The sequence below is a fragment of the Marinobacterium lacunae genome (assembly GCF_000705555.1).
Lineage (GTDB): Bacteria > Pseudomonadota > Gammaproteobacteria > Pseudomonadales > Balneatricaceae > Marinobacterium_D > Marinobacterium_D lacunae.
Genome location: NZ_JMQN01000021.1, coordinates 1 through 57,671, shown reverse-complemented (window position 1 = coordinate 57,671; position 57,671 = coordinate 1). Strand labels below are relative to the sequence as shown.

The window sequence follows — 57,671 nt, the reverse complement described above, 5'->3', positions numbered from 1 at the left end:
CGAAACCCGAACAGCGCAACAAGCCAGTTCTTCATCAACACCGTGAACAATGTGAATCTGGATGGCAGACCGGGCCAGCCCGGCTATACCGTGTTCGGTCGTGTGACCAGTGGTATGGATGTGGTCGATCGTATCAGCGCCGTGGAAACCACCAGCAAACCGCCGTTTCGAGATGTACCGGTCACACCGATCGTGATCGAACGGGCGGAGGTTATCCCCTCCGCCCAGTAAGCAACGCTACTCCAGCGGCAGCTTGCGCAATCGCCGTGCGTTGCTGACAACCGTGACCGACGAGGCCGCCATTGCGGCACCGGCGATGATCGGATTCAGCAACACACCGGCGACCGGATACAGCACACCGGCTGCGACAGGAATCGCGAGCACGTTGTAGATAAAAGCCCCAAAGAGGTTCTGCTGAATATTGCGAACCGTCGCGCGGGAGATGGCGATCGCATCGGCCAACGCCAGCAGCGATGAGTGCATCAGGGTAACATCGGCGCTGCTGATCGCCACATCGGTACCGGAGCCCATGGCATAGCCTATATTGGCCTGCGCCAGAGCTGGGGCATCGTTAATACCGTCGCCAACCATGGCAACGATCTCGCCCTTGCTCTGAAGGTCACGGATTACCTCCTGTTTCTGCTCCGGTTTAACCTCTGCGATTACATTCTCGATACCCACTCTCGACGCGATCGCCTCGGCCGTCCGGCGGTTGTCGCCCGATAGCAGGACAAGCTTCAGCCCTTTGGCTTTCAGACGCTTGATCGCTTCGACACTATCCTCGCGTAGCGGATCCTCAATGGCGAAGAGCGCCTTGAGTTCACCCCCCATGGCAACCCATACCAGCGAACGACCCGCACCGCTGAAGCTGTCGGCATCATTGGCCAGAGAGGCGCAATCGACGCCCTCTTCATCCATCAGTTCACGACTGCCGACCAGTACGTTTTCGCCTTGAACCTTTGCCACGACACCGCGACCCGAGCGTGCATCGAAGGATTCTACGGCCATGTCTGACGCCACGTTCCGATCCTTCAACCACTGGGTTATCGCATGAGCTAATGGATGTTCCGCACGCTTCTCCACCGCAGCGATGTAGGGAAACAGTTCAGTCTCATCGGCGAGGATACGCTGATCGACAACCTGAGGCCGCCCTTCCGTCAGCGTACCGGTTTTATCAAAAACCAGTGTGGTCAGATCTTTTGCCAGCTGCAGCGCATCTCCGTTGCGGATCAGAATCCCCTTGCTCGCGGCGCGCCCGACGCCCACCATGACCGACATCGGCGTCGCCAGCCCCAAGGCACAGGGACAGGCAACAATCAGTACCGTAACGGCGCTGATTACAGCATAAGTCCAGCCAGGATCGGGGCCAACGAGCAACCATACCGCAAATGTCAGCACCGCGATGGCCATCACCACCGGCACAAAAACACCGGCAATACGGTCGGCAAGACGGCCCAGGGCCGGTTTGGAGTTCTGTGCCTGACGCACCGCACTGACGATCTGGGCCAGCACCGTCTGATGCCCGACAGCCTTGACCGCCATCAGCAAACTGCCGGAGCCATTGACGGTACCGCCGGTTACGCTATCGCCTACACCGCGAGTAACCGGAACAGGCTCACCGGTCAGCATCGATTCATCTATATGACTCGAACCCTCGATCACCTCACCATCAACCGGCACACGCTCGCCCGGACGAATCCGTACCCGATCACCGGGTATCAGCAAAGCCACCGGCACGGTCTTCTCGCCATCCTCACGCACGCGTAACGCCTCGCGTGGTTGCAGATTGAGCAGCTCTCGCAGCGCTTTCGAGGTATTCCCCCGGGACCGCGCCTCAAGCGCCTGCCCCAGCAGGATAAAACCGATAATCATCACCGAGGCTTCGTAATACAGATGGTGTGCCTGCATCGGCACCCAGTCAGGTGCCAGCGCCAACGCCGGTAACAGCAGAGTGGAATAGACCCAGGCCGTACCGGTACCCAGTGCGATCAGGGTATCCATGTTGAAATTGCCATGGGGCAAACCCTTCCAGGCGCCTCTGAAGATATGCCCGGCACAGCCATACAACACCGCCAGTGTAATCAGCGCGGACGCCACACCGAATACCAGCCCAACCGGCGTATCAACCGATGGCATGGAATCGGTCAACATCAGCAACATCAGTAAAGAACCAATGCCCAGAGCGATCAGCGCGCGACGCAGGGTCGAGCGGTAATGCGCTTCCTCCTGCGCCGCGCGTCTACTGTGATCCTCTTCATCTTCGACCAACTCAGCGCCATACCCGGCATCTTCGATCACATCGATGACCGCAGCCGGCTCCAGATCAGCCTGGATACTCGCCGTGCGGTCTGCGAAGTTGATCGAATACTCCTGGATACCCTGAGTCCGGCCCAGAGCCTTTTCGATGCTGCGCACACAGCCGGCGCAACTCACTTGCTTCAGGGCAAATTGATAGATCGCCATACAACTCCTCCTGTTGATTTCAGACCTGCGCAAGCAGATCAACTCTTCAGACAACCAAAGGATAAACCCTAAAGCCGACTACAGAGTCAAGAGTCTAAATATAATAGCAATTAAGGAGGGGAAATCAGCGCTTGATCGCTACGTAGCGTCCCTGCATGACAAAGGCCACCTGCTCACCACAAAGCACCTCTATCTCAAGATCGAGACGCCCCCTGTCACGCTCGCCGATGCGGTTCAGCAGGTGATCACAGGCAGCCTGATCGGGCAAACGCACCCGCGCGAAAAACGCCTCTTTGATCGGAGACTTATAACTTTGGTGGGCATCGGCGATCACCACGTCGCAATCAAGCCCCTGCTCTCGCAGGTAGAGCGTGGTCATACACCAACCGGTGAGGGTCGCCAGTGCTGAAATGGATCCGCCAAAACCCGTACCCTTGTCATTCACATTCGGCGCCAGTGGCACATGCAGTTCAAGTGAACGACCGTCGTACTCCAACCGCTCTATCTGCATCGCCGTTGTCAACGGGATGCTCCTGTAGAGCCAGGCAAGGAATTGTTTCGGATCGGTCGTCAGTTCATTCATGATCGTTGGCTCAATTCGGCCAGTCGGACAACAGGCGTGATGTATCGGCCTCAGGTACAGTCTTCTCCTTGAGAGCCTGCCCCAGATAGATAAAACCGATGATCTGTTCATTATCGGCCAGCCCAAGCCCCTTGGCCACTTCAGGGTTAAATGCCATATCGCCCGAGCGCCACATCGCCCCTAGCCCCAACGCACTGGCGGCTTGAACCACCGAGTGCGCAGCGCATCCAGCCGTGATCACCTGTTCGCTTACCGGCACCTTGGGGTGCTCCTGCGTGCAAGCGATGGCCACCAAAATCATCGGCGCGCGCTTGGGCATGTTCAGCAGCTTTGTTGACTGCGCATCGCTCAGCTCACCAGCCTCGGTCTGGCTAGCGGAGAGAAACAGCTCTCCCAGTTTGCTCAACCCCTCATCCTGCACTCTCAGGAAGCGGTAGGGGGTAAGAGAGCCATGATCCGGCGCACGCGATGCAGCCTTCATCATCACTTCAAGCTGCTCGTCTGTTGGAGCCGGAGCCTGAAGTGCCGGGCAGGAGGTACGATTGAGCAAAAGTTCTAGAGCATCCATGTTTTATCCTTACTGTCGCGCCAGGCGAGGGTTAACCGGCTCATCTGCAATGCTGGAACGATAAGGGTTGATATCCAGCCCGCCGCGTCTTACGTAACGCGCATACACACTCAGCTTCTGTGGACGGCAACGCTGCCAGATATCCATGAAGATGTTCTCCACACACTGTTCGTGGAAGTCTCCGTGTTCACGGTAGGACACGATGTATGCCAGCAGCCCCTTGCGATCAATCTTGCCACCCTTATAACGGATTTGAACGCTGCCCCAGTCCGGCTGCCCCGTAACGGGACAATTGGATTTCAGCAGATGACTGACCAGCGTTTCGCTGACGATCTCATTGCTCGATTGCAACAGGTTGGGCGCGGGCGTGTAGTGCTCCACATCGATCTCCAGATCATCGATGCAGGCTCCTTCAAGCTTACCCATCTGCAGCGGCGCATCAGGTCGCACAAGACGTACACTGACATCACCACCGGCAGCCTGAGACAGATCCTGTTTGAGATGCGCCTGTACCTCGGACTCACTGCCAAAACGGGTCAGGTTGTAGGAGTTGAGATACAGCTTGAACGACTTGGACTCGATAATATGGGCGGAATTTGCCGGTATTCGGAATTCAGCCAAACGCACCACTGGCTTGCCGCGGCTGTCGAGCCAGGACAACTCGTACGCGTTCCAGATATCGACGCCGCGAAACGGCAGTGTACTGCGATCGATCCCCTTGGCCTGCCAGTTTATTTCTCGTGCAATCGGGTAAAGCAGCCCCGGATCGTAGCGGTTTACGTAACGAGTCCCCTGCCCGAGCGGCGATTGCTTGATCGACTCATGTTCACTCATCAGCTGCGGATACCTTTGCCAATGTTAAGAAGGTGCAGCGAAAAACCGGCCAGCACAACGATGAATCCGATGATCATCGCGAACGCAAAGCCGACGTTAATGTCGCTTACCCCCAGAATGCCATAACGGAAGGTGTTGACCATATACAGAATAGGATTGAGCTGCGAAACGCCCTGCCAGAAATCCGGCAACAACTCGATACTGTAAAACACCCCACCCAGATAGGTCAGTGGCGTTAACACAAATGTGGGTATGATCGATATATCGTCAAACGTGTTGGCGAATACCGCGTTGATAAACCCACCAAGTGCAAATACGGTCGATGTAAGCAGCACAATGCTGACCGTCACACCCAGATGGTGGATCTGCAGGTTTGTAAAAAACAGCGACAACGCCGTCACGATAAGCCCCACCGCCAAACCGCGCGCCATCCCACCGATGACGTAACCGGCCAGAATCACCCAGTTCGGTACCGGTGCTACCAGCAGCTCTTCGATATTGTGCTGAAACTTGGTACCGAAGAACGAGGACACCACATTACCGTAGGAGTTTGTTATCACCGACATCATGATCAAGCCGGGCACGATGTACTCCATGTAATCGAACCCGCCCATGTCTCCGATGCGTGAGCCAATGAGGTTGCCGAATATGATGAAGTAAAGCGTCATCGTAATCGCAGGGGGTAGGAGTGTCTGCGCCCATATACGGGTAAAACGGCGCACCTCCTTGACCACAATAGTCCAGAAAGCGGTGAGCAGCAGTTGGCTGTTCATAAAAAGTCCTTACAGATTCTTGTCGACAAGCGAAACGAACAGCTCTTCCAAACGGTTCGCTTTATTACGCATGCTCGCCACGGTGTACCCCATGGCCGAAAGCTGGGAAAAGATCGGATTAAGTCCCTTGGATTTCTCGACATCGACCTCCAGCGTATGCGGGTCGGTAAGCCTGACACTGTAGCCATCAAGCTCGGGCACCGAGTCGATATCCTGCTCGAGATCGAGCACAAAGGTTTCCATATTCAGCTTCGCCAGCAGCGATTTCATGGTGCTGTTCTGAATAATCCGACCGTGATCGATGATCGCGATATTGCGACAGAGGCTCTCGGCTTCTTCCAGATAATGTGTTGTCAGAATAATGGTAGTGCCGGCAGCGTTTATCTCACGCAGAAACTCCCACATAGAGCGGCGCAACTCGATATCCACACCGGCGGTGGGCTCATCGAGAATCAGCATTTTCGGATCATGTACCAGCGCACGTGCAATCATCAGGCGGCGCTTCATGCCACCGGATAGCATTCGGGCCCGCACATCGCGTTTTTCCCACAATCCCAGCTTACGCAAGTAAAACTCCGCCCGTTCGCTGGCACGCTTGCGTCCTATACCGTAATAGCCGGCCTGTGTGACGACGATATCGAACACTTTTTCGAACGGGTTGAAGTTGAACTCCTGAGGCACGACGCCCAAGCATAACTTGGCAGAGGTCAGATGTGTGTCAATGTCGTGGCCAAATACCCTAACCTTGCCATCGCTTTTGTTTACCAACGACGAAACAATGCCCAGAGTTGTCGACTTGCCGGCACCATTGGGGCCCAAAAGTGCGAAAAAGTCGCCCTCTTTAACCTCAAGCGAAATACCTTTTAGTGCCTCGAAGCCGTTATCGTATGTCTTGCGCAGGTTATCGATACTCAGCGCTAGGGTCATAAAAATCCTGTCCATTCAGTCATAACGAGGGTTGGATATGGGGACGACTGTTGAAAATATCAACCACTGCTCTTGTTATTGGCCGGTGTAGTCCCCACAAAAGAGGCTTAAACGTACCAACTTTCGTGGGGCAACCGTGACCGATTTCCACACCTATCACCTGAACCTGCTCAAACTGGCCTATAACAATCTGATCAAGCAACCGCCCTTTGATGATCCCGCGATCACGAGCGTTGATGCCGAGTTTCTGGAGCAGTTTGCTGCATTAACAGAAGGTTTCGAACAACACGAGCCCTGGGTGTACGAAGAGGGACCACTGCTGATAAGCCGACTGGTTCGCGCTTACCCCCATTTAGTGCACCTAGTGGCGCGCGATCTATTCTGGCTGTTCGGCGGAGACTGCCTGCACCATATGCCGGATGAAGAGCTCGCCTTATTTTCCCAGCTCGACGAAGCCAGGGCTGAAGCCGAACGTAAAGGCGAAGCGTTTGACTACCTCGCCGAACGTACACGCCTGTTCAACTGAGTACTCACTGAACATGTTTTGACAGGCGCATCCCCAGCGCGGCCAACACTTGCCGGTCGCGCCCGTTTCAGAAACCTCAGAGAGACTGAGCCGTCTCGCCAGAGCCACCTGCCCGCTGGGATACAACCAGATTGTCAGCGTCGGATTTCGGCAGCGCTTCATCCAGTCGAGCCAGGTACTGCTTGAGCAGAGAATCAAACGCTTTGCGGTCTTTACCCTCCAGGTGCTTGGCGATGGGTATCGCCGCCTTCACCGCATTCACCGGACGGCCTGCAATACGGAACTCATAGTGCAAATGGGGGCCCGTCACTCGCCCACTGGATCCGGACAAGGCTATTTTCTGACCCCGGCTGACACGCTGCCCTTTATGAACAAGCGCCTTGCTCAGATGCAGGTAACGGGTGGTATACCGCTCACTATGCTTAACCTCGACATAGAGCCCTGCATACTTATGATTCACCACACGCGTCACAACACCATCACCGGCGGACACAATCGGTGTACCACTGCGCATCGCGAAGTCGACACCGTTATGCGGGCGATACAGACCGGTGACCGGATGGTGACGATTTGGATTGAACGGCGATGAAACACGGTAATTCCCATTAAATGGGTAACGCAGGAACGCCTTACTGAGGCTTCTACCCTTCTCATCGTAGTAGCTGCCGTCGTAGTAGAAGATCGACACCGGAGAGCGATTCGCCATCATGCGCACCGCCTCAACCTTGGTTTCGCCTGTTTCTTCACCCTCTACATACTGACGAGAGATCAGCACTTCAAACAGGTCCCCCTTGCGAATGTCCCGACGGAAGTTGATCTTCTCCTTGAGAAGGCGTGAGATCTGATAGACATCACGAGAATCAAGCCCTTGCGCCTCGGCATCAATCGAAAAACTTCTGCCTATCTCGCCGGTAATTGCATACTCCTGCCAAACACCGGGCAAGCGTGTTTCAGAAAACTCAAACCCGGCGTCTTTTTTACGCGTGTACGTCACTTTATGGGCGGCAGAAAAACGCAGCTGCAACATCTGCAACTGCTCACTATCGACATCGATCAGGAGCTTTACACCGGGCTTGATGTCATCAAGCGCCAAAGCGCTTTCATCCGCTTCGAGCACCTGATAAAGATCAGGCATCGGCAGATGCAATTTTTCAAAAATACCGGTCAATGTATCCCCGGGCTGAATCTCGTACTGCCACATGCGGGACTCATCAACCCCCTTCGACTTGACCTCGGACACAACGGCACCAGTCTCAGCCAAGGAATCGGCATCCGGCGCGACGCTCGTCACCGCCGCCGGTAATTCAAGGGGTATAACGATACGACTGCCGTCCTGCATCAACACAGGATCAGCCTGACCATCAACAACAGAATCGGTATTACCCGGCAGAAGCATCAACCCCAACACGGATACAGACAATACAGCCAACAGAGCACGATAGAGACGGGGCAAACGTTTAATAAAAGCAATAAGACGTCGAACCATAAGACCAGATGCCCTCAACATATAACCATTCGAAGCCAGATACAGGTAAAAATCGAATCAGTGACCCAGTATCCGGCAAATTAGTTCGAATTTGGAGTGTTGCCACACATAAAAAGAGTCACTAACCGTAAAATCGGATTTCCTAAACAGTTACAGCAGAATACCGAAAACTGGCCAGCCACGAAAACTCATTATTTTAATAATGCGACACACTAAAAGGCGAGAATGCGCCCCAACAAATAAAACCGAGCAGCTCCGCTTAGGGCAATAGCACAAAACGCATTCAAAGGAGAAGATTCGGAGCGCGAAACGAGGCTCGCACCGGACAACACTCCGATCGCAGCTCCAACAGATAAACCTGAGTCGCCCCGATCAGGGCACTGAAACAAGAGAAATTCGAGGAGAAATTTGGAGCGGGAAACGAGACTCGAACCGGCCGGCGCTCCGGTCGCGACCCCAACAAAAAGTGGGTCGCCCCGCTTAGGGCACTGGTATAAGAAACAAATGAGGAGGAAAATTTGGAGCGGGAAACGAGACTCGAACTCGCGACCCCAACCTTGGCAAGGTTGTGCTCTACCAACTGAGCTATTCCCGCTTACCTCTGATCTCGAAGACCGAGATAAGAGATGGCGTCCCATAGGGGGTTCGAACCCCTGTTACCGCCGTGAAAGGGCGGTGTCCTAGGCCACTAGACGAATGGGACGCAGCCTTGGAAAACGCTAATTTTCGACTTGGAGCGGGAAACGAGACTCGAACTCGCGACCCCAACCTTGGCAAGGTTGTGCTCTACCAACTGAGCTATTCCCGCTTACCTCTGATCTCGAAGACCGAGATAAGAGATGGCGTCCCATAGGGGGTTCGAACCCCTGTTACCGCCGTGAAAGGGCGGTGTCCTAGGCCACTAGACGAATGGGACGTAGCCGAAGCGCTTTCGCGTTCCTCATCGAGGAGGCGCAAATAATACGTACGCCCCTTGCCCGCGTCAACACCCAAAATTAATTTTTTTATCTTTCTGCGCGCACCTATACACGTCCTAACCTATTGAAATAAAAATTGAATATTTTTTATACAGCGCTACAGCCGACCTTCACAGAAACACACCTCACTCTCGCCTTACATAGCTAACAAAAAGCGGGAATACAGTTCCAATGAGCATGCGCAACGTTCTTGAAAGAGAAAATGTAGAACTGAAAAAAGACTCGGATCAACCGGCGCTCCGACCACAAACACAAGCCATTGAAAGTCAGCCGCCCCGATTAGGGCACTGGTATAAGAAACAAATGAGGAGGAAAACTTGGAACGGGAAACGAGACTCGAACCGGCCGGCGCTCCGGTCGCGACCCCAACAAAAAGTGGGTCGCCCCGCTTAGGGCACTGGCATAAGAAACAAATGGGGAGGAAAATTTGGAGCGGGAAACGAGACTCGAACCGGCCGGCGCTCCGGTCGCGACCCCAACAAAAAGTGGGTCGCCCCGCCGCTTAGGGCACTGGCATAAGAAACAAATGGGGAGGAAAATTTGGAGCGGGAAACGAGACTCGAACTCGCGACCCCAACCTTGGCAAGGTTGTGCTCTACCAACTGAGCTATTCCCGCTTAGTGGCGTCCCATAGGGGGTTCGAACCCCTGTTACCGCCGTGAAAGGGCGGTGTCCTAGGCCACTAGACGAATGGGACGCTTAGGACGAATCCAGTAGTAACTGGATGCGGAGCGCATATTAATGACGACAACATGACCGGTCAAGAGTTTTTTAAAGCTTTTTACTATAGAATCAAACGCTTCAACGCAGTAACCCGGTTCAGAGGAAATATCATGAGTCCGACACAGATAGGCATGCTGATACTTGGCGGCATCTTGGTGATGGCCGTAACCGCCTACATCATCCAGTCTATCGAGACTCAACGCCGCGAGCGTCGCATGAAACTTCTCGCCCTCAAGGACCAGATCCGTCGTGCCGACCACCTACTCGGAAGCCTGCCCGCCTTCTATGTTACGCCCGATATTCGCGCCGTGCTGATCAAGTACATGGAGCTCCGGTGGCAGCAGGTGCTTGAGCTGGACTCAAACCCAATCTACAAAAAAGAGCTGGATAAACTGACCGAGCAGGCATCCACACCTTTCGAGCCTGGCCAGTATCCCAGCGGGTCACTCACCTACTGCTCAGACCGCGATACGGCCCGCCGCTCGCGTGCACTGTTGCGGGAGCTTGCACAGTTCCTGACCGACCTGCAAAAACAGCAGCTGTTCTCTCAGCAAACGCTGAACGCAATGATCAAGCACATCAAGTTGAGTTACAGCCGTCTGACAATAGAACTGGAACTTATGGACGCGCAAACCACTGAAGAGCTCTCCGGTCCGCAGGTAGCACTGCATACATACCGCAGCGCCATGGCGCGACTCCAGGGGTTCAACAGCGCCTATCAGATAGACGCTCAGATCTTTGCACTCTCACGCAAGATCGAGTCCTGTGAAAAAGTGGCAGAGGAGTTGCGTCAGCAAACTGAAGAGGAGCTTCGCCAACGCGATGAAGAAGCCCGCGAACAGGAGCAGCGCGAGCGTTACCGCTAATCCACCTCCCGGAGGTCAGGCGCCTCCGAGTAGTTTCATCTTGAGCGTCACGTTGTTTCGAGAGTCGGCATTGTGCAGCACCTCGTCCTCGGAGATTTTGCCTGCACTGTAGAGTTCCAGCAGGTCCTCGTCGAAGGTATGGCTGTGCGGGTCACTGCTCTGCTCTATCGCTTCACGGATACGGTTGAACTCCCCCCTGCCGATCAACTCCGACACGAACGGCGTGTTGACCAACACCTCAGTGGTCGGCAGGAAACGTTTCTGCTTATCGCGAACCAGACGCTGAGACACTATCGCTCTGAGGTTTAGCGAAAGATCCTGATCGATCTTCTTCTGCTCATTCTCCATAAAGAAGTTGGCGATATGCTCGATTGCCTGCACCGAGTTATTAGCATGCAGCGTGGACAGACAGAGATGGCCCGTCTCGGAGTAGCGGATCGCCTGCTCCATTGTCTGGCGGTCACGAATCTCGCCGATGAGTATGACGTCCGGAGCCTCACGCAACCCGTTCATGAGTGCATTTTCGTATGAGAGCGTATCGATACCCACTTCACGCTGGTTGATCAACGAGCGCTTATTGGTGTGCATGAATTCGATCGGATCCTCGATCGTCAGAATATGACCACTTGCACGCTGATTCCGGTGCTCAATCATCGAAGCCAGAGTCGTGGACTTACCCGCCCCTGTCGCTCCAACGATCAGAACCAGTCCGCTGCGCATCATCACGAACTCCTGCAAACAATCAGGCAGGTTAAGCTCTTTGAGCGATGGAATATTGCTGCGGATATAGCGGATAACCAGGGCCACATCACCACGCTGGCGATAGACGTTTACACGAAAACGCCCGATATCTTTCGGGCTGTGGGAGAAGTTCATCTCCATCTCATCAGCAAAGACCTGGCGCTGTTTGTCGGTCATCAGCGACTCGGCAAGCTCGGCGGTAACGCCTGGCTGTAGCGGCTTGTCGCCGATAGGCCGTAGCACCCCTTCGATCTTTATCTGGACAGGAGAATCGGTGCTGAAAAACAGGTCCGACGCCTGCTTGTCTACCATTAACCGAAGATACTGGTTCAGATCGAGCATGTGTCCTCCCTGCGAGATTCGGCGCTATACGCCCAGCACGGCGACGTCTTCCGACGCCTGTTATCGTTGCTCGTTATCCCACAGAGAACGTTTCACATCAAGCGCGTGATCGCAGGAGTTCATTGAAAACACAACGATTACGACCAGGATCACTAAAATGATGAAGCGCCCCATCACCGATTCCCCCCCTTAACAGACCGGCCGGATTCAAACACCTGTTAGCCAGTATAAAGAGAGTTATCGGCAATGGAACGCCCGTTTACAGTATTAACGGATAGATCAAACGAACGTGCCGTCCCGATAATCCTGAAGCGCCTGCTCGATCTCCTCGGACGTATTCATGACGAAAGGTCCATATTGAACCACGGGTTCACCAATCGGCTTTGCCGCCACAATCAGCAACCGCGCACCGTCCTTACCCGCTGTCAGCTGAAGACTGTTGCCTGCGCCCAGCTCTGCTGCGCTCTCACGAGGCACGGGCTTGTCTGCGACATTAACATCCCCCTCGAACAGATACAGAAATCCGGCCAACTCCTCGTCCAGCGGTAGCTCCACACGGGCGCCTGCTGCCAGTTGCAGATCGGCAAACAGTGGCTGTCGGCTGACTCCGGCCACCGGCCCGGTCAGTGTCTGACCGCCAAAGCAGACTTCACCGGCGACCAGACGCAAGCGACTGCCCTGCTCATCGATAGCCTCCGGCACCTCTTCAGGCTCGATATTCTGATAGGCAGCCGGTTTCATCTTTTCCGCGGCGGGCAAATTAACCCATAGCTGGAAGCCCCGCATTAGCCCCTGCTCTTGCTGAGGCATCTCCTCATGGATAACGCCTCGTCCGGCCGTCATCCACTGAACACCGCCCGAGCGCAGAAGGCCTTCATGCCCCATATGGTCACGGTGGAGCATCAAGCCGTCGAGCATGTAAGTGACGGTTTCAAAACCGCGATGCGGATGGGCCGGAAAACCCGCAATATAATCGTCCGGGCTGTCGGATGAGAAGGCATCGAGCATCAGGAAGGGATCGATACGCGCGCCCATGCTCTGACCGACACTGCGCTTCAAACGCACACCGGCTCCGTCCGAGCTGTTGATCGCCCGGATGATTCGCCTGATAGCTCGACTGCTCATTGTCCCAACTCCTCGCGCCCATGCGGCGCGTCCAGGTTGAAAGCGGGTCCGACTGGAATCACGCCGCTTGGATTGATCCCTTTGTGACTCCGGAAGTAATGTTCGCGAATATGATCAAATCGCGTTGTGTCACGAAACGCCGGACGCTGATAGAGATCGCGCAGATATCCTGACAGGGCGGGGTAATCCTGAATGCGATGCAGATCACACTTGAAATGACTGACATAAACCGGATCGAACCGCACCAGCGTTGTATATAGCCGGACATCCGCCTCGGTCAGCTGGTTTCCGACCAGATAGCGGTTGGAGGCAAGATGATTCTCCAGGCGATCCAGCATCTCAAACAGCTCGCTTACAGCCTCGTCATACGCACTCTGGCTGGTCGCAAAGCCTGCACGGTATACCCCATTATTGACCGACCGGTAGATCATGCCGTTCCAGTCGTCGATCTGGGCCCGCAGTTCCGGCGGATAATAGTCCCCGCTCTCGGCCCCGACACCGTCAAAGGCAGAATTGAACATGCGGATGATCTCGGCAGATTCATTACTGACGATTGTCTCCCGCTTTCGATCCCATAGCAGAGGTACAGTTACACGCCCGCTCGCGTCAGGTTTACTGCGGGTGTAGATCTGGTGCATATACTCGCTGCCGAATAACGAATCCCCCGTAGCGCCATCGAAATCACGCTCGAAAGTCCAGCCGTTATCCAGCATAAGCGGGTGCACGACATCAACACTGATCATGGACTCCAGCCCTTTGAGCGCTCTCATGATCAGCGTGCGATGGGCCCAGGGACAGGCGTAAGAGACAAACAGATGGTAGCGGCCCGGCTCTGCGGCAAATCCAGCCTCGCCGGAGGGACCGGCCTCGCCGTCGGTAGTGATCCAGTTGCGGAACTTCGCCGTGTCACGCTCGAAGCGACCGCCATTTGATTCGGTGTCATACCACTTGTCGTGCCAACGACCGTCAATCAACAGCCCCATATTCGCCTCCGTTATCCTGTAGCCTCTTTACACCTTAAACCTTTAGCACCTGTTTACTGCAGCTGCTTTACTGCAGCTGCTCGCCCAGTGCCTGACGCGCATTGGACAGGGTCTCTTCACGCAGATCGCCCATCGCAAGTCCTTCGGCGAAGATCACGCGACTGTCGTTGAGACCGATGAACGAGAAGAACTGCTTCACGAATGGAATCTGGAAATCCAGACCTGCATCCTTGTACAGACCACCACGGGTAGCCAGCAGCAGCACAGGCTTGTCTTCCAGCAGGCCAACCGGCCCTGTTTCGGTGTACTTGAAGGTAACGCCTGCACGGGCCATGTGGTCAAACCAGGCCTTCATCTGAGACGGAACACCGAAGTTGTACATCGGCACACCGACTACCAGCATATCGGCCTGACGCACTTCATCGATCAGCGTGTCAGACAGCTCGACCACCGCCTGTTGAGCGGCACTGCGCTCCTCGGCCGGCGCCAGAAACGCCCCGAAGCGCTCACCGTCAAGGTGAGGAACAGCGTCGCCAGATAGATCACGGGTGATCACTTCACCGCCCGGATTCTGAGTTTTCCAGTCCTCGATCAGCGTCTGCGCGAGCTGGCTTGACTGACCCTGATCACCAAAAATTGAACTTTTTACATAAAGAAGCTTAGCCATTTGAACTCTCCCGCTGTGTGAATATGGGTCCATTTTCGTATTCATCTATACGATTAAAAAGAGCAATAAACAGCGCAGTATGATCTAATCTATTGATAGGTTATCAAACTGGAGAGCTGTGATGCAGATCACGCTGGAGCAGTGGCAAACGCTGGTTGCGGTTGTCGATCAGGGAGGCTACGCCCGTGCGGCGGAAGCATTAAACAAAAGCCAGTCAGCGGTCAGCTATGCCATTCAGCGGCTTGAAGAGCGACTGGGCATAGCCGTGTTTCGTATCGAGGGCCGCAAAGCCACCCTGACAGACGCAGGAAAAGCCCTGTACCGACAGGCACAGAGCCTTCTTGAAAGCGCCCGGCTGACCGAGGAGCTGGCCCGCCACTACAGCAGCGGCTCCGAAGCGCTGATCCGGCTTGCCGTCGACATCATCACCCCAGAAATGCCAATTCTCTGCGCCCTTAGCCGGTATGCTGAGGCGTTTCCCTTCGTCCGTATCGAGCTGCTGGAAAGCGTACTCAGCGGCACGGATGAAGCCCTGTTACGGGGAGAAGCAGAAATCGTGGTAAACGGGCGAGTGCCGCCAGGGTTCAGCGGCGACCCGCTGCTGAGAATGCGCTTTATCGCCGTAGCGCACCCTGACCACCCTCTGCACCAGCTGGGCCGGCCATTGACCCATGAGGATCTGCGCCAGCATCGCCAACTGGTTATCAGGGACTCAGGCAGCCGCAAGTTGGACGCGGGCTGGCTGGGCGCAGATCAGCGCTGGACCGTCAGCCATATCAGCACCTCCATCGACTGCGCCTGCCGGGGGCTGGGATTCGCATGGTATCCGGCGCTGAAAATACAGCGGCAGATCCAGCAGGGACTGCTTAAACCTCTGCCTCTGGAAAGCGGCGCGGAACGCTATGTAGACCTTTACCTGATCCTGCGAGACGCCCATCTGGCAAGCCCTGGCGTCAAGCATCTGGCCTCACTGATCCGAGAGGAGGCCAAAAAGGTCGACATCATGCGCTAGTCGGTGCGCAGCAGCGCCGCGAGCTCATCGGGTGGCAGCGGGTGCCCAAACAGATAGCCCTGAGCAAAATCACACCCCAGCCGCGACAGGTATCCCAACTGACTGTCGCGCTCCACCCCTTCGGCCATCACCTCAAGATTGAGGGAGCGCGCCAGATTCACCATAGAGGAAACCAGTGGCTGATCGACCTCATCGGCATCGATCGCATTAACAAAGCTACGATCAATCTTCAGGGTATTGATATGAAAGCGCCGCAAGTAAGAGAGGGATGAATAGCCAGTGCCGAAGTCATCAATAGAGATGCGAACGCCCATCGCCTTTAATCGCATCAACCGATTTTCAACCTCATCGATACTATCCATCAGCCCACTTTCGGTAATCTCAAACTCGATCATCTGCGCTGGCACACCGCTGTGTTTGAGCGCTGTGTCGATGCACGCCTCAAGACCTGCGTACCGAAACTGCGCTGGCGACAGATTGATCGACAGGGTATTCAGCTCAAACCCCTGATCCAGCCAGACCCGCATCTGCCTGCACGCCTCTGATATCACCCACTCACCCAGGGGTACGATGAGTCCGGTCTCCTCGGCCATTGGTATGAAGCGCTCTGTGGGAATATCCCCCCTCTTGGAATGACGCCAACGCAACAAGGCTTCAACGCCGGTAATCGCCTTATCGCGCAAACGCACCAGCGGCTGATAGTGCAGTACCATCTCTCCACGTTCGAGTGCGCAGCGCAAAGCCGACTCCATTGCCAGCTTCTCACGCGCACTGTGAGTCAAGGCGTCGGTGTAAAAACGGTAGGTGTTGCGTCCGCCCTCTTTGGCCTGATAGAGCGCGGCATCAGCGTATTGAAGGATGTCATCGGTTCTATCGGCATCCTCTGGAAACAGACAGATACCGATGCTCAAACCGAGACTGACATGCCGACCGTCTTCTATGACAAACGATTGATCGAACAACGCGATCAGATCGCGTGCAACCGACGCCACGCTCTCAGGGTTTGACAGATCCTCGAGCAATACCACGAACTCGTCGCCACCAAGACGGGCCAAGGTGTCCCCTTCACGCAGACGATGACGCAGACGCTCGGCTACCTCCTGCAACACACGATCTCCGGCCTTATGACCGTAGCTGTCATTGACCGGCTTGAAGCGGTCGAGATCGAGAAACAGTACCGCTCCATGCGCGTCGCTGCGGTGCAGACGCTCGATCGCATGTTCAAGTCTGTCACGCATCATGGCACGGTTGGGCAACCCCGTCAGGGGGTCGTGATAGGCAAGAAACTCGAGCTGATCCTGCGACTGCTTGAATACCGAGATATCGGAGAACACACCTACGTAGTTGATTGCCTCGCCCTGCTCATCCAGTACCGTACTAACGGTCAGCCACTCAGGGTAGATCTCCCCGCTCTTTCGTCGATTCCAGATCTCGCCGCGCCAATAGCCTTTGCGGGTAATCGATTGCCACATCTCATCGTAAAACTCAGTATCCTGACGGCCCGACTGGAGAATATTGAGCCTGCACCCCTTGATCTCCTCCTCCGCATAACCGGTGATCGACGTGAAGGCCGGATTGACCGCCTGCACAAATCCATCGAGATCGGTAATCACAACACCTTCATGGGAGCTCAAGAATACCGTTGCCGCCTGACGCAGCTCGGAGTTCGCCTCGTGACGCTCGCCGACTCGCCGCTGAGACATCTCACTAAACAGCAGGATGATACCGGTACCGAACAGCCAGAACGCGCCACCGCCCAAATAGATCGGCTCAAGCACAGCTTCCTGCCGCTGAACGAAGGGCGCCAGCGGAACGGATACACTGATCGCGCCCAGCGTATCATCGACCGAGTGGCGGCTGTGACAACCCTGACAGCGCGGCTCCATGCCAAGGCGTTGAATCACTCTCACCACCGGCGAGCTATCGCTGCCTACCAGTTCGAACCCTTCACCGCTCTTGTCATCGGCAAGGCGCTTTAGCATGCCACGCTCCCAAGCATCCGGCTGTTCAAGCCGGGAACTCTGCCGCGAACCGATCAAACGGCTTTCGACGCCCAGTTGCTGGCCGAAGTGGAGGTAAAAATGACGCATCAGATAGTCGAAGCTCATCAGCGTCAGCTGACGGCCATCGACGGTTTGCAGATCGTGGGAAGGGGTATCAAACCTTCCATTAGGCGGGGTGTGTTCATTGGTTTCGATGTACAGGCCACCATGCTCGTTAATCCAGCTGCGCAACGCCACATCCCGATTGATGTTCGCTTTTGCCGCCTCACGTGCCAGTGCAATGGATCCTTCCATGCCAAGCGATTCGTATTGAACAAATGCTCCCAGAAAGAGCAACGACCAGATCAAAAGCGCCAACAGCGCATAGCGCTGGATGCTTCGGCATTCACGCCTGATCTGGTTCGAGATGTCGGCCATGCCCTTCTCCTTGGCATCGACTAAACCGCCTACCGTGGCGGCGCTATACACACCCTCCCCGGCCCGTTTTTAAAACCATTCCTGTGGCAACGGCTCGGCCTCGCAGCCCATCAAAAGATCAGCCAGCGCCACAATAAACTCATGCTGAAACAGCGCCTCCCGCCACTGTTGCGGGATCGCGCGATAACCGTAAAACGTACCAGCAAGCTGTCCGTAAATCGCGCCGGTGGTATCGGAATCTTCACCAAGATTGACCGCGAGCAAAGCTCCATCAAAAAAAGTGTCGCTTTTAGCAAACGCCCAAAGCGCTGCTTCCAGCGAGGCCACCACATACCCTCGTCCACGGATCTCAGGCGGCTCACGCTCCAGAAAACTGCCACCGGCCAGTGCCCGCATCTCTCGATGTCGATAACGGTCACGATCAGCACTCAGTTGCTCAAAGACGGCCGTTTTGCCCGCGCCAGCAAGCATCGCCATGGCAAGCCGTGCCAGCATCTGATTCGCCTCCAGACAACGCGAATCCGCATGTGTCAGGCGACAGTGGTCAAGCGCCAGCTCTACCGCCTGCTCGGGGTCGTTGCCGTAACGAATCAGCAGAGGCGCCAGCCGCATCAGTGCACCGTTGCCCGCGGAGTCAAACGACTCTTTTCCGGCGAACACCTGTCCTTCGGACTCAAATCGAGCCAGCGCATGTCGGGTGCGCACACCAATATCGAAACAGCGCCCGGTGGATGAAAGATAGCCTTCGCGATACCAGCGCAGAAACCGCTGCATGTGGTCCTCGGGATCAAACGCGCCTTTGATATACAGGCTCATGCCGGAACACAGCGCCATCGAGGTATCATCGGTCCAATACCCCGCCGGCAGTCGGTGCGGGCCGCCCGAGCGCATACCTGTCACCGGCGTGAAGCTACCCGGCTCCATGAATTCGACCGGCGCACCCAACGCATCGCCCACGGCCAGGCCCACCAACACTCCCCGCAGTCTGTCCTGTCGTTTATCCATCCCACCCCCATATTTGCAGCGATCGACTCAAGCCTAGCATGAGCGGTCCCGGGCACATGCTGAGACGTATCAAGCCTCAGTTGTATAAAGCTGAGAGGCTTAAATGAAAAACCCGGAGGCCCCTGGGGCCCTCCGGGTTTCTTTAGCGCCTGAGGCGGCCCGGATATCAGAGACGCTCGAAGATAACCGCAATACCCTGACCACCGCCGATGCACATCGTCACCAGTGCATAACGACCTTCGATACGCTGGAGTTCGTACAGCGCCTTGGTGGCGATGAAAGCACCTGAGCAACCGATGGGGTGACCCAACGCAATGGCACCTCCGTTGGGATTGGTCTTCTCCATATCCAGTCCAAGCCCCTTGGCAACAGCCAGAGCCTGTGCCGCAAACGCTTCGTTGGACTCGATCACGTCCATCTGATCCAGTGACAGCCCAGCCTTTTTCAGCGCAAGCTTGGTTGCCGGAATTGGCCCTTCACCCATGATCTCGTTGGAGACACCGGCGACAGCATAGGATACCAGGCGCGCCATCGGCTTATGACCGGCAGCCTCGGCCTGAGCGGCATCGGCCAGCACAAGGAAGGCCGCGCCGTCGTTGATACCCGAGGCATTACCCGCCGTGACCGTACCATCCTTTTTAAAGGCCGGACGCATCTTGGCCAGACTGTCCAGCGTGGTGCCCGGTTTGACATGCTCATCGGTATCGATGACCACTGCGCCCTTGCGGGTTTGCAGGGTAATCGGCACGATCTGCGATTTGAAACGCCCCTCTTCAATGGCACGGGCTGCACGACGGTGGGATTCTACCGCCAACGCATCCTGCTCTTCCCGGGTCAGCTCCCACTTCTCGGCCAGATTCTCGGCCGTAATACCCATGTGGCCTGCGCCAAACGGATCGTTTAATGTGGCAACCATCATGTCGATCATGCTGGTATCGCCCATACGCGCACCGGAGCGCATCGCCGGAGACAGATAACCGGCACGGGACATCACTTCGACACCGCCGCCAATGCCGTAATCGCAATCCCCAAGCATGATATTCTGCGCCGTGCTGACCACCGCCTGCAGACCGGAGCTACACAAACGGTTTACCGCCATGGCCACGGACTCCATCGGCAGACCTGCCTGAATAGAGGCCACACGCGCCACATAAGCGAAACGGGAATCGGTCGGAATACAGTGACCGGCTGTTACATAGTTGATCAGGTTGGGATCAACACCTGAACGCGAAACCGCCTCTTTCATCACCTGTCCGGCCAGCTCGGCAGGTTCGATACCGCTCAATCCACCGCCGAAACTGCCAATTGCAGAGCGCACTGCGCTCAGAACCACTACATCTCTTGTCATCTTTAAACCCCCAGTGTTCCGTTATCGTTGTAATAGGTGCGTTCTGAGCATACCACCATGCTCGGAACAGGGGCATTAACAGAATGTATCAAACGTAGGGGTCGTCAGCGGGTGGCTTTTCAGGCGCTTTTACAGCGTTGGATGCCTTGCCCTGATCGAAGGCCTGATACTGTTCCACATCGAATTCGGCCATCATTTTCGCAAGCACCAGAAACGCCCGCGCTGTGCCGCGCACCAGATTGATCAGCATCAGGCCAAACGCGTCGGGTTCCTGCTGGTGCAGCATCAAAAACTGATCGGCGCTGATCTCGACCACCACGGTTTCCCCCTCGGCGATTGCGATGGAGGGCCGGTCGCACAGAGCGATCATGGGGATGAAGCTCATGTCGTCCCCCGGTTCGTGGCGGCGGGCGAGCACCCGTCCACCCGATTCGCGGGGCATATAGTTGTTGATGATGCCACTGAGGATAATGAAGAAGGATTGGGCGGGTTCACCGGCCGAGTAGAGCATCTCGCCATCATCAAGCTGGATCACACGTCCGTTTAACAAAAGCTCATGGATGACGCTATCTGCAAGTGCGCCGAAAGAGGACAGCTCGCGAAAGTATGCCACCCCTTTCGTCTGCCAATAGGTCTGGGCATCGATTGTTTTCATCAGTTGCCCGTCATATCTGCCTGTACCAGCTTCAGTATAGACACACCGGCGCCGTCATCATGCCCCCGTACGCCCCAGTTTCTGATACAGCGCCGCACGGGATATTCCAAGCACTTTCGCCGCCTCGCTGCGGTTGCCGCCGGTCTGCTCCAGTGCCCCGCTAATCGCATGCTGCTCAGCCAACCTGAGGCGCTCCTTGAGTGTGAGCCCGGGCGTATTCATGCTGTTACCCGGCGCCAACGACTGCGTGTACCGTTCAGCATTGCGCTCCCCGACAGTACCGGTGGACACACCGGGTAACAGGACCGTCAGCGCAGAGGCCCCGATGTAGCTGCTCTTCTCATTGAGAATGCAGGCCCGCTCCAGCACGTTGTAGAGTTCGCGCACGTTGCCGGGCCAGCTGTGACGACCAAGCAGGGTCAGAGCATCGCCTGAGAGCACCTTGATCGACAGTCCCAAACGGGTACAACACTCATCAAGGATACGTTCACAGAGCGCTTCCAGATCGCTGAGCCGGTCGCGCAGTGCAGGCAGGTGGATCGGCATGGCACTGAGGCGGTAGTAAAGGTCGGCACGAAACTCGCCGCTTTCGACCATCTCAAGCAAATTGCGGCTGGTGGCAGCCACAATGCGTACGTCGGTTCTCTGTACTTCGTTGGAGCCCACCCGCTCGAATTCGCGCTCCTGCAACACGCGCAGCAGTTTGGATTGCAGTGCGAGCGGCATATCGCCGATCTCATCGAGAAACAACGTACCATCGGCGGCGATCTCCAGCTTGCCGGGGCGCCCCTCCTTCTTCGCACCGGTGAACGCGCCGGGGGCCACACCGAAGAATTCTGCCTCGATCAGGGTTTCCGGTATCGCCGCCACATTGATCGATACGAACGGCTTGTCGACTCTGGCGGAAAGATCGTGCAGTGCATGGGCAAACAGCTCCTTGCCGGTACCGGTTTCGCCGGTCAGCAGTACCGACACATCGAAGCGCGCGGCTTGGCGGATCTGCTCTTTGACCAGGCGCATGGCGTCGCTCTGACCGGCAATCTGCGACAGCTGATAGCGAGCGGAGCGGGCATCGCGGAAGCGGTTGGCATTGCGAACTTCACGCTGCAACAGGTTGTACTTTTCCAGCAACGACTTCATTCCGGAGCGACTGTCAGTGGCAACGAAACCGAACGCTCCCTCGATCTCTCCGGCCTCGTTATGCAGCGGGATGACACTGACCAATACCCACTGGTTGCGGATCTGCAACAGGTCCAGCAATACCGGCTCACCGGAGGCCAACACCTGAGGCACGTAACTGCCCGGGATCACATCGGTGATGTGCCTACCCAATGGCGGTTCCGACAGACCAAGAAACCGGCAGTAGTCATCGCTAATCCAGTTGATGATGCCCTGGCGATCCACGGCGATCGTATCTTGATAAAAGGTTTCGAATGCGCGCTGCAGGTAGGAGAAAAAGCGCTCGCGTACCACTTTCGAAATATGACCGGTCATCGGCATGGCGCTTACCAAACTGTTTATTTTAATAGACAACTACCGTCAACAAATATAGACACTGTGTCTACAAAAATACACACACAATTCTGCCAAGATACCAAATAAATATTTTTATCCCTTAAATAACAAAGAATTAAAATAACTGGCAAGCGATCTGCTTTATATGGTCTATACATAAGGGGCCGACGCAAAACGCGAGTGCACCCTGGAAGATCCATAACAATAACAAGGGTCCGACATGCAAACTCCTCTCTGGACGCCGTCCACGGCGCGTATCGCCTCGACCCGTCTCTGGAACTTCATCCAGACACTCAACCATGATCTGAACCTGGATATCCAGAGCTACCCCGACCTCTGGCAATGGAGCATCGACAACAGCGAAGCGTTCTGGAGCCGACTCTGGGACTACGCCGGTGTTCAGGCCGAAAGCAAAGGCGTCAATATCCTCAAGGAAGGCGATCGGATGCCCGGGGCCCAGTGGTTTCCCGAGGCACGCCTCAACTTCGCCGAAAACCTGCTGCGCTGGCGTGATGACCGCCCCGCCGTGGTGTTCTGTGGCGAAGATGGTCGTCGCAATGAACTGAGCCACGCCGAACTCTATGCACAGGTTGCCGCGCTGGCCTCGGCACTGCGCGCCCAGGGCATAAGGCCCGGTGATATCTGCGCAGGCTTCATGCCCAACGTACCGGAAACGCTGATCGCCATGCTGGCCACCACCTCCATCGGTGCGATCTGGAGCTCGTGTTCTCCTGATTTTGGCATCAACGGCGTGGTCGACCGCTTCGGTCAGGTCAAACCGAGGGTGCTGTTCACCACCGACGGTTATATCTACAACGGCAAGCGCCTGAGCTCAATCGACAAGGTGGCTGGCATCGCCGGCGATATCGACTCCGTCGAACAGATTATCGTCGTGCCCTTTCTGGAACAGACGCCGGATATCAGCGCCCTGTCCGGTGCTCAGTTGCTCGATGACTTCGCCGATCACAGTGCACAGGAGATCGTCTTCGAACAGCTGCCGTTCAACCATCCGCTCTATGTGATGTACTCCTCCGGTACCACCGGCGTGCCCAAGTGTATCGTGCACGGCGCGGGCGGCACCCTGCTCCAGCACCTCAAGGAGCTGATCCTGCATACCGACATCGGCCGCGATGACCGCTTTTTCTACTACACCACCTGCGGATGGATGATGTGGAACTGGATGGCAACCGGCCTTGCCACCGGGTGCACACTGGTGCTGTTCGACGGCTCCCCCTTCGCACCGAAGGCGAGCGTGCTGTGGGATATGGCCGAGCGTGAGCAGATCAGCGTATTCGGCACCAGCGCAAAGTATCTCGCGGCGCTGGAGAAAGCGGGCGTCAAACCCGGCAAGACGCATGATTTGAGCGCGCTCAAGGCGGTCCTCTCCACCGGCTCGCCGCTCTCCCACGAGAGCTTTGAGTACGTCTACCGCGATATCAAGGCTGACCTGCAGCTCTCGTCCATATCCGGCGGCACCGACATCGTCTCCTGTTTTGCGCTGGGCTGTCCGATCCTGCCGGTATGGGCCGGCGAGCTACAGTGCCGCGGCCTTGGCATGGCGGTGGATATCTTCGATGACGAGGGCCACTCGCAGGTTGAACAGAAAGGTGAATTGGTCTGTACCCAGCCCTTTCCGAGTATGCCGATCAAGTTCTGGAACGATGCTGACGGTAAGCGCTTCCATGACGCCTACTTCGCCCAGTTCGACAATATTTGGGCCCACGGCGACTACGGCGAAATCACCGTGCACGGCGGCGTGATCATCCATGGCCGCTCCGATGCCGTCCTCAACCCCGGTGGCGTGCGCATCGGCACCGCCGAGATCTACCGTCAGGTCGAGAAAGTCGAAGAGGTGCTGGAAAGCCTCTGCATCGGCCAACCCTGGCAAGACGACGTGCGCGTGGTGCTGTTTGTACGCCTACGCGAGGGGATCACCCTCGACGATGCGCTGATCAAGCGGATCAAGGACACCATCCGCGCCAATACGACACCACGCCATGTCCCGGCGGTGGTTGTTCAAGTGGCCGACATACCCCGCACCATCAGCGGCAAGATCGTCGAACTGGCGGTACGTCAGGTGGTGATGGGCGAAAACGTGAAGAATAAAGATGCACTCGCCAACCCCGAGGCGTTGGAGCTTTTCCGAGACTTGCCCGAGCTTGCCAACTGAGCCTGGGCCTGAGTCAGACCGCACAATAACAACGAGGACAGATGCGATGAGTGTTCGCAAACTGGCACTGGTCACCGGCTCGACCAGTGGTATAGGTCTTGCCATTGCCGAGGTATTTGCCCGCAACGGGATCGAGGTGATTCTGCATGGGCTGGAGTCGATCGCCGAGGGCGAGGAGCTGACGGAGCGTTTCGAGCGCGACTACGGCGTACGTCCCCACTACTACCAATGCGATGTCAGTCGCTCTTCCGAAGTCGAGAAGATGATGGCGCGGATCGCGTCCGAAGTGGGGCAGATCACGGTATTGGTCAATAATGCCGGCATCCAGTTCACCGCGCCGATTCATGAATTTCCGCCTGACAAGTGGGACAAGATCATCGCTATTAACCTCAGCGCTGCCTACCACGCCATGCGCCTGGCGCTGCCGGGCATGCAGGAACAAGGCTGGGGGCGGATCATCAACATCTCCTCGGTACACGGCCTAGTAGCGTCGGTAAACAAAGCCGCTTACTGCGCGGCCAAGCACGGCCTGGTGGGTCTGACCCGCGTGACCGCGCTGGAAACTGCCGCTCAGGGCATCACCGCCAACTGCATCTGCCCGGGCTGGACCGACACCCCGCTGCTGAATGATCAGCTGATGGCGTTCGCCCGCGAACACAACACCAGTTTCGATGAGGCCAAACAGGGCCTGATCAGCTCCAAGGCGCCCTACCCCGATTTCGTGGCCCCAAGCGAAATCGGCGAGCTGGCGCTTTTTCTCTGCTCCGACGCCGCCAGGGCGATCACGGGCACCGCAATGCCAATCGATGGAGGATGGACTGCTCACTGATACTGCTGCAACTGACTAACGCGAACGACCAAGGAACTTGAACGGCTAAAAATAAAAGGGTTTAAACCAATGAAAAAAGTACTTCAAGCAACAGCACTGACCGTAACAATCGCCGCTTCCACCACCGCTATGGCGGAGTTTGACAGAGTACGTTGGCAGGTGCCGATGGGCTTCCCCTCCACCCTGACCGCGCTCGGCGACACCATGCCAGAAGTGGCCAAGATGGTAAGCGATATATCCGGTGGTCGCGTAACGCTGCAGACCTTCGAGCCCGGTAAGTTGATCCCCTCCCTCGGCGTCTTCGAAAACGTCAGTAACGGCAACCTGCCAGCCGGCTATTCATGGATGGGCTACGAGTGGGGCCAGATCCCGGCCTCGGCGTTGTTCGGTGCCACCCCCTTCGGCCTGGAATCTCAGGAGTTTCTGGCTTGGATGTACCATAAGGATGGCGACAAGCTGCTCAAGGAGCTGTTCGCGCCCTACAACGTCTACCCAATCCTGTGCGGTACCATCAGCCCCGAGGCGGCTGGCTGGTTCCGAGAAGAGATGGACAGCGTCGATAAGTTCAAGGGGTTGAAGTTCCGTGCTGCCGGCGTCGGCGGTGAGATCATGTCCGAGTTTGGTATGTCGGTTACCCTGCTGCCGGGTGGCGAGCTCTACCAGGCATTGGAAACCGGCGTTCTCGACGCCACCGAGTTCTCCCTGCCTACCGTGGATGAGCAGCTCGGTTTCTACCAAGTTGCCAAGCACTACTATCTGCCAGGCTGGCACCAACCCTCCACCAACCAGTTCCTCTACGTAAACCTGGACGAGTGGAAAAAGCTGAACGGTGAAACCCAGGCGCTGATCGAGACAAGCTGCAAGGCCGGCAACACCATGGCGTTAGCCAAGGCAGAAGCATTGCAGGGTGCCGTACTCAAGCGTTTCGAAGAGAACGGTGTGCAGCTGCATCAATACAGCCCGGAAATCCTCAATGCCTTCCAGGAGGCCACCGACCGCGTGATGAAACGGCGCTCCGAGTCTGACCCGATGTTCGCCAAGATCTATAGTTCCATGAAGGCGTTCCAGGCCGAACATGCCGCGTGGAAGAACTTCGGCTACCTGCCGCGCGACTGGGGCATGGACAAAAAGTAAACCTCAACCCACCAGACTGACGGATATTCGCCATGGCTGAATATAACGTGGATCTGGACCGGATCGAGGAGGCGGTCGCCCATCGGGCGTCCGCCTATCCTCGCACCGCTGTCTCCGATCTATTTGAAGGGATTGTCGATTTCTTAGGCAGATACTCATCCCTTATCTGGGTGGTGCTGATGCTGCTGATCGTCGGAAACGTCTTGATGCGCTATGTGCTCGGCACCAATTTTATCGCGCTTGAAGAACTGCAATGGCACATGTTTGCAGTCGGTTTCATGCTCGCGCTCTCCTACTGCATCGTACATGACGACCATGTACGCGTTGATGTGGTGGCGGAAAACCTGAGCCTGCGCACACGTGCGGTCATCGAGCTTTTGGGGATCGCCATCTTCTTTCTGCCGTTTTGTGGATTCATCCTTACCTATGCCTGGCCGTTCGTGGAGCGCTCGTTCCAGATCGGCGAAGTATCGGCCGCCCCCGGCGGGTTGCCTGCACGCTGGATAATCAAGTCGGTCATCCTGTTTGCATTCACCCTGATGATCCTGGCAGCGCTCGCGCGTTTCCTGCGGGTGCTGTCGTTCCTCAGCGGCTGGCCCCGGCCTCGTCCGGATAGCAACACCTGAAACACGGCGACAACAATAACAACCGAATCGGAGCGGGAAGGCTCCCGGTTCCTGCTGCTATGAGGTGGATTGCGTAATGGCAACCTACGAAATGATCGTAATCGCGATGCTGGTCAGCTTTATCCTGCTGATCTTCACCGGCTTTCCGGTCGCCTGGATACTCGCCGGTGTAGGGGTGGTGTTCAGCGTCGGCTCGGTGATCGCGGCCCAATACTTCGATGTTGATACCTACTTCCTGACCGACTGGCGCATCTTTGGCGTCATGGTGCAGCGAATATATGCCCAGATGTCCAACTGGGTACTGGTGGCGCTCCCCATGTTTATATTCATGGGGCTGATGCTGGACCGCTCCGGCGTCGCCGAAAAGCTGATGAAGAACTTCGTCAACCTGTTTGGCCGCTTCCACGGCGGGCTGGGTGTGGCGGTTGTACTGATCGGTATTCTGCTGGCCGCCTCCACCGGCATCGTAGGTGCTTCGGTTGTTCTGCTCTCCATGCTGTCGCTGCCGGCCATGCTGGAGCAGAAATACTCCAAGTCCTTCGCCTGCGGCATCGTCGCCTCCTCGGGCACCCTCGGCATTCTGATTCCGCCCAGCATCATGCTGATCATCATGGCAGACCAGCTCTCGCTCGCCGTGGGCGATCTATTCATGGGTGCGCTGATTCCCGGTGTGATGCTGGGCCTGATGTACATGGTCTACGTGGTCGTCATCTCAACACTTGTCCCCTCCATGACCAGTCCGCCCAAGGATCTGCCACCGATCACGCCCGGAATGATCATCGATACCCTGAAGGCGGTCGTACCCTCGCTCGGTCTGATTCTGGCCGTGCTGGGCTCAATCTTCTTCGGTATTGCAACGCCGACGGAAGCCGCCGGTGTTGGTGCGCTCGGCGCTACGCTGCTGGCATGGATGAACGGCAATCTGAACATGGAGGTGCTCAAGGACGTCAGCCGCAAGACCAGCCTGACCACCGCCTTCGTATTCGGTATTTTCCTCGGCGCGACCGCTTTCGCTGTGGTGTTGCGCTCGCTCGGCGGCGATGAATTTATCGGCAGTCTGCTGCACTCGATTCCACTCTCGCCGGGTGGCATTGTGGTAGTGATTCTGCTGATTGCCTTTATCGCCGGCTTCTTCCTCGACTGGCTTGAGATCAGCCTGATACTGCTGCCGCTGGTCGGCCCGGTGGTGTCGGCACTCGGTTTCGATCTGACCTGGTTCGTGGTGCTGTTCGCACTGGCGCTGCAGACCTCGTTCCTGACACCGCCGGTGGGCTTCTCGCTGTTCTACCTCAAAGGGGTGGCACCGCCTGAGATTCGCACCGTGGATATCTACAAGGGGGTCATCCCGTTCATCCTGATCCAGTTGACCGCCGTGGCTATGGTGTTCTGGTGGGAGGATCTGGTGCTCTGGTTGCCCGCCGTACGCTACGGCACCGGAGGCTGATACCGGTCCTAAACGCCATTAACAGCTCTCTCCACTCGCACCATTTACGGGTACACCCTCTAGGGTTGTACCCGTTTTTTTGACCTTCAGATGAGATGAAGGCCGGGAGTCGAAACTCCCGGCCTTCGGACGATCAACCCCAGTCGTCCATGCCCGCGGCTGACGCCGCACCTTTTTTATCTTCCGGCATATCGGCAACCATCGCTTCGGTCGTCAGGATCAGACCGGCAATTGAAACCGCGTTCTGCAGTGCAGAGCGGGTGACTTTCGCCGGGTCGATAATGCCCATCTCGAGCATATCGCCATACTCGCCGGTCTGGGCATTGTAGCCGTAGTTACCCTCGCCCGAACGCACAGCATTGAGCACCACACTGGCCTCTTCACCGGCGTTGCTGACAATCTGGCGCAGCGGCTCTTCCATCGCCCGCAGCGCGATTCGCACACCCACCTCCTGATCACGGTTGGCAGCCGAAACACCCTTCTGGGCCAGTTTTGCAGCGGTGCGCACCAGCGCCACGCCACCACCGGCCACAATGCCCTCTTCCACCGCCGCACGGGTCGCGTGTAGAGCATCATCCACCAGATCCTTCTTCTCCTTCATCTCGACCTCGGTGGCGGCCCCCACCTTAATCACGGCAACGCCACCGGCAAGTTTGGCCACGCGCTCCTGAAGTTTTTCGCGGTCATAATCGGAGCTGGTCGCTTCGATCTGCTGACGGATCTGCTGTACACGACCCTCAATCGCCTCGTGGGCACCGGCACCATCAACAATCGTTGTGTTGTCCTTGCTGATGACAACACGCTTGGCGGTGCCAAGCTGCTCAAGCGTTACCGTCTCGAGCGACAGCCCCACCTCTTCCGAGATCACGGTGCCGCCGGACAGCACAGCGATATCCTCCAGCATCGCCTTACGACGATCACCAAAGCCCGGCGCTTTCACGGCAGCCGCCTTGAGGATGCCCCGCAGGTTGTTCACCACCAGTGTGGCAAGTGCTTCTCCCTCGATATCTTCAGCAATGATCAGCAACGGCTTGCCGGATTTGGCCACCGCTTCAAGCGTGGGCAGAAGCTCGCGGATATTGGAGATTTTCTTGTCGCACAGCAGGATGTAGGGGCTATCGAACTCGACCTGCATCTTCTCCTGATTGGTCACGAAGTAGGGCGAGAGATAGCCGCGGTCGAACTGCATACCTTCGACCACCTCAAGCTCGTTCTCCAGCGACTTGCCCTCTTCAACGGTGATCACGCCATCGCGCCCCACCTTCTCCATCGCTTCGGCGAGAATCTCACCGATATCGGCGTTCCAGTTGGCCGAAACGGTAGCAACCTGTCCAATCGCCTTGCCATCGGCACAGGGCGTTGCCAGCGTGTGCAGTTCCTCAACCGCAGCCTTGAGCGTCGCGTCGATACCACGCTTGAGATCCATCGGATTCATACCAGAGGCAATTGCCTTGTGGCCCTCACGGACAATCGCCTGCGCCAGCACCGTCGCGGTTGTGGTACCGTCACCGGCGATATCGGCGGTCTTGGACGCCACCTCCTTCACCATCTGGGCACCCATGTTCTCGAACTTGTCCTTCAGGGTGATCTCTTTCGCAACAGACACGCCGTCCTTGGTCACGCGGGGTGCACCGAAGCTCTTGTCGAGTACGACGTTGCGCCCCTTGGGGCCGAGCGTCACTTTCACCGCATCGGCCAGAATGTTCACACCGGCCAGCATCCGCTCGCGGGCGTTATTGGAAAATTTGACGGTTTTCGCACTCATGCTGCTTTCTCCTCTCACTGAATGTTTTCAATGACGGCCAATACGTCCGACTCACGCATTACGAGCAGCGTCTCGCCATCGAGTTTGATTTCGGTACCCGAATACTTGGCGAACAGCACACGATCACCGACTCTGACATCCAGCTGACGGCGTTCGCCGTTCTCCAGCAGAGCGCCCTCGCCAACGGCGATCACCTCGCCCTGGCTTGGCTTTTCCGCAGAGCTGTCCGGAATCACGATACCCCCCTTGGTTGTGGTCTCGGCGGCAAGGCGCTTGACCACCAGACGGTCATGAAGAGGTCGAATGCTCATACGAAAAGTTCCTCCTTATGTAACCCACTGTTAAACAGGCAATAACAAGAAAAAACCGAACACGATCTCGTGTCCGCCGCTATCAAATATGTGCGCCAAAGCCCAGTTTCAAGGGGCGTTATCTAAAAAATTTTTCAACGAATCGGCGCGCAGCATGAACGGTATTTTTTGCTACTTTTAAGAGGAGTTTGGACATTGGAGGGATAGCCTATGACCAAGGTGTACAAAGCCGGTTTTAACGGTTTGGGTGCGTACTTTCGCGAACAGCTACTGGAGGAATCGAAGCGCCACCCCAACGAGGACACTCGCTGGTATCTTGGTAGCCTGCTGGAGAGATTCAGCCGAAACGATGCCCTTTTCAGCTATCAGGATGGGGACTTCGGCATCCGGCCTCTGGCGCTACTCTACGACGATGCACAACAGTGCACCCAGGAAAGGGAGCGCTGCCAGTTGCTGCGCCAACTGGGCGATCAGGCGCTGTTTCTCGGCGCACTCTTCCCCGAGCATTACGCACGCAAGGGCATACAGCGTGACTATTTTGTCGGCATGGGCGGCGGCGCGTACGACTACCTCGCCTCGCACGCGCTGGAGATGCGCCACATTTTCGCCGAGCTTGCCGCACGTTTCGCCCAGATGCTTGAGCTTATCGCCCGCATCTGCCGTCGATACCGGCACTTCAGCGCCTCGGAAATCATGGCGTTGTACCAACGCTGGCAGCGTACGGGAAACCCCGCACTGGCCACCCAGTTGCAGGCGATGGGCGTCACGCTGGAGCGACTGCCCGATCAACTGCACTGACGCTTGCGGGTACGCCCTGCACGGCGATACCCGCAATTATCCGTTGATCACTGCATGGCCATATCGTCCAGCAGCATACGCATTGCCTTGGCAAGCATACTCTCTGCACCGCGGTGATCGCCCGCGGCATGCAGCTTCATACCCTCATCACGCAGCGCCTGTATTGCAGAGCGCTGCTCGTCGCTCAACTGCACCTTGGACATGGCGCCATCAATGGCCTTGGCATCGGCCGGGCAGTGGCTGGCAAAGGCCGGTGCAGAAAATGCCAGCGCGCAGCCAACGGCCAGCAGGGTTCTTTTCAGAGTGAACATAACAAAGCCCCTCTCATCAGTGGGTCATTTGCTTGGGTTACAGCCAGAGTATAGACCCGAGTGGCCATTCTGCAGGTGATGCACCGGCGTTCGCACATATTCATCTGACCGAAAATGTCATAACAAACAGGCACAACACACCTCAAAAAAAGCCGCCCTATTTCACGTAATGAGCGGCCTGCCAGTTTTTGCCAGCGAAACTGGCCGCTTTTGTCATTGGCGCATTGCAGTCCATCAACCATGCTTACTCCCATAGAGCGCGCCATTTCAGGCGGAAAAATAAGAAGACCCCCAACAAGAGGGATGGGCTATGCCGGAATACAAGGCACCTCAACGCGATATTCAGTTCGTGCTTAATGATCTTTTGCAGATGGAGCAGCACTACCAGTCACTGCCCGGTTGCGAAGACGCCACCCCGGATATGGTCAGCGCCATTATCGAAGAGGGTGCGCGCTTCGCCGAGCGTGTACTCTCACCACTGAACAGCGTCGGCGATCAGCAGGGCTGCACCTTCAAGGATGGCGAAGTCACCACCCCCGAGGGCTTTCGTGACGCCTACCAGCAGTTTGTCGAGGGCGGCTGGCCGTCGCTGTCGCACAGCCCCGAATTCGGTGGCCAGGGTCTGCCGGAATCGATCGGCATCGTCATCAACGAGATGGTGGGCACCGCAAACTGGTCCTGGAGCATGTACCCGGGCCTTAGCCACGGTGCCATGAACACGCTGGAAGCGCACGGCACCGACGAGCAGAAGCAAACCTACCTGACCAAACTGGTGTCCGGTGAGTGGACCGGCACCATGTGCCTGACCGAACCCCACTGCGGCACCGACCTTGGCCTGTTGCGCACCAAAGCCGAACCAAACGACGACGGCAGCTACCGCATCAGCGGTACCAAGATCTTTATCTCGGCCGGTGAACACGACATGGCCGACAACATCATCCATATTGTGCTGGCGCGCCTGCCGGATGCACCCGAGGGCACCAAGGGTATCTCGCTGTTTATCGTGCCCAAGTTCATGCCCACCGCGTCAGGCGATGCTGGTGAGCGTAACGCCGTCAGCTGCGGCTCGCTTGAACACAAAATGGGGATACACGGCAACTCCACCTGCGTGATGAACTTCGACGGTGCCACCGGCTACCTGATCGGCCCGCCGAACAAGGGGCTCAACTGCATGTTCACCTTCATGAACACGGCACGCCTTGGTACCGCATTGCAGGGGCTGGCGCACGCCGAATGGGGCTTCCAGAACTCCCTGACCTACGCCCGCGAGCGATTGCAGATGCGCGCACTGAACGGCCCGGCAGCGCCTGACAAAGCCGCCGATCCCATCATTGTGCACCCAGAGGTGCGCAAGATGCTGCTGACGCAGAAAGCGATCGCCGAAGGCGGACGTGCGCTGATCTACTACTGCGCCCAGCTGGTGGACAAGGTCAAACTGGCAAGCGAAGAGGAGAAAGCGCTGGCCGATACCCAGCTCGCCCTGCTGACCCCCATCGCCAAGGCGTTTCTCACCGAGCTGGGCTTTGAGAGCGCCAACCACGGTTTGCAGGTCTACGGCGGCCACGGCTACATCAGTGAATGGGGTATGGAGCAGAACGTGCGTGATAGCCGCATCTCCATGTTGTACGAGGGCACCACACAGATACAGGCACTGGACCTGCTCGGCCGTAAGGTGCTGATGAGCGAAGGCAAAACCCTTATGGCCTTCACCAAAGTGATCCACAGATTCTGTGAAGCCGCTGCCGATGAGCCGAAGATGCGCGCCTTTGTGGGCCCGCTGGCGAAACATAACAAAGAGTGGGGCGAGCTGACCCAGCAACTGGGCATGAAAGCGATGATGAACCGAGAAGAGGTAGGGGCCGCCTCGGTGGACTACCTGATGTACTCAGGCTACGTGACGCTGGCCTACTTCTGGGCCCGCATGGCGCAGGTAGCGCAGCAGAAACTCGCCGAAGGCAGTGGCGATGCCGCCTTCTACCGCGCCAAGCTGACCACCGCCCGATTCTACTTCGAGCGCATGCTGCCACGTACACGCTCACTGGTAGAGACGATGCTGTCCGGCTCGGATAACCTGATGGCACTGGACGAAGACCACTTCGCCTTTTAAGCCACAATCGCCGACGGTGCACCTCTTTTCGGGCACCCTCGGCTCCATCTCTGACAGCCCAATAACAACACATCAGGTAGATGATGGACAACCCACTACTCACCGGACAGAGCATTCCGGCGGAGCTCAATCCCGAGGGCTACCGCAACATCCCCGAATTCTTCGCCGCAAGCTGCCAGCGCTATGCTGATAAACCGGCATTTACCAGCTTTGGCCGTACTCTCAGCTACCGCGAACTCGACCACCTCTCGGGCGCGTTTGCCTGCTACTTGCAGCGCGAGACCGATCTCAAACCGGGTGATCGCATCGCCATACAACTGCCCAACCTTATTCAGTATCCGGTGGTGGCCTTTGGCGCACTGCGCGCAGGACTGGTGATCGTTAACACGAACCCGCTCTACACCGCCGCCGAGATGGCGCATCAATTTCGCGACAGCGGCGCCAAGGCGCTGGTGATCCACAAATCGATGGCGCACAAGGCACAGGCGATACTGGCCGATACCGATATCCGGCACATCGTTCTGACTCAGGCTGGCGACCTGCACGGTTTCGCCAAGCGCCACCTGATCAACGCGGCGGTGAAGTACGTCAAAAAGATGGAACCGCCCTTCAGCCTGCCCGGTGCCATCGGCCTGCGCAGCGCCCTGCTCAAGCATATCGACCGCACACCTGCGCCTGTCGAGCGCAGCCCGTCCGATCTGGCTGCACTGCAGTACACAGGCGGCACCACCGGTGTGTCGAAAGGGGCCATGCTCACCCACGCCAACCTGATATCCAACATGCAGCAGGCGATACGGGTGATAGAAGCAGTGGGCGAGGATTGGTCCCACACGGTGATCGCACCACTGCCGCTTTACCACATCTACGCATTTACCGTCTCCCAGGTAGTGCTCGCCAGTGGCGGCCACAGCGTGCTGATTCCCGACCCGCGCGATATTAATGGCTTCGTAAAAGAGCTGAAAAACTGGCCGGCAACCGCCTTTATGGGCCTGAACACCCTGTTTATCGCCCTGTGCAACAACGCCGCCTTCCGCACACTGAATTTCAACAAACTGAAGATTACCTTGTCAGGCGGCATGGCGCTGACCAACGCCGCCTCGAAACAGTGGCAGAGCGTCACCGGCTGCACCATCTGCGAAGCTTACGGGCTGACCGAAACCTCGCCTGCCGTTGCGATCAACCCGCCCCATGGCATACGCGTCGGCACTATCGGCGTGCCGATCCCGGCCACCGAAACCAGCATCCGCGGGCCGGATGGACAGGCCCTGCCCGATGGCGAAGCCGGTGAGCTGTGCATCCGGGGGCCGCAGGTGATGGCCGGTTACTGGCAGCGTGTTGAGGATACCCGGGCCAGTTTTACCCCGGACGGCTTTCTCAAGACCGGCGATATCGCCGTACGCGAGCCGGACGGCTACCTGCGCATTGTCGACCGCTCCAAGGATATGATCATTGTCTCGGGCTTTAACGTGTACCCCAACGAGATTGAGGATGTGGTCACCTCGCACCCGGGTGTGGTTGAGTGTGCCGCTATCGGCATCCCCGACCCCACTTGTGGCGAGGTGGTGAAATTGGTGGTGGTGCGCAAGGACGATCAGCTCGATATCGACTCGATCCGCAGCTGGTGCCGCGAGCGTCTGACCCGCTATAAAGTCCCCAAGGTGATTGAACTGGCCGACGAGCTACCAAAAACCAATGTGGGCAAGGTGATGCGCCGGGCGCTCAAAACCGGCAGCCCACTTACCGACCGGCAGGAGGCCACCCATGCCGTTGACTAAACCGGCACGCCGCCGCCAGATCCACACCCGGCAGGTGCACTGCCTCGGCTTCGAGCGTGACGATGGCCTGTGGGATATCGAAGCGCGAATGACCGACACCAAAACCCGCGATGTGGATAACGAATACCGCGGCGGCGGTTATGTCAGCGCCGGCGAGCCATTTCATGATATGTGGATGCGTCTGACGCTGGACGAGCGGCTGACCATTCACCAGGTGGAGGCGGCTATCGATGCCTCGCCCTTCCCCGCCTGCCCCGCAATCGCCGAGGCTTTCCGGCAACTGGAAGGCACCCGCATAGGCCCGGGCTGGAGTCGCCAAACCAAAGAGCTGCTCGGGGGCATCAAGGGCTGCACCCATCTCAACGAGCTGCTGATCCCGCTGGCCACCACTGCGGTGCAGACGCTCTGGCCCGGCGATCGGGACGATCTCATAGAGCAAGCCTCGAACGTGATGCTCAACAGCTGCCACGGCTGGTCGCAAAGCGGCGAGGTGATCCGCCGACATATACCGCATCTCTACATTCCGGAAACGGACGCGTCAGAACGAGGACATTAACGTTATGGCTATTCCAACAGCATTCGACGGCCGCCTGAGCCTGCCACTGGTCGCCGCCCCCATGTTTCTGGTCTCAGGGCCAGAGCTGGTAATCGAAACCTGCAAAGCCGGCGTTATCGGCACCTTCCCGGCCCTGAACGAGCGCACCAGCGAAGGGTTCGAGCAGTGGCTAAACCAGATCGAAGGTGCTCTGGCCGAACACGATGCAAACCACCCCACACCCTCGGCGCCCTTTGGCGTGAACCTGATTGTGCATCAGACCAACCCACGCCTGCGTCAGGATCTGGAGCTGATCGTCAAACACCGCGTGCCGATGGTGATCACCTCGCTCGGTGCTGTGCGCGAAGTGGTGGATGCGGTGCACAGCTACGGGGGGCTGGTGTTCCACGATGTGACCAACATCCGCCACGCCCGCAAGGCGGCCGAGGCTGGCGTCGATGGCCTGATCGCCGTGTGCGCCGGTGCCGGCGGACACGCCGGTACGCTAAGCCCCTTCGCATTGATCAACGAGATCCGCCAGTTTTTCACCGGCACAGTGCTACTCTCTGGCTGTCTATCCAGCGGACGCGATATCGCCACCGCCCGTATGCTCGGTGCCGATCTTGCCTATGCTGGTACGCGCTTTATCAACACCCGCGAAAGCCGCGCAAGCGATGGCTACAAGCAGATGATTACCGAGTGCAGCGCCTCCGATATCGTCTATACACCGAAGATATCGGGCATCCCCGCCAACTTCCTGAAACCGAGCCTTGCCGAAGCCGGCATCGACTCCGACTCGGCCGGTACCAAAGAGGTAGACCTCGGCAAAGAGCTGACCGCCCCGAAAGAGGGTGCCAGAGCCTGGAAAACCATCTGGTCCGCAGGGCAAGGTGTAGGATCAATCCACGACCTGCCTCACACAGCCGAGCTGATTCAGCGTATGCGCCGTGAGTTCAGCGACGCGGTAAATGGATTTAACCGGGACAACGCCGGGTATCTGGAGTGAACATGGCCATTCTCGAACGGATCGACCACACACTGGGCGTTGTTGAGCTAAGGCTCAATCGCCCCGACAAGAAAAACGCCCTGACCCGCGACATGTATGCACTGTTGGTCGAGCAGCTCAACGCTGCCGCGGAGGACGACACCACCCGGGCGCTGCTGATCAGCGGTGAAGGCGATGCCTTTTGCGCCGGAAACGATATCGCGGACTTCTTAAGCGGTGCGCAGGACCCACGCCAGTTGCAGATCATCATCCGTTTTCTGCACACCTTGGTGGACTTCCCCAAACCCCTGCTTGCCGCCGTACACGGCGATGCCGTCGGCATCGGCACCACTGTGCTGCTGCACTGTGACACCGTTATCGCCGCCGACACCCTGAAATGCCAGATGCCCTTTGTACGGCTCGGCCTGGTGCCCGAAGGCGGCAGCAGCCTGCTACTGCCCCAGCGCCTCGGCCAGCGACTGGCATTCGAACTCCTCGTAGAGGGCAAGCCCTTTGGTGCCGCCGAGGCGATGCAGTTAGGGCTGGTTAATCAGGTGGTGACCGCATCCGACCTTGCAAACCTGGCACTTGCGCGCGCCAGCGCCATTGCAGCCCTCCCCCCCGATGCGGTGCGCATCAGCAAAAAGATGCTGAAAGCCCAGCAACGGGACGAGCTGCACAGCGTGATTGATGCCGAAGCCAAACTGTTCGCACAGCGCCTTAGCTCACCCGAGGCCCAGAGCGCCTTCATGGCTTTCCTCAACACGAACAACTGAATGTCGGCCTTGATAAGCGGGCTTACTTCTGTGACGCTCGCGAGTTTCAACAAATGGCTGCCCCAGCGTCGGCACTGAATTTGGCCTAACCTAGAAAGGGTTCCGGTCAGCTTTCAAGATCGTCCAAACACTCACGCTGTGTTGAATTCATTATCGATGAAGACCGCATTTTTGTTGTCTGTAGCAGTACTGGTCTCGACGTTGACAGGCTGTGTTGTCATTCCGATACCAAGTACAGCGCCCTACCCTGCTGATCGATTGGCAGAACTCGGCACTCCCGGCGCTGACAGGCAGCGAGTCCGCCGTCTATTGGGTCAACCCAAGGCCGTGAAATCGGGAGGAAGGTTCTGGTTCTATTCGACCGTGCGAGAGCGGGCGGGCGTAATAGCCGGCACCTCTAGCGCTGTTCTAGTGGACTATGAATGGCTCGGTGTTCAGTTTGACGATGCTGATCAGGTCATCTTCTACGAGTTCAACGATGATGCCCATGGCTGCCTCAGTAACGGAATCTGCCACATGCAGTGGTTGTACGCAGAACCGCCTGTAGACCCCGTGATGACAGCCCCCACCGCCCTTGACGAGCAGGCCAAGCAATACAAGGTGGAGCCGGGGCAATGTGCCGTCTATCTCTATCTGGAATCCACGCGACCCAAGTGGGCCTCAATGCCGGTCAATATCGTTGTTGATGGCCAGCCATATGGAACAACCAATCACGCCACGTATCTGTTTATTGTTCATCCTGAAGGCGAGCTCCGACTCCAAGCCTATCAATATGAAAAACATAAACATGACAAAGGCCTGAAGTGCTCTTCCGGCAAGCAGTATTACCTCAGAGCGAGAGAGGGGTTGTTTACAGAAATTGAGGGAGGCTTGGAATCCGTACCAACCGACATGGGTGCGCCCGAGGTACAAAAGCGGCGACTCGCACTGCCCAATTGAAGAGTTCTGATGCAGGTACATGGCTATCGACCTTAGCTGACATGGTGGAAAGAGCTACCGTACCGGCTGTTATTGGCCCAAAGCCGACATCAGGCGTGACGTTCCCTAGGCGAGCTATAGGCACAAAGCTGCCACCCATTACTCATACAAATAACCGATGCTGAGGTTTTGATGTGTCTAGAGGAATAGGGTCAATTCAGGAGTCTGGTAGCGCAGGCACATCGTCGATTCGACTCGCACCAACCATATCAGACTAAACTTGTCGGGTTACCCCCAATTGGAAGCAAATGATTTCTAATTCAAGTGGATGGTAGTACAGCTGAATATCCTGCTCTTGCGAGAAAATTTCGGTAAAGAAATCACTCAGAATCTATAGATTTAAAAAAGCCTTCCTGCGCAGTTGCAGGAAGGCCAAGAGAGCCACCTCAGGCGAGGTGATGGAGACTCAGCCACCGTAGACCCAGTTCACCAAGCCCAGTGAGACGCTTGGCACGTAGGTGACCAGCAGCAACAGCGCGATCAGCACGCCGATGAACGGCAGGTTGGCGCGGGTGGTGGACCACATGTCCACCTTGGCAATGGAGCAGGCCGTTGCCAGCACGCTGGCCACTGGCGGGGTCTGCTGACCGATCGCCAAATTCAACGTTACGATAATGCCAAAGTGGATCGGATCGATACCCACCTGCTGGACCAGCGGCAGTACCATCGGCACCACTAGGATGATCGCGGCGGCGCCATGCAGGAACATGCCCAGCACGAAGAACAGCAGGTTCAACAGCATCAGCACCGCGATCTGATCGTCCGTGACAGAGATGATAGCTTGGGCCATCTCCTGCGGCAGACGCGCCTCGGTCAGGTACAGGCCCAGCAGCGCGGAGGTGGCCACCAGCAACATTACCGCTGCAGTCTGCACCGAAGCCCGCACCATACACTTGTAGAGATGCTGCAGCGTCAGCTCACGGTACACCACGAAGCCGATGAACAGCGCCGCCACCACCGCTAGGCCAGCGCCTTCGGTGGCGGTTACCACGCCGCCGAAGATCCCGCCCAGAATGATCACCGGCAGCATCAGCGCCCAGCTGGCGTCGCGCAGCTTCTGGCGCAGCACTTTAAAGCTGAACGCTTCTTCCCGCGGCAGGTTGTAGCGCACGGCGAAGTAGTAGGACAGCGCCATCAGCAAGCCACCACCGAGCACACCCGGGATCACCCCGGCCAGGAACAGTTTGACGATCGAGGTATCGGCAATCGCCCCGTACAGGATCATCGAGATCGACGGCGGAATGATGATCGCCAGCGAGGCAGACGACGAGGTCACCGCCGCCACAAAGGCCGGCTTGTAACCCTTTTTCTTCATCGCCGGCATCAGCACGCTGCCGGTGGCGGCCACGTCGGCCACCGCCGAACCGGAGATTTCAGCGAAGAACATCGACACGCCGATATTGACCATCGCCAGCCCGCCGCGCACGAAGCCGATCATCGCCGACACCAGGTCGATCAGCCGGCGCGAGATACTGGAGATGTTCATCAGCTCGCCGGCCAACACGAACAGCGGGATCGCCAGCAGCGGGAAGCTGGTGGCACCGTCAAACAGGGTCAGCGGCACATTGAGCAGGGTATCACTGCCCTGCGCCAGCACCATTCCGATCAGCGCCACCACCCCGATCGCCACGGCGATCGGCACATTGATCAGCACCATCGCCAGCAGGCCGCCGAACAGCATCAGATAGGTCATGATTTGGCTCCTGCAGGCTGAAACGCTTGATGTTTGGATCCGAACAGTTGATCGCTCAGCCCCGCCTCTTCAGCATACTCCTCAAGCTCGGCCTGATCGGCGCTACGGCCTGCGGCCAGATCCGCCAAGGCACGCGGCAGCGACAGCAACTCGGCCAGCACGATCAGTGCCGCCCCCAAAGGAATCACCGAATGGGTCAGCAGGGTCGGCACCCAGGGCAGGCTGATCATGGTCTCGCCGGCGAAGAATTCGAGCACCACCGCGCCATACCAGGCGACCAGAGCGAAAAAGCCCAGCACGATCAGCTCTGAGAGCCAGAATGCGGCCAGTCGCAGCGAGCCTTTCAAACTGTAGAGCAGACCGCTGAAGCCCAGTTGGGCCCGTTTGATGGTGGCGGTCGCCGCACCGTAGTAAGTGATCCAGACCAGTAGCACCGACGCCACCTCGTCGTACCAGATCAGTGACGCGCCCAGTTTGCGCATCACCACCCCGTACACGATGACGAAGGTCATCGACGCGATCAGCCCCACCGATATCGCTTCGAGCGTCCGCTCGACCCAGGTTGCCAGGTTTTTCAACATGATCTTGCTACTCCTGGCCGGAAGCCCCCGCGGGGACCTCCGGCCTTTTCAGCTGTTCAGGATGCATCCGCCAGTTTCAGCGCCTGATCCAGCAACGCCTCACCGTTGGGGACTTCAGCTGCAAACTGCTGGTAGATCGGCTTGCTGGCCTCGACGAACGCGGCCCGGTCGGCCGTGTTCACCTGCATGCCGCCCTGTTTGAGCGTATCCAGCAGTTCCGCCTCCTCCTTGTCGGAGGTGTCGTACATCCACGGCCGGATCTCCTCAGCGCTGGACTTGATCACCTCACGCACCGCATCCGGCAGCTTGTCCCAGGTACGTTTGCCGGCCACCAGGTAGGACGGGGTGTAGACGTGGTTGGTCAGCGACAGGTACTTCTGCACCTCCTGCAGCTTGGCCGCATAGATGTTGGTAAGCGGGTTTTCCTGCCCATCGATAACGCCGGTCTGCAGTGCAACAAATACCTCGGAGAACGCCATCGGCGTTGGATTGCCACCCCACTCACGGAACATACTCACACGCCAGGTGCTATTCGGCGTGCGCATCTTGATGCCGGACAGATCCGCCGGGCTGTTGATCGGGTGAGCGTTGCTGGTCATCTGGCGGAAGCCGTTCTCCCACAGGCTGATCACCTTGTAGCCCTTGTCCTCCACGGTCGGCGCGATCTTGGGCCAGAACACCTCCTGCTCGATCTTGTTCAGGTGGGCGCGATCTTTAACCAGGAAGGGCATATCCCAGAGCGCGAACTCGGGACTCACGGTAGGCATGGTGGACGAAGGCTGGGTAAAGGCCACGGTGCCCAGTTTCAGCTTCTGCATCAGCTCCTTGTCTTTGCCAAGCTGAGCATCACCGAAGAAGGCCACGTTGTAATCCAGGCCGGCCTGCTTGAACTTCTCGTTCGCAACCTCGGCGAACTTTTCAGCCGTGCGGTACTGCAGCGAGCCTTGACTGGCCGATACACCGAACACCAGCTTTTCAGCCTGGACCGCGGTGGAGCCAAAGGCCAGTGCGATACCGGCGGCCAGCAGGGTAGTGCGTAGAGTTTTGCTATTCATCAGACCTTCCTTATTACTCTTATGTTGGATGTTACCTGATTCGTTTCATCCCTGACCGGTGGTATCCGGTTACTGCATCTCCCGAGTGCGCACGATCTAGTCCCCCATGATCGCGGCGGTGGTGCGATACACACTGTCGAGGTGGCGCAGCATGGCGGCTTCAGCCGCGGCCGCATCCCGCTCGAGCAGTGCGGTGTAGATCTCCTGATGCTCCTGATAACTGTTTTCGATCATGCCCGGCTGCACCATCACCTGACGGCGAAAGTTCAGCCCGTAGGCGTAGAGCTCTTCCGAGTAGCTGAGCAAAATCTCATTGCTGCCGTGTTCGGCGATGATCTTGTGGAAGCGTTTGTCTGCGAGCTGAAAGTGCACCGGCTCATCGAACAATTTGCGTTGCTGCGCCAGCAGCGCCTTCATCTCGCTCAGGCCGGCATCGCTGATATTGGCCGCCGCGCGCCGCGCGATAGCGACCTCGACGATCTTGCGGCTCTCGTACACCGTGCTCAGATCAAAGTTGTTGATCTCCAGATCCACCAGCTCCGGTGCCAGCTCTGCACAGCGCGCCAGCAACGCCTCGGTGCGGCGGATCCGGGTTTTGGCGCCGTGCGACACCTGGATCAGGCCATAGGCCGCAATTACGCCCAGCGCGCCGCGTACCGTTTCCCGGCTGACGCCGAACAGCTGACCCAGGTCGCGCTCGCTGGGCAGTTCATCGCCATCCCGCAGCAACCCGCAGAAGATCATCTCCAGCAACTTGCCGGCGAGGATCTCCTTCTTGGTCTTGTTTCTCAGCGCCTGCTCGAAGGCGAATACATGTTCAGCCATCTTGCGTCCTACCAACTTACCTACTGGTACGAAAACCATACCACCGGACCAGATGAGCGACAACCCTCTTGTGCACGGTTGTCATAAATAGTGGGAAATAGATCTCTCAGGCACCGCTGGACGCGGCTCGAACAGGTGTTGCGCTCAGCCGAGGCGCTATCAAAGCATCGGCAAAGAGGATCAAAAAATGGAACAGGACACAGACCAGCAAAGCTTCGCCCACCGAGCCATCCAGCAGGGCCAACACACTGATCGCCACCGGCAAGGTTTTTTGTGAGCCGGACAATGCCATGGCGATACATCCAGGCCGGTCGATCCGCAATAGACGGCCGGTCCACCAGTTGCCGACGAACAGCAACAGGTGCAGCACCAGTGCCGCCAGGCCGATCTTGAGCAACAGCAGCGGATCCAGGTGATGAAACAGACTGGCCGAGTCGGACAGCGCCAGCCACACGCCGACAACGATGCAGATAGACGGCAGATACTGCAACGGCCGTGCATCGGGCGAGAACGGCAGGCGCTGTTGCAAAGTCACGCCCACCAGAAAGGGCAGAAGCACCATCAGACCCAACTGGCGCAACAGAGGCCAGGGATCCACCTGAAACTGGGCACTCTCTTGCAGCACCAGGGTCAGCATCAGCGGCATGCTGAACACGCCAGCGATATTGAGCGCCATTGAGAACAGCAGCGCCCAGACCGCATAGCCGCCGGCCAGCTGGGTCTGCACGATACAGCTCGACAATGTCGAGGGCACTGTACCCATCACTACCAGCCCTAACAGCGCCCCCGCCGGCAACGCCAGTAGCTCGGCACTGTACAGGGCCAGCCAGGGCCCCAACAACAGGCTGATTACAGTGGTCGCCACCAGACCTTTCAGGAAGCTCAGCTCCCGTGGTATCTCAGCCAGCCGTACCTGGTACCCATTGACCATGAAGATCAGCATCACCAACCAGGGAATCAGGCCCGCCTGCTTCAGCGTTCGCCCCCACTCCGGCTCCAGCCAGGCGAGCAGAAACGCCAGCCCCAGTCCCAGGGGCAGGATCAGCGCTTTCATCGCCTAGCCCTGCTCGCTGGATCACTGTTGACCATCGACCCGCCGCGGCATCTGCAGCGGATTGGCCTGCTGCAACTCCGCCGGCAGCAGCGCATCCGGCACGTCCTGATAACAGACCGGACGTAGGAAACGCTCAATTGCCGACGCCCCCACTGAGCTGGTACGGCTGTCCGAAGTAGCCGGGAAGGGACCGCCATGGACCATCGCCTGACAGACTTCCACCCCGGTACCGAAGCCATTGAACAGCACGCGTCCGGCTTTCAACTCCAGCTCTTCAATCAACTGCTTCGCCAGCGTGGCATCCACCTCGGCACAATGCACCGCCGCTGTGAGCTGGCCCTCCAGTGCCTGGGTGACCTGCAGCATCTCCTCAGCATCTGCACAGCGCAGCACCAGGGTGCAGGAACCAAATACCTCACCGGCCAGCCGCTCATCGTTGAGGAAATCGGCAGCCCTGGCGACAAACAGCCCGGCCCTGCACTGATTCGGTCCAACCGCTGTTTGCGCCCGCGCCAGTGTGGTCACGGCCGGGTGTTGCTCCAGTACAGCCAGGCCCTGCTCAAACGCCCGGTGGATGCCCGGTGTCAGCATAGTCTGGCAGCCCGTGTCGGCCAGCTGCTGGCTGGCCTGCGCCAAAAACTGCTCCAACTCAGGACCATCCACTGCGAGGATCAATCCCGGACTGGTGCAGAACTGACCGGCGCCCATCTGCTGCGCCGCCACGAAGGCAGCGGCAATCGCTTCAGCGCGTTCCGTCAACGCGCCCGGCAGCAGATACACCGGGTTGATGCTGCTCATTTCGGCATACACCGGAATCGGTTCCGCCCGGTTCTGTGCCACCTGCATCAGTGCCACGCCGCCCCTGCGGGATCCGGTAAAGCCCACCGCCTTGATCTGCGGATGCGCCACCAGGGCGGTCCCAATTTCATTGCCGGCCCCATACAGCAGCGAGAACACCCCCTCCGGCATGGCGCATGCGCGGGCCGCCTGCTGTACCGCACGTCCTACCAGTTCCGAGGTGCCCGGATGCGCCGAGTGCGCCTTTACCACCACCGGGCAACCGGCGGCCAGTGCCGAGGCGGTATCGCCACCCGCGACGGAAAACGCGAGCGGGAAATTGCTGGCACCGAACACGGCTACGGGCCCCAGGGCCAGGCGGCGGAAACGCAAATCGGAACGCGGTAGCGGTTTGCGCTCCGGCAGTGCCGGGTCGATGCGCACATCCAGGTAAGTACCGTCGCGCACCACGCCGGCAAACAGACGCAGCTGGTTGCAGGTGCGGCCACGCTCGCCCTCCAACCGGGCGCGCGGCAATCCGGTTTCCTGCATCGCCCGTTCGATCAGCTGATCACCCAGCGCCTCGATCTGCTCGGCGATGCAGTCCAGGAACTGCGCCCGCGCCTGCGGCGTGGTGTTGCGGTAGTGCCGAAAAGCAGACCAGGCCAGGGAGCAGGCCTCATTGACCACCTGCGCTGTAACGCCCGGGTAAGCCGGCGCCAGCACTTCATTGGTCGCCGGATTGGTCGCTTGAATCTTCGCTTGGGTACCCAAAACCTCGTTCTGGCCAATCAGATTCTTGCCGCTCAGTTCAATCACGCTCTTCTCTCCACTCATCAAAGGTACATTTATCAAGACAGGTCGCTGGGCAGATCCAGCCGATACCAGCGCGCCGCGTTGCGCCAGAGGACGTCATCGCGTGCATTGGGTACAACCTGAGTGATCACTGATTCCACCAAGGCCAACCAATCGGCATACCCCACCTGCAAACCCGACACTGGGGCATTGCTGGCGTACAGACATCGCTGGGGTCCAAATACCTGTAACAGCTCGACTAATAACGCCCGGTTATCTTCCGCAATCCAGGGACGTCCCGGCGTACCAAGTTCCGACAGTTTGACGCAGACATTCGGATTGCTGGCCAGCGCCGCGATCCCCTGGCGCCAGCTGCGCAAGCCCTGCTCGGAGCGGTCCCAGGGCAGACCACAATGATTCAGGATCACCCGCAACGTCGGGTGCTCCTGCAGCCGCTCCGCAGCCTCCGAAAGATGCCAGGCCGGGACGCGCAGATCCCAGCTCAAGTCGCGCTCCGCCAACAGCTGCAAGCCGCTGCACCAGCGATCATCCTGCAAACTGCCGGGCTGCCCGCGCACGGTGTGCAGCTGATCGGGCCGCTTGGCCGTCACCGGTTTGGCGCGCACACCGCGAAACAGCGCAGAGCACAACTGCTGATCCAGCTCAGATGCACAGGTGTCGGTACCAAAACCCGCCCAGCCAACATGGGCTGTTGGTAACTCCTGGGTACGGGCCAGTGTCTCTACCCAGAAGGTTTCTTCAACCGCCTGGTGGCGAGCGGCCTCTGCCTCACAATGCACGCTGCCGATCAGTACGTAGCCCTGGGGAATCAGCCTGCGCAGATTGCTGGGCTGAAACGCACGGCGTATGGCCGTATAGTCGCCAAGAAAAAAGTCGTGGACCGGTTGATCCCCCAACCAGGGATAATCCAGTTGCTGGCCCAGGATCCAGAAATGGTGGTGGGCATCGATTAGCCTTTGTGCGTGCATCATGCGTCAGTCCAGTCACAGTTGCCTGATAGTTAGTTCGCCAACCACTGCATAGGCGCAATGATGATCTGAGGGAAAGCTACGAACAGCAGCAGGATGCCGACATACGCCAGCGCGAACGGGAACACGCCGCTGACAGCCTTCTCAAACTTGATATTGCCCACGCTGGTGATCACGTTCAGCACGTTGCCCACCGGTGGTGTGATCAAACCGATAGCGCAATTCAGAACAAACATAATGCCGAAGTAGACCGGATCGATACCGGCGATCTTGACGATCGGCATCAAGATCGGGGTCAGTACCAGAATGGTCGGCGTTAGATCCATCACCATGCCCACCACCAGTACTATGCCCATGATCGCCAGCATCAGCAGGCGCGGGTTATCAGCCAAGGGCGCTAACAGATCAGCCACCATCATCGGCAGTTGCGCGATACTGATTAGCCAAGATGCGACCATCGCGGCCGCCACCAGGAACATCACAATGGCCGTGCTCCGCGCAGCGAGCCCCAGTACTTCATACAGTTGCTTCAGGTTCAACTCACGGTAAACCAGGGTGGCTACGAACATCGCGTAGACCGCCGCCACGACACCGGCCTCGGTGGGGGTAAAGATCCCGGTCTTGATTCCGCCGATGATGATCACCGGCAACAGTATGGCCCAGAAGCTCTCGCGCAGAGCCTTCAGGCGCTCGCCCCAGGTCGCCTTTTCGGCAACCACCAGGTCCTCCTTGCGCGTCATGAACAACCACATCACCACCAGCGTCACGCCCATCAGCAGCCCCGGTACGATGCCGGCCAGAAATAGCTTGCTGATCGAGATCCCACCGGCTACGCCGATGATGATGAGCGGTATCGACGGCGGGATAATCGGCGCAATGATGCCACCAGCCGCCATTAAGCCGGCGGAACGACCAAGCGGATAACCGGCCTTGCGCATCACCGGCAACAGCATACTCGCCAGCGCTGCGGTATCGGCCACAGCCGAACCTGACAAGCTGGCCATAATGATGGCGGCAAAGATCGCCACAAAACCCAATCCGCCCTTGCGGTGACCCACCAGACTCATGGCGAGCGTCACGATGCGCTGAGACAGTCCACCGCGAGACATCACTTCACCGGCCACCAGGAAGAACGGAATCGCCAGCAGGGTGTAGCTGTCGGCGCCGTTGACCAGGTTCTGGGCCAGAATCTGTGAATCGAACATATCCAGGTGCAGCATCAACACCACAGCACTGACCAGCAGCGCAAAGGCGATCGGCACACCGAGCCCGATGGCGCCCAGCAGGGATCCGATAAACAGTGTAATCGTCATCTCATTCCTCTCCCGCCGGCTCTGCAAACAGGTTGGACGGCACAAAAACGCGGTAGAGCAGCACGATCGACATCAGCACACCCGTTATCAGGCCAGCGAGGTAAAACACACCCACCGGAATACCGCTGATCGGCGACAGGTTGTCCCAGTTGAGCAGGGTCTGCTTGTAGGCACCGACCATCAGCATCAACGCACAGCCCAGCATCATCAGTGTCACCAGACGCTCCAACCAAGGCAGCACGGCACGTGGCAACAGCGCCATCAATGTGGTGACTCCCAAATGCTGTTGCTTGAGCAAAGCCACCACTGCACCAAGAAAGGTCACCCACACAAAGAGAAAGCGCGACAGCTCCACGCTGACCGATATGCCGCTATTGAAGCCATATCGGAGCACCACATTGACAAACACCAGGACGATCATGGTCACCAGAGCGGCCACCATCAGTGCACTCAGGCACTGCTCAGTGACGCGCGCCAGTCGCTCAGCAACCGCCACGCATAGCGCCCGCCCTCCTGGCTTGTTCGCCCCGGTTCCAGCCGGCATGATTTGGGAACGTTCGAGAGTTGAAGCCATCACTCAACCTCTTCTAGCAAGATGGATACGGATCAAGCAAAGCGCCTGACCCACCGGTAGATCACTGGCCGCGCGATGCGTCCAGTGCCTGACTGAAACGGGTCACCAGGTCTTGATCCAGGCTCGCCTGGTAGCGTTGAATCAACTCCGCCAAGGACTCCCGCATCTGCTTGCGCTCCGCCTCTGGCACCGCATTCACCTGCATCTGGTCACTGAGTTCCTGTAACAGAGTGCCGTTGAGTTCGCGGCTGACCTGACGCTGATAAAGGGTGGCCTCGCGTGCCGCCTCACGAACCGCCTGTTGCTGGGACTCATCGAGCTGATCCATGAACTTGGCAGATGCCAGCAGCACCAACGCATCGTAGGCATGCGCGGTCTGTGACAGGTAGGGCTGTACCTCGAAGAAACGCTTGGAGGCGATCACCGTATAAGGGTTTTCCTGAGCATCGACGGTACGTGTTTCCAGAGCGGTGAACAGCTCGTTAACCGGCATCGGCACGGCGTTCGCCTGCAGCGTATTGAACAGGTCGATATACAGGTTGTTCTCCATGACCCGAACCTTCAGCCCCTGCAGGTCCTCCAGGGTTTCCACCGGGCGGCGGGAGTTGGTCAGGTGGCGGAAGCCGTTTTCCCAGAATGCTAGGGCCTCGAGTCCCTTGTCGTCCAGACTCCTGAGCAGCGATTGCCCCACCTCGCCGTCCAGAACTGCATCAGCATGCGCCTCATTGTCGAACTGGAACGGCAGGCTGACGATGCTGAAGTTGCCGTTCAAGCTGGCCAGCGTTGCCGTCGAGGGCACAGTAAAGGCCAGGGTGCCGGCCTGCAGCATGGAGGTCATATTGACGTCATTGCCGAGCATGCCACCACTGAACACCTTGACCTCCACTTCACCCTGAGTCTTTTGCTCGACCAGCTCGGCAAACTTGCGCGCGCCCAGTGTTTGAGGATGCTCCTCCGGCAAGCTGGTCCCCATGCGTGCCGTGATTCCCGCTACAGCAGGCAGTGATCCCATCACCAGGGAAGCGGACAATAGGGCGGTACCGAAAATCGTCATCGTTTTCATCATTTAAACCTCTGTTATTGTTCTAGGGTACTCAGGTAAGAGCGCATGCCAGCTGGCGATCAGCAGGCCATCTCCGTCGTTTCGCCGAGTTCGGCGCAATCCAATTGATAAATGCGTATTGCGTTGTCGCAGAACATGGCCAGGCGTTCAGTGCGGCTGAATTCAGTCGTCAGCTGCTTGAACGCGCCCCACAGCGGTGCCAGATCCGTCACCAGCGAGTCCACCGGGAAGTTGCTGGCAAATAGGCAGCGCTGCGGGCCAAACAGCGCGATCACCTCCTGAATGACCCGCTGGTTATCGTCCAGCCGCCAGCGCCGGCCCTGCATCCCCAGGCCCGAGATCTTCACGCTGACCTGTGGATAAGCAGCCAACCGCGCCATCGCCTGGTGCCAGCCTTGCAGCGTCGCCTCATCCCGCTGCCCCGGCACTCCGGTGTGATTGATCACCACCGGCACCTCGGGATAGCGCTCCAGCAATGGCAGCAGATCCGGCAGATGCCACCAGTGGGTTTGCAGTTCGCAGATCAAGCCCTGTTGAGCCAAGGCGGCATAGCCGCGCTGCCAGTTGGGGCAACGCATAGATCCGCTCAGACAATGCGCCGGATCGTAGTCCTCCCGTGCCAACGCAGCTGGTTTATGACGCACACCGCGCAGCCGTGGGAACTGCGCCAGCGCTTCAAGCTGCTGCGCCACATCGGCCCTGTCCAGCCAAGCCTGACCAATCATCGCGTTGGGCCAACCCGTGCGCTGGGCGAGGCCATGGACCCAATCCGCTTCACCCGGTGCATCGGTTGGGTCCCATTCGGCTTCCATGTAGACCGTGCCGATGACCCGGTGCTCGCCCTGCAGAGCACGATAGTCGGCCGGCAGGAAGGGCTTGCGGATCGGACGGTAATCACCGTAACGAAAAGTGATGGGCGGTTCGTCGCAAAGCCAGGGATGGTAGTTCTGCTGTGGATCCCAGAAGTGCAGGTGAGCATCCACGATCGGCAGCCATTTATCTTCCCCACTCTGCAGGTAACGACTGCGCAGTTCGGTCAGGTTCAGGTCCATGCCTATCTCCTACTTGGCACTTTCCACGGCGTCGAGCAGCTCGCTGCCATACTTCTCAACGAAACCAGCGCGCACCGATGCCTCCACAGCCGCTCGCATCGACTCGCGATCCGGCTGCGCGACCACCTGCATGCCCTGGGCTTTGAGGTACTCCAGATCTGTCGCCATGCGCTCGCTGTTCAGATTGCGCTGGTATTGCGCCGCTTCACGCGCAGCTTCTACCACCACCAGCTGATACTCTGCGGGCAGGCTGTCGAACTTGGCCTTGTTCATGATCAATGGCGCCGCCGTATAGGCATGCGCTGTGAGCGACAGATATTTCTGCACCGCATCCAGGTTGGCGGAACGAATCAGCGTGACCGGGTTTTCCTGGCCATCGACCGTGCCGGTTTCCAGAGCAGTAAACAGCTCGGCGAACGGCATCGGCACCGGGTTGGCGCCGAGGGTCTTGAACGCCGCAATGTGGGCCGGATTTGGCGTGGTACGCAGTTTCAAGCCCTTGATATCATCCGCACTGTTAACCGCATGCCGGGAGTTGGTCAGGTTGCGGAAACCGATCTCCCAGAACGCCAGTCCCTTAATACCCTTGGCACCCATGAAACCCAGTAGATCCTGACCTACCTCGCCATCGAGCACCCGGTACGCTTGTGCCGCATCCTCGAACAGGAACGGCAGGTCGAGCACATTGAGCTCTCCCACCAAACCGCTGAAATAGGGGTTGCCAGACAGTTCGATGTCAATGCTGCCGCCACGCACGCCAGCAATCATGCCGGCATCATCGCCCAACTGCCCGTTCGGGAAGATGCGCACCGTCACCTCGCCCTGAGTACGCTCCTTCACCTGTGCAGCGAAGTGTTCCGCCGCCAGGTGCTGCGAATCTTCGACCGGGTGCGCGTGGGCAAAGGTTAATTTCCAGTCCGCATGGGTAATACAGCTCAAGCTCAGGGTCAGGGCGCCAACGGACGCTGCCAACAGAGTTTTGAGAGGTTTGAATGTAGTTATCATTGTTTTGACCTCTTGCAGTAATTAAGGGTTAGAGTGCAGCCACGGTTAACGCTGTCGTGTCATTATCGTCAGCGAACCGCAGCGGATTGCCCAACGCCCGTCCCAGGGCCGGCAATTCGATCTCAAAGCGGTCGCCATCCTGAGTACGAACACCATCGGCAAAGCTCAGCGTGGCGGTGCCGAAGTAATGCACGTGCAGATCGCCGGGGCGGCGGAACTGGGCATACTTGAAGTGGTGGTGCTCCAGATTGGCCAGGCTGTGCGCCATGTTGGCTTCGCCGGTCAGGAACGGCTTGCGCCAGATCACCTCGCCCTCACGGACGATGCGGCTTTCACCCTGCAGATCCGCCGGCAGTTCACCCAGTAATAACTCCGGACCAAAACTGCAGGCCCGCAGCTTGGAATGAGCCAGCCAGAGGTAATTGCCGCGTTCGGTGACATGGTCGGAGAATTCATTGCCGACAGCGAAACCGACGCGCCAGGGGGTACCGTCGGGCGCGATCAGGTAGAGGCCGACCAGTTCCGGCTCTTCACCGGCGTCCTCGGCAAACGCCGGTACCGGCAGCGCGGCTTCCGGCGCGACAACGATGTCGCCGTCGCCCTTGTAGAACCACTCCGGCTGCGCGCCAACCCGACCGGTCTCCGGCTTGCCGCCATCCAGGCCGAGCTTGAACATGCGCATGCTGTCGGTCAGTTCGCTGTCCTTGGCGGCGATCTGCGCGTGCATGTTGGCACGGGTACTGGCGCTGCCGAGATGGGTCAGACCGGTGCCGGACACCAGGCAGTGAGCCGGATCCGGATGGCTCATCGGCGCCAGCAGCTGACCAGTTTCGATCACCTGGGTGTAGTCCAGCCGCTCCTGCCCCAGGTGGCGGTCGATCACCGCCTCCAGCGACAGACCCTCGGCGATGGCGGCCTGCGCCAGCGCGTAGGTGCCGCCGTCAAACTCGACCACCCTCAGCTGATTCGGGCTCTCCACCACCGCGGCGCGCAGGCCCTGGGGATGGCTGATCTGTACGATTCTCATGACCGCCCTCCTTATTCGATGATGTTGAACTGGTCGAGGTAGCGCTGGGAGATGGTCAGACCCAGCCCCGGCTTGTTGTCATCCAGATCGATAAACCCGTTCACCGGCTCCGGGTCACCCTTGAAGATGTAGTAGAACAGCTCGTTACCCACCTCCACGTCATGCACCGGGAAGAATTCAGACATCGGCGAGGCCAGGGTGGACATGGTCAGGTGGTAGTTGTGCATCTGCCCGGCATGGGGAATCACCGGCACGCTGTAGGCTTCGCACAGGGCGTTGATCTTGTGCGCCGCGGTGATACCGCCGACACGGTTGGTGTCGTACTGCACGACGGACACTGCCTTTTTGTCCAGCAACTGCTTGAAGCCGTAGCTGGTGAACTCATGCTCGCCACCGGAGATCGGGATCGAGGTGAGCTGGTTCAGCTCGGCGTAGCCATCGATATCATCGGCAATCACCGGCTCCTCAAGCCAGCGCGGCTCGAACTTCTCCAGCTTCGGCAGCATGCGCTTGGTGTACTCCAGGTTCCAGCCCATGTAGCACTCCAGCATCAGATCTACATCGTCGCCGATCACCTCTCGTACCGCGGCGACGCTATTGAGGTTCTCACGCATACCCTGGGGACCGTCCTTGGGACCGTAGCCGAAGCGCATCTTCATGGAGGTAAAACCCTGATCCAGGTAGCGCTGCGCCTCGTCCTGCATCTCTTTCAGGTCAGTGCGGTAGAGCTTGGAGGCGTAGCAGGGGATCTTCTCCTTGGTGCGACCACCCAGCAGCTTGAACACCGGACGCCCGGTGGCCTTGCCCATCAGATCCCAGAGCGCGATATCGATGGCGGAGATGGCCGCCATGGCTACACCCTTGCGCCCCCAGGCATGGGTTGAGCGGTACATGCGCTGCCACAGATATTCGTAGTCGAACGGGTCGTGACCGATCACCAGCGGCGTCAGGTACTGGTCGATGATCGCCTTGGCGATGCGCGGCGCCAGCGCCACGTTGCCGATACCGACCAGACCGTCATCGGTTTCCACTTCCACCACGGTCCAACCGTGGAAACGGAAGGTGCCCATGGAGTCGCCGCGATCCCAAAGCTGGTCCATAGCGTTGGAGCAGAAATGGGCCTGGGGTGGAACGGTGTGACCTTTCCATTCAAAGGTACGCGCGCGGACATTGGTTATTTTCATTATTCGATTCTCCAGAGTAGTTGTTCAGCAGTTGGCCTCGGCGCGGTAGGCAGCACCCATCCGGCAGGCAATGTGGAAAGCTTGCAGGGTCGCCTCGACGTTGGCGCGGTTCTGACCGGCGATGTCGTAGGCGGTGCCATGAGCCGGCGTAGTGATCGGTACCGGCAGTCCGCCCTGCACCGTGACGCCACGCTCGAAGCCGAGCAGCTTGATGGCGATCTGCCCCTGATCGTGGTACATGGTGACGATGGCGTCATACTCCCCGGCGCGGGCCTTGAGGAAGATGGTGTCGGCCGGGAAAGGACCATGCACCGGAACCCCTTCAGCATTCAGCTCCTCCACCGCCGGCGCGATGATGTCGATCTCCTCACGGCCGCAGACGCCTCCGTCACCGCCATGCGGGTTCAATGCCGCCACGGCCACCCTCGGCTCAGCCACGCCTGCCGCCTGCAGCGAGCGGTAGATCAACTGACTGGCCTGCTTAATGCGCCCTTTTTCCAGGTACAGCGGCACATCCTTCAGCGGCACATGGGAGGAGATGCGTGAGGTCCAGAGCCCACCCAGGGTATTGAACTCGCAGAAGAAGCCATCCACGTTCAGGTAATCGGCAAAGTAGTGCAGCTCATCCTCGAACGGCATGCCCGCCTGTTTCATGGCGTGCTTGTTCAGCGGCGCGAAACAGATCGCATCGATCTGGCGGTCACGGACCGCGGCCAGGCACAAATCCAGCACCTTCAGCACTGAGGCACCACCGCTGGCACGCGCAGTGCCAACCTCAACCTCCTCCGGATGTACGCTATCCACCGCCAGGAACAGCGGTCGTCCGCCAGCCTGCGCCCGCGCTTCGGCGAGAGAGACAATCGGCTGCAGCTCTACCTGCACACCCGCAATCGTCTGACCGCGCTGCCACAACCACTCGTCACCCACCAGCACGACGTTGGCCTGCTCCAACACCTGGCGGTGACTCAACAGCTTGGCGATCAGCTCAGAGCCGATACCGGCCGGATCGCCCAAGGTCAGTGCCACTGTCGGCTTGTCGTTTACCATTGAATTGCCCCCCGCTCTGTTTCTGTGCCATTTGGCCAGGCTTGTTATCTTGGTCCGGGCCAGACCATCTGGCCCACTGGTATGCTGACTGTACCAGCGACCACAAAGCGGGGTCAATAGGCAAAATTCAAGAGTTAGGCAGGGCGTTTCAGCATCACGGGGTTAGGGATGAATCACGCAACGGCAGCACGCGCGCGCCAGCCGGGGTCGCGGAATAGTCATGCGCCCCGTGCCACAGCTGAACGAAGTCGGAGTCAGATAAAGCGGGAGTAAAACTGGGCTTCAGGCGTTGCCCTGCATCGCCTCGACGGTGGTGCAGTACACGCTCTCGATATGGGCGAGCATCGCCTGTTCGGCGCGGTCGGGATCATGGGCTTCCAGGGCCGAGTAGATCGCCTCGTGCTCGCGGTAGCTGCGTTCTATAGAGCCCTCCATCTGCATCACCAGGCGTCGGAAGTTGAGGCCATAACTGTAGAGATCTTCGGTGTACTTGAGCAGGATTTCGTTACCCGCGTATTCCGAAATCAGTTTGTGGAAATTCTTGTCCGAGAGCTGGAAATGCACCGGCTCGTTGAACAGCTGCTGCTGTTGGTCCAACAGCTTGCGCAGCGCCTCGAGCCCCACCCGATCGATATTGCGCGCGGCATTGCGGGCGATGGCGGCCTCAATCACTTTGCGGCTGTCGAACACGGTGTGCACGTCATAGTTGTTGACCTCGATCGCCCCCAGCTCCGGCAGCAGTTCGATGCAGCGCTTGAGCAGCTCCTCATTGCGATTGACACGGGTCTTGGCGCCATGGGCGACACTGATCAGACCGTAGGCCGCGACTATCGCCAGTGCGCTGCGAACGGTTTCTCTGCTGACCCCGAACATGTTGCCAAGCTCACGCTCACTCGGAAGCTGATCGCCATCGCGCAGCAACCCGGTGAAGATCATCTCGAGGATCTTGCCGGCCAGCACATCCTTCTTGGTCTTGTTGGTCAGCGTCTGTTCGAAGGCAAAGGCATTGGTGGTCATGGGCAGGGGCATATCCGGGCAACTTATTGTCTTAACGGAGCAGTTTAACGGGTTTGATCACCCCCGTCATGCCAGTCCGACTTGCATAAACTCTCCACAGTTGCATGACAAACTTTCTTTCAAAATGCGTAGGGGTAGAGTTATGTAGTGGTCAACACTCTTAACAAGTTCCTCTCCAGAGAAGAGTAGACGTCGTTATGAGGAGAGATTTGGTGAGCGGCAGCTTAGGGTCGATAGCGGCAGTCAGTTGCTAACCTCGCTAATTTCCGCTGTGTGCGTAGGCTGTGTGAAAACGCTTCTGTAATCTTATTTTGACACGTCTAAATTCATTTTTGACTACACTTATCAGTGTAGCCAGCCCAGGTGTCGCTGATATGTCATGCCGTATTCAAGGACAGGATCGGTCCCAGGTCACCTTGTTCCTCGAAGCCCTTGATGACTTCGTAACAGAAGATAATCCGATCAGAGTCATTGATGCTTTTGTGGATCAACTCGACCTACATAGTCTTGGACTCCAGAGAGCAAAAGCGAAGACTAAGGGTCGTCCCGGCTACCACCCCGCGACACTACAGAAGCTATACATTTATGGTTATATCAACCGTATCCAGTCGTCACGGCGACTCGAACGAGAAGCTCATCGTAATGTTGAGCTGATGTGGTTGATGGAGCGACTGACTCCTGATTTCAAAACCATTGCCGACTTCGAAGAGATCACGGTAAGGGTATCAAAAAAGCATGCATATGTTTTCCGAGGCGGTGGTCGCTATCGACGGCAGTAAATTCAAAGCGGTTAACAGCAAACAGTACAATTACACACCGTGACCTTTCCCCTCAGTTAGTACCACTGCCCAGATGAGATTCCACTATGCTGCTTGGTTAGCATATTGCTCTGGTGGAACATATCCGAGTGCGCTGTGTGGCCTCACTTGGTTGTAGTGCTTTCGCCATAGATCGACCTCTACTCGTGCCTCGTCCAGCGTTCTGAACCAATGACGGTTCAGGCACTCGTTGCGGAATTTGCCGTTCAGACTTTCGACGAACGCATTCTGAGTCGGTTTGCCTGGCTGGATAAATCCAAGTCCAACACCGGTTTCCCGACTCCAGAAGAACATCGCTTTGCTGGTAAACTCTGTCCCGTTATCGCAGATGATCTTTTTGGGTCTGCCACGCAGCTCCAGCAAGCGATCCAGGAAGCGTGCGACCTGACGGCCGCTGATCGACACGGATACCAGCTGACCTACTACTTCACGAGAGAACTCGTCGACGACATTGAACACCCGAAAACGTCTGCCACTGGCGAGCTGGTCCGATACGAAGTCCATCGACCAACGCTCATTCACACGCGTTGGTACCTCTATTGGCTGTCGAGGTCGCTGAAGCTTTTTGCGCTTCTTGGTCCGGACCTGTAACCCCTCTTCGGAGTAGATCCGGTAGGTCCGTTTCCTGTTCACGACCAGTCCCTCGGCCTTGAGCATCCCGTGAAGCATCAGATATCCGTAGGCGGACTGTTCGACAGCCAGCTCCTTCAATCTGGCGC

General features: G+C 57.9%; 52 protein-coding genes, 6 tRNA genes and 1 pseudogene (1 of these 59 running past the window's edge). 17 read left to right on the top strand and 42 right to left on the bottom strand.

What is annotated here, in order from left to right; all coding sequences use genetic code 11:
- Positions 1–231, top strand: the 3' portion of a protein-coding gene (locus ADIMK_RS08695) for a peptidylprolyl isomerase (protein ID WP_197027510.1). It extends 333 nt beyond the left edge of the window; only the last 231 of its 564 coding nucleotides appear in the window; its start codon lies beyond the left edge, outside the window; the stop codon is at positions 229–231.
- Between the two features lie 6 nt (positions 232–237).
- On the opposite strand, the gene ADIMK_RS08690 is transcribed toward ADIMK_RS08695, so the two are convergent.
- The 6 genes from ADIMK_RS08690 to ADIMK_RS08665 form a co-directional block, all read right to left on the bottom strand.
- Positions 238–2,463 (bottom strand): heavy metal translocating P-type ATPase, encoded by a 2,226-nt coding sequence (locus ADIMK_RS08690; RefSeq protein WP_051692732.1) that lies wholly within the window; start codon positions 2,461–2,463, stop codon positions 238–240.
- 124 nt (positions 2,464–2,587) lie between these two features.
- On the bottom strand, positions 2,588–3,046 hold the full coding sequence (locus ADIMK_RS08685; RefSeq protein WP_036186393.1) for a YiiD C-terminal domain-containing protein: 459 nt from the start codon (positions 3,044–3,046) through the stop codon (positions 2,588–2,590).
- 10 nt (positions 3,047–3,056) lie between these two features.
- Positions 3,057–3,614 carry a nitroreductase family protein gene (locus tag ADIMK_RS08680; RefSeq protein WP_036186391.1) on the bottom strand — a complete coding sequence of 186 codons (558 nt, stop codon included), beginning with the start codon at positions 3,612–3,614 and terminating at the stop codon, positions 3,057–3,059.
- 9 nt (positions 3,615–3,623) lie between these two features.
- Positions 3,624–4,448, bottom strand: a complete 825-nt coding sequence (queF, locus tag ADIMK_RS08675; protein ID WP_036186390.1) for an NADPH-dependent 7-cyano-7-deazaguanine reductase QueF — start codon at positions 4,446–4,448, stop codon at positions 3,624–3,626.
- Positions 4,448–5,221: an ABC transporter permease gene (locus ADIMK_RS08670; RefSeq protein ID WP_036186387.1), complete on the bottom strand. Its 774-nt coding sequence runs from the start codon at positions 5,219–5,221 to the stop codon at positions 4,448–4,450. Before ADIMK_RS08670 ends, queF begins: the two co-directional genes overlap by 1 nt.
- A gap of 9 nt (positions 5,222–5,230) precedes the next feature.
- The gene (locus ADIMK_RS08665) at positions 5,231–6,148 is read right to left on the bottom strand and encodes an ABC transporter ATP-binding protein (RefSeq protein WP_036186384.1); all 918 of its coding nucleotides are present in this window, start codon (positions 6,146–6,148) and stop codon (positions 5,231–5,233) included.
- A gap of 136 nt (positions 6,149–6,284) precedes the next feature.
- Here ADIMK_RS08665 and ADIMK_RS08660 point away from each other — a divergent pair, with 136 nt between their 5' ends.
- Positions 6,285–6,674 carry a PA2817 family protein gene (locus ADIMK_RS08660; RefSeq protein ID WP_036186382.1) on the top strand — a complete coding sequence of 130 codons (390 nt, stop codon included), beginning with the start codon at positions 6,285–6,287 and terminating at the stop codon, positions 6,672–6,674.
- Between the two features lie 76 nt (positions 6,675–6,750).
- On the opposite strand, the gene ADIMK_RS08655 is transcribed toward ADIMK_RS08660, so the two are convergent.
- The 7 genes from ADIMK_RS08655 to ADIMK_RS08625 form a co-directional block, all read right to left on the bottom strand.
- Complete coding sequence (locus ADIMK_RS08655; RefSeq protein ID WP_051692730.1) at positions 6,751–8,160, bottom strand: peptidoglycan DD-metalloendopeptidase family protein; 1,410 nt, start codon at positions 8,158–8,160, stop codon at positions 6,751–6,753.
- Positions 8,161–8,679: 519 nt separating this feature from the next.
- Positions 8,680–8,755, bottom strand: a tRNA-Gly gene (locus tag ADIMK_RS08650).
- Between the two features lie 32 nt (positions 8,756–8,787).
- A tRNA-Glu gene (locus ADIMK_RS08645) sits at positions 8,788–8,863 on the bottom strand.
- A gap of 29 nt (positions 8,864–8,892) precedes the next feature.
- A tRNA-Gly gene (locus ADIMK_RS08640) sits at positions 8,893–8,968 on the bottom strand.
- 32 nt (positions 8,969–9,000) lie between these two features.
- Positions 9,001–9,076, bottom strand: a tRNA-Glu gene (locus ADIMK_RS08635).
- 602 nt (positions 9,077–9,678) lie between these two features.
- Positions 9,679–9,754 (bottom strand) — tRNA-Gly (locus ADIMK_RS08630).
- Positions 9,755–9,758: 4 nt separating this feature from the next.
- A tRNA-Glu gene (locus ADIMK_RS08625) sits at positions 9,759–9,834 on the bottom strand.
- A 136-nt stretch (positions 9,835–9,970) separates the two neighbouring features.
- Here ADIMK_RS08625 and ADIMK_RS08620 point away from each other — a divergent pair.
- Positions 9,971–10,726 carry a hypothetical protein gene (locus tag ADIMK_RS08620; RefSeq protein WP_036186379.1) on the top strand — a complete coding sequence of 252 codons (756 nt, stop codon included), beginning with the start codon at positions 9,971–9,973 and terminating at the stop codon, positions 10,724–10,726.
- Positions 10,727–10,741: 15 nt separating this feature from the next.
- Here ADIMK_RS08620 and ADIMK_RS08615 read toward each other — a convergent pair whose 3' ends face one another.
- From ADIMK_RS08615 to ADIMK_RS08600, 4 genes are all read right to left on the bottom strand, one after another.
- Positions 10,742–11,809 carry a PilT/PilU family type 4a pilus ATPase gene (locus tag ADIMK_RS08615; RefSeq protein WP_036186376.1) on the bottom strand — a complete coding sequence of 356 codons (1,068 nt, stop codon included), beginning with the start codon at positions 11,807–11,809 and terminating at the stop codon, positions 10,742–10,744.
- A gap of 279 nt (positions 11,810–12,088) precedes the next feature.
- Positions 12,089–12,934, bottom strand: coding sequence for a pirin family protein (locus ADIMK_RS08610; protein ID WP_036186373.1), 846 nt, complete (start codon positions 12,932–12,934; stop codon positions 12,089–12,091).
- Positions 12,931–13,917, bottom strand: coding sequence for a glutathione S-transferase family protein (locus ADIMK_RS08605; RefSeq protein ID WP_036186371.1), 987 nt, complete (start codon positions 13,915–13,917; stop codon positions 12,931–12,933). The genes ADIMK_RS08610 and ADIMK_RS08605 overlap by 4 nt, the downstream gene beginning before the upstream one ends.
- Positions 13,918–13,984: 67 nt before the next feature.
- Positions 13,985–14,584, bottom strand: a complete 600-nt coding sequence (locus tag ADIMK_RS08600; RefSeq protein ID WP_036186368.1) for an FMN-dependent NADH-azoreductase — start codon at positions 14,582–14,584, stop codon at positions 13,985–13,987.
- A gap of 121 nt (positions 14,585–14,705) precedes the next feature.
- On the opposite strand from ADIMK_RS08600, the gene ADIMK_RS08595 reads away from it, so the two are divergent.
- Positions 14,706–15,596: a LysR family transcriptional regulator gene (locus ADIMK_RS08595; protein ID WP_036186364.1), complete on the top strand. Its 891-nt coding sequence runs from the start codon at positions 14,706–14,708 to the stop codon at positions 15,594–15,596.
- On the opposite strand, the gene ADIMK_RS08590 is transcribed toward ADIMK_RS08595, so the two are convergent.
- The 5 genes from ADIMK_RS08590 to ADIMK_RS08570 all read right to left on the bottom strand — a co-directional run bounded on the left by ADIMK_RS08590 (position 15,593) and on the right by ADIMK_RS08570 (position 22,518).
- On the bottom strand, positions 15,593–18,016 hold the full coding sequence (locus tag ADIMK_RS08590; RefSeq protein ID WP_051692727.1) for an EAL domain-containing protein: 2,424 nt from the start codon (positions 18,014–18,016) through the stop codon (positions 15,593–15,595). The genes ADIMK_RS08595 and ADIMK_RS08590 overlap by 4 nt on opposite strands.
- A gap of 69 nt (positions 18,017–18,085) precedes the next feature.
- Positions 18,086–19,021 (bottom strand): ADP-ribosylglycohydrolase family protein, encoded by a 936-nt coding sequence (locus tag ADIMK_RS08585; protein ID WP_036186361.1) that lies wholly within the window; start codon positions 19,019–19,021, stop codon positions 18,086–18,088.
- 166 nt (positions 19,022–19,187) lie between these two features.
- Positions 19,188–20,369: an acetyl-CoA C-acyltransferase family protein gene (locus ADIMK_RS08580; RefSeq protein WP_036186358.1), complete on the bottom strand. Its 1,182-nt coding sequence runs from the start codon at positions 20,367–20,369 to the stop codon at positions 19,188–19,190.
- A gap of 88 nt (positions 20,370–20,457) precedes the next feature.
- Positions 20,458–21,024, bottom strand: coding sequence for a cyclic nucleotide-binding domain-containing protein (locus tag ADIMK_RS08575; RefSeq protein WP_036186355.1), 567 nt, complete (start codon positions 21,022–21,024; stop codon positions 20,458–20,460).
- Positions 21,025–21,081: 57 nt separating this feature from the next.
- Positions 21,082–22,518: a sigma-54 interaction domain-containing protein gene (locus ADIMK_RS08570; protein WP_231517025.1), complete on the bottom strand. Its 1,437-nt coding sequence runs from the start codon at positions 22,516–22,518 to the stop codon at positions 21,082–21,084.
- A 241-nt stretch (positions 22,519–22,759) separates the two neighbouring features.
- On the opposite strand from ADIMK_RS08570, the gene ADIMK_RS08565 reads away from it, so the two are divergent.
- The 5 genes from ADIMK_RS08565 to ADIMK_RS08545 all read left to right on the top strand — a co-directional run bounded on the left by ADIMK_RS08565 (position 22,760) and on the right by ADIMK_RS08545 (position 28,742).
- Positions 22,760–24,709 (top strand): acetoacetate--CoA ligase, encoded by a 1,950-nt coding sequence (locus ADIMK_RS08565; RefSeq protein WP_036186351.1) that lies wholly within the window; start codon positions 22,760–22,762, stop codon positions 24,707–24,709.
- A 46-nt stretch (positions 24,710–24,755) separates the two neighbouring features.
- On the top strand, positions 24,756–25,538 hold the full coding sequence (locus tag ADIMK_RS08560; protein WP_036186348.1) for a 3-hydroxybutyrate dehydrogenase: 783 nt from the start codon (positions 24,756–24,758) through the stop codon (positions 25,536–25,538).
- 69 nt (positions 25,539–25,607) lie between these two features.
- On the top strand, positions 25,608–26,672 hold the full coding sequence (locus ADIMK_RS08555; protein ID WP_036186346.1) for a TRAP transporter substrate-binding protein: 1,065 nt from the start codon (positions 25,608–25,610) through the stop codon (positions 26,670–26,672).
- A 32-nt stretch (positions 26,673–26,704) separates the two neighbouring features.
- Positions 26,705–27,298, top strand: a complete 594-nt coding sequence (locus ADIMK_RS08550) for a TRAP transporter small permease subunit (RefSeq protein WP_036186343.1) — start codon at positions 26,705–26,707, stop codon at positions 27,296–27,298.
- Between the two features lie 76 nt (positions 27,299–27,374).
- Positions 27,375–28,742, top strand: coding sequence for a TRAP transporter large permease (locus ADIMK_RS08545; RefSeq protein ID WP_036186342.1), 1,368 nt, complete (start codon positions 27,375–27,377; stop codon positions 28,740–28,742).
- Positions 28,743–28,875: 133 nt separating this feature from the next.
- Here the strand turns inward: ADIMK_RS08545 and groL are convergent, their stop codons facing one another.
- Complete coding sequence (groL, locus tag ADIMK_RS08540; protein WP_036186340.1) at positions 28,876–30,507, bottom strand: chaperonin GroEL; 1,632 nt, start codon at positions 30,505–30,507, stop codon at positions 28,876–28,878.
- 14 nt (positions 30,508–30,521) lie between these two features.
- Positions 30,522–30,818: a co-chaperone GroES gene (gene groES, locus ADIMK_RS08535; RefSeq protein ID WP_036186339.1), complete on the bottom strand. Its 297-nt coding sequence runs from the start codon at positions 30,816–30,818 to the stop codon at positions 30,522–30,524.
- A 210-nt stretch (positions 30,819–31,028) separates the two neighbouring features.
- Between groES and ADIMK_RS08530 the strand changes: the two genes are divergently transcribed.
- Complete coding sequence (locus ADIMK_RS08530; protein ID WP_051692725.1) at positions 31,029–31,616, top strand: hypothetical protein; 588 nt, start codon at positions 31,029–31,031, stop codon at positions 31,614–31,616.
- A 47-nt stretch (positions 31,617–31,663) separates the two neighbouring features.
- On the opposite strand, the gene ADIMK_RS08525 is transcribed toward ADIMK_RS08530, so the two are convergent.
- On the bottom strand, positions 31,664–31,927 hold the full coding sequence (locus tag ADIMK_RS08525) for a PA2433 domain-containing protein (protein WP_051692722.1): 264 nt from the start codon (positions 31,925–31,927) through the stop codon (positions 31,664–31,666).
- A 310-nt stretch (positions 31,928–32,237) separates the two neighbouring features.
- On the opposite strand from ADIMK_RS08525, the gene ADIMK_RS08520 reads away from it, so the two are divergent.
- From ADIMK_RS08520 to ADIMK_RS08495, 6 genes are all read left to right on the top strand, one after another.
- Positions 32,238–34,034, top strand: a complete 1,797-nt coding sequence (locus ADIMK_RS08520) for an acyl-CoA dehydrogenase C-terminal domain-containing protein (protein ID WP_036186337.1) — start codon at positions 32,238–32,240, stop codon at positions 34,032–34,034.
- Between the two features lie 83 nt (positions 34,035–34,117).
- Positions 34,118–35,809 carry an AMP-binding protein gene (locus ADIMK_RS08515; protein ID WP_438267747.1) on the top strand — a complete coding sequence of 564 codons (1,692 nt, stop codon included), beginning with the start codon at positions 34,118–34,120 and terminating at the stop codon, positions 35,807–35,809.
- Positions 35,796–36,365: a DUF2889 domain-containing protein gene (locus ADIMK_RS08510; RefSeq protein WP_036186333.1), complete on the top strand. Its 570-nt coding sequence runs from the start codon at positions 35,796–35,798 to the stop codon at positions 36,363–36,365. The genes ADIMK_RS08515 and ADIMK_RS08510 overlap by 14 nt, the downstream gene beginning before the upstream one ends.
- 4 nt (positions 36,366–36,369) lie before the next feature.
- Positions 36,370–37,350 (top strand): NAD(P)H-dependent flavin oxidoreductase, encoded by a 981-nt coding sequence (locus ADIMK_RS08505; protein WP_036186330.1) that lies wholly within the window; start codon positions 36,370–36,372, stop codon positions 37,348–37,350.
- Positions 37,351–37,352: 2 nt separating this feature from the next.
- Positions 37,353–38,105 (top strand): enoyl-CoA hydratase/isomerase family protein, encoded by a 753-nt coding sequence (locus tag ADIMK_RS08500; RefSeq protein WP_036186329.1) that lies wholly within the window; start codon positions 37,353–37,355, stop codon positions 38,103–38,105.
- Positions 38,106–38,261: 156 nt separating this feature from the next.
- On the top strand, positions 38,262–39,044 hold the full coding sequence (locus ADIMK_RS08495; protein WP_156042852.1) for a hypothetical protein: 783 nt from the start codon (positions 38,262–38,264) through the stop codon (positions 39,042–39,044).
- 445 nt (positions 39,045–39,489) lie between these two features.
- Here the strand turns inward: ADIMK_RS08495 and ADIMK_RS08490 are convergent, their stop codons facing one another.
- The 16 genes from ADIMK_RS08490 to ADIMK_RS08415 form a co-directional block, all read right to left on the bottom strand.
- Entirely contained in the window at positions 39,490–40,776 is a 1,287-nt protein-coding gene (locus ADIMK_RS08490; protein ID WP_036186327.1) for a TRAP transporter large permease, read from the bottom strand.
- Positions 40,773–41,357: a TRAP transporter small permease gene (locus ADIMK_RS08485; protein ID WP_036186324.1), complete on the bottom strand. Its 585-nt coding sequence runs from the start codon at positions 41,355–41,357 to the stop codon at positions 40,773–40,775. The genes ADIMK_RS08490 and ADIMK_RS08485 overlap by 4 nt, the downstream gene beginning before the upstream one ends.
- Positions 41,358–41,413: 56 nt before the next feature.
- Positions 41,414–42,412 carry a TRAP transporter substrate-binding protein gene (locus tag ADIMK_RS08480; protein ID WP_036186323.1) on the bottom strand — a complete coding sequence of 333 codons (999 nt, stop codon included), beginning with the start codon at positions 42,410–42,412 and terminating at the stop codon, positions 41,414–41,416.
- A 96-nt stretch (positions 42,413–42,508) separates the two neighbouring features.
- A complete protein-coding gene (locus ADIMK_RS08475; RefSeq protein WP_036186703.1) occupies positions 42,509–43,237 on the bottom strand; it encodes a FadR/GntR family transcriptional regulator in 729 nt (242 codons plus the stop codon).
- A gap of 106 nt (positions 43,238–43,343) precedes the next feature.
- Entirely contained in the window at positions 43,344–44,291 is a 948-nt protein-coding gene (locus ADIMK_RS08470; RefSeq protein WP_051692718.1) for a bile acid:sodium symporter, read from the bottom strand.
- 21 nt (positions 44,292–44,312) lie between these two features.
- Entirely contained in the window at positions 44,313–45,884 is a 1,572-nt protein-coding gene (locus ADIMK_RS08465; RefSeq protein ID WP_036186691.1) for an aldehyde dehydrogenase (NADP(+)), read from the bottom strand.
- 35 nt (positions 45,885–45,919) lie between these two features.
- A complete protein-coding gene (locus tag ADIMK_RS08460) occupies positions 45,920–46,855 on the bottom strand; it encodes an amidohydrolase family protein (RefSeq protein WP_036186320.1) in 936 nt (311 codons plus the stop codon).
- Between the two features lie 29 nt (positions 46,856–46,884).
- Complete coding sequence (locus ADIMK_RS08455) at positions 46,885–48,165, bottom strand: TRAP transporter large permease subunit (RefSeq protein WP_036186316.1); 1,281 nt, start codon at positions 48,163–48,165, stop codon at positions 46,885–46,887.
- A 1-nt stretch (position 48,166) separates the two neighbouring features.
- Entirely contained in the window at positions 48,167–48,739 is a 573-nt protein-coding gene (locus ADIMK_RS08450) for a TRAP transporter small permease (protein ID WP_197027509.1), read from the bottom strand.
- Positions 48,740–48,800: 61 nt separating this feature from the next.
- Entirely contained in the window at positions 48,801–49,805 is a 1,005-nt protein-coding gene (locus ADIMK_RS08445) for a TRAP transporter substrate-binding protein (protein WP_051692715.1), read from the bottom strand.
- A 56-nt stretch (positions 49,806–49,861) separates the two neighbouring features.
- Entirely contained in the window at positions 49,862–50,854 is a 993-nt protein-coding gene (locus ADIMK_RS08440) for an amidohydrolase family protein (RefSeq protein WP_036186314.1), read from the bottom strand.
- 9 nt (positions 50,855–50,863) lie between these two features.
- Positions 50,864–51,859: a TRAP transporter substrate-binding protein gene (locus ADIMK_RS08435; protein ID WP_036186312.1), complete on the bottom strand. Its 996-nt coding sequence runs from the start codon at positions 51,857–51,859 to the stop codon at positions 50,864–50,866.
- Between the two features lie 28 nt (positions 51,860–51,887).
- Positions 51,888–52,886, bottom strand: a complete 999-nt coding sequence (gene araD1, locus ADIMK_RS08430) for an AraD1 family protein (protein ID WP_036186310.1) — start codon at positions 52,884–52,886, stop codon at positions 51,888–51,890.
- 11 nt (positions 52,887–52,897) lie between these two features.
- The gene (locus ADIMK_RS08425; RefSeq protein ID WP_036186308.1) at positions 52,898–54,070 is read right to left on the bottom strand and encodes an L-rhamnonate dehydratase; all 1,173 of its coding nucleotides are present in this window, start codon (positions 54,068–54,070) and stop codon (positions 52,898–52,900) included.
- Positions 54,071–54,094: 24 nt separating this feature from the next.
- Positions 54,095–55,117, bottom strand: a complete 1,023-nt coding sequence (locus tag ADIMK_RS08420) for a 4-hydroxythreonine-4-phosphate dehydrogenase PdxA (RefSeq protein WP_036186306.1) — start codon at positions 55,115–55,117, stop codon at positions 54,095–54,097.
- Between the two features lie 282 nt (positions 55,118–55,399).
- On the bottom strand, positions 55,400–56,146 hold the full coding sequence (locus ADIMK_RS08415; RefSeq protein ID WP_036186304.1) for a FadR/GntR family transcriptional regulator: 747 nt from the start codon (positions 56,144–56,146) through the stop codon (positions 55,400–55,402).
- Between the two features lie 362 nt (positions 56,147–56,508).
- On the opposite strand from ADIMK_RS08415, the pseudogene ADIMK_RS08410 reads away from it, so the two are divergent.
- Positions 56,509–56,950, top strand: a pseudogene (locus tag ADIMK_RS08410) (transposase); the annotation flags it as partial.
- Between the two features lie 47 nt (positions 56,951–56,997).
- Here the strand turns inward: ADIMK_RS08410 and ADIMK_RS08405 are convergent.
- The coding region (locus ADIMK_RS08405) for an IS3 family transposase (protein ID WP_036186300.1) at positions 56,998–57,671 on the bottom strand (674 nt) is incomplete at its 5' end.

Bases quoted from the DNA above. Each gene is read 5' to 3' on its own strand.
- ADIMK_RS08690 (WP_051692732.1), bottom strand. From the start codon at position 2,463: ATGGCGATCTATCAATTTGCCCTGAAGCAAGTGAGTTGCGCCGGCTGT.
- ADIMK_RS08685 (WP_036186393.1), bottom strand. From the start codon at position 3,046: ATGAATGAACTGACGACCGATCCGAAACAATTCCTTGCCTGGCTCTAC.
- ADIMK_RS08680 (WP_036186391.1), bottom strand. From the start codon at position 3,614: ATGGATGCTCTAGAACTTTTGCTCAATCGTACCTCCTGCCCGGCACTT.
- queF (WP_036186390.1), bottom strand. From the start codon at position 4,448: ATGAGTGAACATGAGTCGATCAAGCAATCGCCGCTCGGGCAGGGGACT.
- ADIMK_RS08670 (WP_036186387.1), bottom strand. From the start codon at position 5,221: ATGAACAGCCAACTGCTGCTCACCGCTTTCTGGACTATTGTGGTCAAG.
- ADIMK_RS08665 (WP_036186384.1), bottom strand. From the start codon at position 6,148: ATGACCCTAGCGCTGAGTATCGATAACCTGCGCAAGACATACGATAAC.
- ADIMK_RS08655 (WP_051692730.1), bottom strand. From the start codon at position 8,160: ATGGTTCGACGTCTTATTGCTTTTATTAAACGTTTGCCCCGTCTCTAT.
- ADIMK_RS08620 (WP_036186379.1), top strand. From the start codon at position 9,971: ATGAGTCCGACACAGATAGGCATGCTGATACTTGGCGGCATCTTGGTG.
- ADIMK_RS08615 (WP_036186376.1), bottom strand. From the start codon at position 11,809: ATGCTCGATCTGAACCAGTATCTTCGGTTAATGGTAGACAAGCAGGCG.
- ADIMK_RS08610 (WP_036186373.1), bottom strand. From the start codon at position 12,934: ATGAGCAGTCGAGCTATCAGGCGAATCATCCGGGCGATCAACAGCTCG.
- ADIMK_RS08605 (WP_036186371.1), bottom strand. From the start codon at position 13,917: ATGGGGCTGTTGATTGACGGTCGTTGGCACGACAAGTGGTATGACACC.
- ADIMK_RS08600 (WP_036186368.1), bottom strand. From the start codon at position 14,584: ATGGCTAAGCTTCTTTATGTAAAAAGTTCAATTTTTGGTGATCAGGGT.
- ADIMK_RS08595 (WP_036186364.1), top strand. From the start codon at position 14,706: ATGCAGATCACGCTGGAGCAGTGGCAAACGCTGGTTGCGGTTGTCGAT.
- ADIMK_RS08590 (WP_051692727.1), bottom strand. From the start codon at position 18,016: ATGGCCGACATCTCGAACCAGATCAGGCGTGAATGCCGAAGCATCCAG.
- ADIMK_RS08585 (WP_036186361.1), bottom strand. From the start codon at position 19,021: ATGGATAAACGACAGGACAGACTGCGGGGAGTGTTGGTGGGCCTGGCC.
- ADIMK_RS08580 (WP_036186358.1), bottom strand. From the start codon at position 20,369: ATGACAAGAGATGTAGTGGTTCTGAGCGCAGTGCGCTCTGCAATTGGC.
- ADIMK_RS08575 (WP_036186355.1), bottom strand. From the start codon at position 21,024: ATGAAAACAATCGATGCCCAGACCTATTGGCAGACGAAAGGGGTGGCA.
- ADIMK_RS08570 (WP_231517025.1), bottom strand. From the start codon at position 22,518: ATGACCGGTCATATTTCGAAAGTGGTACGCGAGCGCTTTTTCTCCTAC.
- ADIMK_RS08565 (WP_036186351.1), top strand. From the start codon at position 22,760: ATGCAAACTCCTCTCTGGACGCCGTCCACGGCGCGTATCGCCTCGACC.
- ADIMK_RS08560 (WP_036186348.1), top strand. From the start codon at position 24,756: ATGAGTGTTCGCAAACTGGCACTGGTCACCGGCTCGACCAGTGGTATA.
- ADIMK_RS08555 (WP_036186346.1), top strand. From the start codon at position 25,608: ATGAAAAAAGTACTTCAAGCAACAGCACTGACCGTAACAATCGCCGCT.
- ADIMK_RS08550 (WP_036186343.1), top strand. From the start codon at position 26,705: ATGGCTGAATATAACGTGGATCTGGACCGGATCGAGGAGGCGGTCGCC.
- ADIMK_RS08545 (WP_036186342.1), top strand. From the start codon at position 27,375: ATGGCAACCTACGAAATGATCGTAATCGCGATGCTGGTCAGCTTTATC.
- groL (WP_036186340.1), bottom strand. From the start codon at position 30,507: ATGAGTGCGAAAACCGTCAAATTTTCCAATAACGCCCGCGAGCGGATG.
- groES (WP_036186339.1), bottom strand. From the start codon at position 30,818: ATGAGCATTCGACCTCTTCATGACCGTCTGGTGGTCAAGCGCCTTGCC.
- ADIMK_RS08530 (WP_051692725.1), top strand. From the start codon at position 31,029: ATGACCAAGGTGTACAAAGCCGGTTTTAACGGTTTGGGTGCGTACTTT.
- ADIMK_RS08525 (WP_051692722.1), bottom strand. From the start codon at position 31,927: ATGTTCACTCTGAAAAGAACCCTGCTGGCCGTTGGCTGCGCGCTGGCA.
- ADIMK_RS08520 (WP_036186337.1), top strand. From the start codon at position 32,238: ATGCCGGAATACAAGGCACCTCAACGCGATATTCAGTTCGTGCTTAAT.
- ADIMK_RS08515 (WP_438267747.1), top strand. From the start codon at position 34,118: ATGGACAACCCACTACTCACCGGACAGAGCATTCCGGCGGAGCTCAAT.
- ADIMK_RS08510 (WP_036186333.1), top strand. From the start codon at position 35,796: ATGCCGTTGACTAAACCGGCACGCCGCCGCCAGATCCACACCCGGCAG.
- ADIMK_RS08505 (WP_036186330.1), top strand. From the start codon at position 36,370: ATGGCTATTCCAACAGCATTCGACGGCCGCCTGAGCCTGCCACTGGTC.
- ADIMK_RS08500 (WP_036186329.1), top strand. From the start codon at position 37,353: ATGGCCATTCTCGAACGGATCGACCACACACTGGGCGTTGTTGAGCTA.
- ADIMK_RS08495 (WP_156042852.1), top strand. From the start codon at position 38,262: ATGAAGACCGCATTTTTGTTGTCTGTAGCAGTACTGGTCTCGACGTTG.
- ADIMK_RS08490 (WP_036186327.1), bottom strand. From the start codon at position 40,776: ATGACCTATCTGATGCTGTTCGGCGGCCTGCTGGCGATGGTGCTGATC.
- ADIMK_RS08485 (WP_036186324.1), bottom strand. From the start codon at position 41,357: ATGTTGAAAAACCTGGCAACCTGGGTCGAGCGGACGCTCGAAGCGATA.
- ADIMK_RS08480 (WP_036186323.1), bottom strand. From the start codon at position 42,412: ATGAATAGCAAAACTCTACGCACTACCCTGCTGGCCGCCGGTATCGCA.
- ADIMK_RS08475 (WP_036186703.1), bottom strand. From the start codon at position 43,237: ATGGCTGAACATGTATTCGCCTTCGAGCAGGCGCTGAGAAACAAGACC.
- ADIMK_RS08470 (WP_051692718.1), bottom strand. From the start codon at position 44,291: ATGAAAGCGCTGATCCTGCCCCTGGGACTGGGGCTGGCGTTTCTGCTC.
- ADIMK_RS08460 (WP_036186320.1), bottom strand. From the start codon at position 46,855: ATGATGCACGCACAAAGGCTAATCGATGCCCACCACCATTTCTGGATC.
- ADIMK_RS08455 (WP_036186316.1), bottom strand. From the start codon at position 48,165: ATGACGATTACACTGTTTATCGGATCCCTGCTGGGCGCCATCGGGCTC.
- ADIMK_RS08450 (WP_197027509.1), bottom strand. From the start codon at position 48,739: ATGGCTTCAACTCTCGAACGTTCCCAAATCATGCCGGCTGGAACCGGG.
- ADIMK_RS08445 (WP_051692715.1), bottom strand. From the start codon at position 49,805: ATGATGAAAACGATGACGATTTTCGGTACCGCCCTATTGTCCGCTTCC.
- ADIMK_RS08440 (WP_036186314.1), bottom strand. From the start codon at position 50,854: ATGGACCTGAACCTGACCGAACTGCGCAGTCGTTACCTGCAGAGTGGG.
- ADIMK_RS08435 (WP_036186312.1), bottom strand. From the start codon at position 51,859: ATGATAACTACATTCAAACCTCTCAAAACTCTGTTGGCAGCGTCCGTT.
- araD1 (WP_036186310.1), bottom strand. From the start codon at position 52,886: ATGAGAATCGTACAGATCAGCCATCCCCAGGGCCTGCGCGCCGCGGTG.
- ADIMK_RS08425 (WP_036186308.1), bottom strand. From the start codon at position 54,070: ATGAAAATAACCAATGTCCGCGCGCGTACCTTTGAATGGAAAGGTCAC.
- ADIMK_RS08420 (WP_036186306.1), bottom strand. From the start codon at position 55,117: ATGGTAAACGACAAGCCGACAGTGGCACTGACCTTGGGCGATCCGGCC.
- ADIMK_RS08415 (WP_036186304.1), bottom strand. From the start codon at position 56,146: ATGCCCCTGCCCATGACCACCAATGCCTTTGCCTTCGAACAGACGCTG.